Origin of the sequence: Candidatus Pantoea gossypiicola, assembly GCF_008632075.1 — a bacterium.
Classification (GTDB): domain Bacteria; phylum Pseudomonadota; class Gammaproteobacteria; order Enterobacterales; family Enterobacteriaceae; genus Pantoea; species Pantoea gossypiicola.
The window spans coordinates 57,672-113,771 of sequence record NZ_VWVM01000010.1 but is presented as its reverse complement, the minus strand read 5'-3'; the positions used below and the strand labels follow the sequence as shown (position 1 = coordinate 113,771).

At 57.3% G+C, this 56,100-nt stretch carries 57 protein-coding genes (2 of these 57 running past the window's edge); 39 read left to right on the top strand and 18 right to left on the bottom strand.

The genetic code is table 11. The features are described 5' to 3' along the window. The 7 genes from F3I20_RS14385 to ymcF all read left to right on the top strand — a co-directional run. On the top strand, nucleotides 1-112 hold the 3' end of the coding sequence (locus tag F3I20_RS14385) for a glycoside hydrolase family protein (RefSeq protein WP_013356911.1). The gene continues 356 nt to the left of window position 1, outside the view; the window shows 112 of its 468 coding nt (coding positions 357-468); its start codon lies off the left edge, out of view; it ends in the stop codon at nucleotides 110-112. Next, nucleotides 109-456 carry a DUF7940 domain-containing protein gene (locus tag F3I20_RS14380; RefSeq protein ID WP_150013031.1) on the top strand — a complete coding sequence of 116 codons (348 nt, stop codon included), beginning with the start codon at nucleotides 109-111 and terminating at the stop codon, nucleotides 454-456. The genes F3I20_RS14385 and F3I20_RS14380 overlap by 4 nt, the downstream gene beginning before the upstream one ends. Then, nucleotides 453-746 carry a hypothetical protein gene (locus tag F3I20_RS14375; RefSeq protein ID WP_039390758.1) on the top strand — a complete coding sequence of 98 codons (294 nt, stop codon included), beginning with the start codon at nucleotides 453-455 and terminating at the stop codon, nucleotides 744-746. Before F3I20_RS14380 ends, F3I20_RS14375 begins: the two co-directional genes overlap by 4 nt. 204 nt (nucleotides 747-950) lie before the next feature. After that, on the top strand, nucleotides 951-2,705 hold the full coding sequence (locus tag F3I20_RS14370; RefSeq protein ID WP_150013033.1) for a putative phage tail protein: 1,755 nt from the start codon (nucleotides 951-953) through the stop codon (nucleotides 2,703-2,705). 157 nt (nucleotides 2,706-2,862) lie between these two features. Then, entirely contained in the window at nucleotides 2,863-3,279 is a 417-nt protein-coding gene (locus F3I20_RS14365; protein WP_150037850.1) for an Ivy family c-type lysozyme inhibitor, read from the top strand. Nucleotides 3,280-3,586: 307 nt separating this feature from the next. Next, nucleotides 3,587-3,799 carry a transcription antiterminator/RNA stability regulator CspE gene (gene cspE, locus F3I20_RS14360; protein WP_003854408.1) on the top strand — a complete coding sequence of 71 codons (213 nt, stop codon included), beginning with the start codon at nucleotides 3,587-3,589 and terminating at the stop codon, nucleotides 3,797-3,799. Between the two features lie 3 nt (nucleotides 3,800-3,802). Continuing rightward, nucleotides 3,803-3,973: a cold shock small protein YmcF gene (gene ymcF, locus F3I20_RS24175; RefSeq protein ID WP_150013181.1), complete on the top strand. Its 171-nt coding sequence runs from the start codon at nucleotides 3,803-3,805 to the stop codon at nucleotides 3,971-3,973. 214 nt (nucleotides 3,974-4,187) lie between these two features. On the opposite strand, the gene F3I20_RS14350 is transcribed toward ymcF, so the two are convergent. From F3I20_RS14350 to F3I20_RS14345, 3 genes are all read right to left on the bottom strand, one after another. Beyond that, nucleotides 4,188-5,765 carry a methyl-accepting chemotaxis protein gene (locus F3I20_RS14350; protein WP_150013037.1) on the bottom strand — a complete coding sequence of 526 codons (1,578 nt, stop codon included), beginning with the start codon at nucleotides 5,763-5,765 and terminating at the stop codon, nucleotides 4,188-4,190. Nucleotides 5,766-6,066: 301 nt separating this feature from the next. Next, on the bottom strand, nucleotides 6,067-6,216 hold the full coding sequence (locus tag F3I20_RS23955) for a hypothetical protein (RefSeq protein WP_190285954.1): 150 nt from the start codon (nucleotides 6,214-6,216) through the stop codon (nucleotides 6,067-6,069). An 80-nt stretch (nucleotides 6,217-6,296) separates the two neighbouring features. Continuing rightward, nucleotides 6,297-7,259, bottom strand: coding sequence for a chemotaxis protein (locus tag F3I20_RS14345; RefSeq protein WP_150037849.1), 963 nt, complete (start codon nucleotides 7,257-7,259; stop codon nucleotides 6,297-6,299). A gap of 167 nt (nucleotides 7,260-7,426) precedes the next feature. Between F3I20_RS14345 and F3I20_RS14340 the strand changes: the two genes are divergently transcribed. Then, the gene (locus F3I20_RS14340; protein WP_150013039.1) at nucleotides 7,427-7,819 is read left to right on the top strand and encodes a YgiW/YdeI family stress tolerance OB fold protein; all 393 of its coding nucleotides are present in this window, start codon (nucleotides 7,427-7,429) and stop codon (nucleotides 7,817-7,819) included. Between the two features lie 36 nt (nucleotides 7,820-7,855). Here the strand turns inward: F3I20_RS14340 and dbpA are convergent, their stop codons facing one another. The 3 genes from dbpA to F3I20_RS14320 all read right to left on the bottom strand — a co-directional run bounded on the left by dbpA (nucleotide 7,856) and on the right by F3I20_RS14320 (nucleotide 12,641). After that, nucleotides 7,856-9,238, bottom strand: a complete 1,383-nt coding sequence (dbpA, locus tag F3I20_RS14335) for an ATP-dependent RNA helicase DbpA (RefSeq protein ID WP_150013041.1) — start codon at nucleotides 9,236-9,238, stop codon at nucleotides 7,856-7,858. A gap of 1,063 nt (nucleotides 9,239-10,301) precedes the next feature. Further along, entirely contained in the window at nucleotides 10,302-11,690 is a 1,389-nt protein-coding gene (locus tag F3I20_RS14325) for an amidohydrolase (protein ID WP_150037848.1), read from the bottom strand. A gap of 90 nt (nucleotides 11,691-11,780) precedes the next feature. After that, nucleotides 11,781-12,641 (bottom strand): LysR family transcriptional regulator, encoded by an 861-nt coding sequence (locus F3I20_RS14320; RefSeq protein ID WP_150013045.1) that lies wholly within the window; start codon nucleotides 12,639-12,641, stop codon nucleotides 11,781-11,783. A gap of 87 nt (nucleotides 12,642-12,728) precedes the next feature. Between F3I20_RS14320 and F3I20_RS14315 the strand changes: the two genes are divergently transcribed. The 6 genes from F3I20_RS14315 to yniD all read left to right on the top strand — a co-directional run bounded on the left by F3I20_RS14315 (nucleotide 12,729) and on the right by yniD (nucleotide 18,435). Continuing rightward, nucleotides 12,729-13,901, top strand: a complete 1,173-nt coding sequence (locus F3I20_RS14315) for a cyanate transporter (protein WP_150037847.1) — start codon at nucleotides 12,729-12,731, stop codon at nucleotides 13,899-13,901. Nucleotides 13,902-14,108: 207 nt separating this feature from the next. Further along, entirely contained in the window at nucleotides 14,109-15,764 is a 1,656-nt protein-coding gene (gene lldP, locus F3I20_RS14310; protein WP_150037846.1) for an L-lactate permease, read from the top strand. Then, nucleotides 15,761-16,534, top strand: coding sequence for a transcriptional regulator LldR (lldR, locus tag F3I20_RS14305; RefSeq protein WP_150013051.1), 774 nt, complete (start codon nucleotides 15,761-15,763; stop codon nucleotides 16,532-16,534). Before lldP ends, lldR begins: the two co-directional genes overlap by 4 nt. Next, nucleotides 16,534-17,721: an FMN-dependent L-lactate dehydrogenase LldD gene (gene lldD, locus F3I20_RS14300; protein WP_150037845.1), complete on the top strand. Its 1,188-nt coding sequence runs from the start codon at nucleotides 16,534-16,536 to the stop codon at nucleotides 17,719-17,721. Before lldR ends, lldD begins: the two co-directional genes overlap by 1 nt. Nucleotides 17,722-17,778: 57 nt before the next feature. Then, on the top strand, nucleotides 17,779-18,207 hold the full coding sequence (locus tag F3I20_RS14295) for an OsmC family protein (protein ID WP_150037844.1): 429 nt from the start codon (nucleotides 17,779-17,781) through the stop codon (nucleotides 18,205-18,207). A gap of 120 nt (nucleotides 18,208-18,327) precedes the next feature. Beyond that, the gene (gene yniD, locus F3I20_RS24425; RefSeq protein ID WP_085980552.1) at nucleotides 18,328-18,435 is read left to right on the top strand and encodes a small membrane protein YniD; all 108 of its coding nucleotides are present in this window, start codon (nucleotides 18,328-18,330) and stop codon (nucleotides 18,433-18,435) included. A gap of 115 nt (nucleotides 18,436-18,550) precedes the next feature. Here yniD and F3I20_RS14290 read toward each other — a convergent pair whose 3' ends face one another. The 3 genes from F3I20_RS14290 to F3I20_RS14285 form a co-directional block, all read right to left on the bottom strand. Further along, a complete protein-coding gene (locus F3I20_RS14290; RefSeq protein ID WP_033731707.1) occupies nucleotides 18,551-18,781 on the bottom strand; it encodes a hypothetical protein in 231 nt (76 codons plus the stop codon). A 99-nt stretch (nucleotides 18,782-18,880) separates the two neighbouring features. Further along, nucleotides 18,881-19,051: a hypothetical protein gene (locus F3I20_RS23950; protein ID WP_003850083.1), complete on the bottom strand. Its 171-nt coding sequence runs from the start codon at nucleotides 19,049-19,051 to the stop codon at nucleotides 18,881-18,883. Between the two features lie 173 nt (nucleotides 19,052-19,224). After that, nucleotides 19,225-19,875: a CPBP family intramembrane glutamic endopeptidase gene (locus F3I20_RS14285; RefSeq protein WP_086905361.1), complete on the bottom strand. Its 651-nt coding sequence runs from the start codon at nucleotides 19,873-19,875 to the stop codon at nucleotides 19,225-19,227. 213 nt (nucleotides 19,876-20,088) lie between these two features. Between F3I20_RS14285 and F3I20_RS14280 the strand changes: the two genes are divergently transcribed. From F3I20_RS14280 to F3I20_RS14270, 3 genes are all read left to right on the top strand, one after another. After that, entirely contained in the window at nucleotides 20,089-22,683 is a 2,595-nt protein-coding gene (locus F3I20_RS14280; RefSeq protein ID WP_150037843.1) for a bifunctional diguanylate cyclase/phosphodiesterase, read from the top strand. Between the two features lie 275 nt (nucleotides 22,684-22,958). After that, nucleotides 22,959-23,255: an I78 family peptidase inhibitor gene (locus tag F3I20_RS14275; RefSeq protein WP_150013059.1), complete on the top strand. Its 297-nt coding sequence runs from the start codon at nucleotides 22,959-22,961 to the stop codon at nucleotides 23,253-23,255. A 155-nt stretch (nucleotides 23,256-23,410) separates the two neighbouring features. After that, a complete protein-coding gene (locus F3I20_RS14270; RefSeq protein WP_150013061.1) occupies nucleotides 23,411-23,728 on the top strand; it encodes a hypothetical protein in 318 nt (105 codons plus the stop codon). A gap of 9 nt (nucleotides 23,729-23,737) precedes the next feature. Here the strand turns inward: F3I20_RS14270 and F3I20_RS14265 are convergent, their stop codons facing one another. Next, complete coding sequence (locus F3I20_RS14265) at nucleotides 23,738-23,989, bottom strand: biofilm development regulator YmgB/AriR family protein (RefSeq protein ID WP_150013063.1); 252 nt, start codon at nucleotides 23,987-23,989, stop codon at nucleotides 23,738-23,740. 433 nt (nucleotides 23,990-24,422) lie between these two features. Here F3I20_RS14265 and F3I20_RS14260 point away from each other — a divergent pair, with 433 nt between their 5' ends. Beyond that, nucleotides 24,423-25,697, top strand: a complete 1,275-nt coding sequence (locus tag F3I20_RS14260; RefSeq protein ID WP_150013065.1) for a multidrug efflux MFS transporter — start codon at nucleotides 24,423-24,425, stop codon at nucleotides 25,695-25,697. Here the strand turns inward: F3I20_RS14260 and F3I20_RS14255 are convergent. Further along, on the bottom strand, nucleotides 25,579-28,716 hold the full coding sequence (locus tag F3I20_RS14255) for a beta-galactosidase (protein WP_150037842.1): 3,138 nt from the start codon (nucleotides 28,714-28,716) through the stop codon (nucleotides 25,579-25,581). The two genes, F3I20_RS14260 and F3I20_RS14255, sit on opposite strands and share 119 nt — an antisense overlap. A gap of 253 nt (nucleotides 28,717-28,969) precedes the next feature. Here F3I20_RS14255 and F3I20_RS23945 point away from each other — a divergent pair, with 253 nt between their 5' ends. The 4 genes from F3I20_RS23945 to F3I20_RS14240 all read left to right on the top strand — a co-directional run bounded on the left by F3I20_RS23945 (nucleotide 28,970) and on the right by F3I20_RS14240 (nucleotide 31,737). Further along, on the top strand, nucleotides 28,970-29,119 hold the full coding sequence (locus tag F3I20_RS23945) for a hypothetical protein (protein WP_190285953.1): 150 nt from the start codon (nucleotides 28,970-28,972) through the stop codon (nucleotides 29,117-29,119). 203 nt (nucleotides 29,120-29,322) lie between these two features. Continuing rightward, a complete protein-coding gene (gene iraP / locus F3I20_RS14250; protein WP_150013069.1) occupies nucleotides 29,323-29,574 on the top strand; it encodes an anti-adapter protein IraP in 252 nt (83 codons plus the stop codon). Nucleotides 29,575-29,689: 115 nt separating this feature from the next. Then, complete coding sequence (locus F3I20_RS14245) at nucleotides 29,690-29,992, top strand: PsiF family protein (RefSeq protein ID WP_135909936.1); 303 nt, start codon at nucleotides 29,690-29,692, stop codon at nucleotides 29,990-29,992. 218 nt (nucleotides 29,993-30,210) lie between these two features. After that, complete coding sequence (locus F3I20_RS14240) at nucleotides 30,211-31,737, top strand: FAD-dependent oxidoreductase (protein WP_150037841.1); 1,527 nt, start codon at nucleotides 30,211-30,213, stop codon at nucleotides 31,735-31,737. 53 nt (nucleotides 31,738-31,790) lie between these two features. Here the strand turns inward: F3I20_RS14240 and proC are convergent, their stop codons facing one another. Continuing rightward, nucleotides 31,791-32,603, bottom strand: coding sequence for a pyrroline-5-carboxylate reductase (gene proC / locus F3I20_RS14235; protein ID WP_150037840.1), 813 nt, complete (start codon nucleotides 32,601-32,603; stop codon nucleotides 31,791-31,793). A 168-nt stretch (nucleotides 32,604-32,771) separates the two neighbouring features. Between proC and F3I20_RS14230 the strand changes: the two genes are divergently transcribed. Next, a complete protein-coding gene (locus F3I20_RS14230) occupies nucleotides 32,772-33,227 on the top strand; it encodes a YaiI/YqxD family protein (RefSeq protein ID WP_150037869.1) in 456 nt (151 codons plus the stop codon). On the opposite strand, the gene F3I20_RS14225 is transcribed toward F3I20_RS14230, so the two are convergent. After that, on the bottom strand, nucleotides 33,224-33,949 hold the full coding sequence (locus tag F3I20_RS14225; protein WP_150037839.1) for a DUF2076 domain-containing protein: 726 nt from the start codon (nucleotides 33,947-33,949) through the stop codon (nucleotides 33,224-33,226). The two genes, F3I20_RS14230 and F3I20_RS14225, sit on opposite strands and share 4 nt — an antisense overlap. A gap of 315 nt (nucleotides 33,950-34,264) precedes the next feature. On the opposite strand from F3I20_RS14225, the gene aroL reads away from it, so the two are divergent. From aroL to ppnP, 7 genes are all read left to right on the top strand, one after another. Next, nucleotides 34,265-34,789 (top strand): shikimate kinase AroL, encoded by a 525-nt coding sequence (aroL, locus tag F3I20_RS14220; protein WP_150013077.1) that lies wholly within the window; start codon nucleotides 34,265-34,267, stop codon nucleotides 34,787-34,789. A 111-nt stretch (nucleotides 34,790-34,900) separates the two neighbouring features. After that, on the top strand, nucleotides 34,901-35,092 hold the full coding sequence (locus F3I20_RS14215; protein ID WP_033731718.1) for a YaiA family protein: 192 nt from the start codon (nucleotides 34,901-34,903) through the stop codon (nucleotides 35,090-35,092). A gap of 330 nt (nucleotides 35,093-35,422) precedes the next feature. Beyond that, nucleotides 35,423-36,175, top strand: a complete 753-nt coding sequence (locus F3I20_RS14210) for an IclR family transcriptional regulator (protein ID WP_150037838.1) — start codon at nucleotides 35,423-35,425, stop codon at nucleotides 36,173-36,175. Between the two features lie 286 nt (nucleotides 36,176-36,461). After that, nucleotides 36,462-38,027, top strand: a complete 1,566-nt coding sequence (locus tag F3I20_RS14205) for an OPT/YSL family transporter (protein WP_150037837.1) — start codon at nucleotides 36,462-36,464, stop codon at nucleotides 38,025-38,027. A gap of 3 nt (nucleotides 38,028-38,030) precedes the next feature. Next, nucleotides 38,031-38,963, top strand: coding sequence for a DUF1177 domain-containing protein (locus F3I20_RS14200; protein WP_150037836.1), 933 nt, complete (start codon nucleotides 38,031-38,033; stop codon nucleotides 38,961-38,963). Between the two features lies 1 nt (nucleotide 38,964). Further along, nucleotides 38,965-39,642: an AroM family protein gene (locus F3I20_RS14195; protein ID WP_150037835.1), complete on the top strand. Its 678-nt coding sequence runs from the start codon at nucleotides 38,965-38,967 to the stop codon at nucleotides 39,640-39,642. 95 nt (nucleotides 39,643-39,737) lie between these two features. After that, nucleotides 39,738-40,034: a pyrimidine/purine nucleoside phosphorylase gene (gene ppnP / locus F3I20_RS14190; RefSeq protein WP_013356948.1), complete on the top strand. Its 297-nt coding sequence runs from the start codon at nucleotides 39,738-39,740 to the stop codon at nucleotides 40,032-40,034. A 254-nt stretch (nucleotides 40,035-40,288) separates the two neighbouring features. Here ppnP and rdgC read toward each other — a convergent pair whose 3' ends face one another. After that, the gene (gene rdgC / locus F3I20_RS14185; protein WP_150037834.1) at nucleotides 40,289-41,200 is read right to left on the bottom strand and encodes a recombination-associated protein RdgC; all 912 of its coding nucleotides are present in this window, start codon (nucleotides 41,198-41,200) and stop codon (nucleotides 40,289-40,291) included. A gap of 146 nt (nucleotides 41,201-41,346) precedes the next feature. Between rdgC and mak the strand changes: the two genes are divergently transcribed. Then, complete coding sequence (gene mak, locus F3I20_RS14180; RefSeq protein WP_013356950.1) at nucleotides 41,347-42,258, top strand: fructokinase; 912 nt, start codon at nucleotides 41,347-41,349, stop codon at nucleotides 42,256-42,258. A gap of 82 nt (nucleotides 42,259-42,340) precedes the next feature. Here mak and eat read toward each other — a convergent pair whose 3' ends face one another. Beyond that, complete coding sequence (gene eat, locus F3I20_RS14175; protein ID WP_150037833.1) at nucleotides 42,341-43,705, bottom strand: ethanolamine permease; 1,365 nt, start codon at nucleotides 43,703-43,705, stop codon at nucleotides 42,341-42,343. A gap of 249 nt (nucleotides 43,706-43,954) precedes the next feature. Between eat and F3I20_RS14170 the strand changes: the two genes are divergently transcribed. Both F3I20_RS14170 and qhpR read left to right on the top strand, forming a co-directional pair. Then, nucleotides 43,955-44,959: a phosphotransferase enzyme family protein gene (locus tag F3I20_RS14170; RefSeq protein WP_150037868.1), complete on the top strand. Its 1,005-nt coding sequence runs from the start codon at nucleotides 43,955-43,957 to the stop codon at nucleotides 44,957-44,959. A 162-nt stretch (nucleotides 44,960-45,121) separates the two neighbouring features. Further along, nucleotides 45,122-46,189, top strand: a complete 1,068-nt coding sequence (gene qhpR / locus F3I20_RS14165) for an AraC-like transcriptional regulator QhpR (protein WP_150013091.1) — start codon at nucleotides 45,122-45,124, stop codon at nucleotides 46,187-46,189. Here qhpR and F3I20_RS14160 read toward each other — a convergent pair. Continuing rightward, complete coding sequence (locus F3I20_RS14160) at nucleotides 46,186-46,578, bottom strand: cell envelope integrity TolA C-terminal domain-containing protein (protein WP_150013093.1); 393 nt, start codon at nucleotides 46,576-46,578, stop codon at nucleotides 46,186-46,188. The two genes, qhpR and F3I20_RS14160, sit on opposite strands and share 4 nt — an antisense overlap. 155 nt (nucleotides 46,579-46,733) lie before the next feature. Between F3I20_RS14160 and F3I20_RS14155 the strand changes: the two genes are divergently transcribed. The 3 genes from F3I20_RS14155 to F3I20_RS14145 are packed head-to-tail and all read left to right on the top strand — an operon-like array spanning nucleotide 46,734 to nucleotide 48,435. Further along, on the top strand, nucleotides 46,734-47,411 hold the full coding sequence (locus tag F3I20_RS14155; RefSeq protein ID WP_098051351.1) for a CsgG/HfaB family protein: 678 nt from the start codon (nucleotides 46,734-46,736) through the stop codon (nucleotides 47,409-47,411). Between the two features lie 11 nt (nucleotides 47,412-47,422). Further along, nucleotides 47,423-47,782, top strand: a complete 360-nt coding sequence (locus F3I20_RS14150; protein WP_150037832.1) for a DUF4810 domain-containing protein — start codon at nucleotides 47,423-47,425, stop codon at nucleotides 47,780-47,782. Then, on the top strand, nucleotides 47,779-48,435 hold the full coding sequence (locus F3I20_RS14145) for a DUF799 domain-containing protein (RefSeq protein WP_150037831.1): 657 nt from the start codon (nucleotides 47,779-47,781) through the stop codon (nucleotides 48,433-48,435). Before F3I20_RS14150 ends, F3I20_RS14145 begins: the two co-directional genes overlap by 4 nt. 29 nt (nucleotides 48,436-48,464) lie before the next feature. Here the strand turns inward: F3I20_RS14145 and F3I20_RS14140 are convergent, their stop codons facing one another. Beyond that, nucleotides 48,465-52,139 (bottom strand): AAA family ATPase, encoded by a 3,675-nt coding sequence (locus F3I20_RS14140; RefSeq protein WP_150037830.1) that lies wholly within the window; start codon nucleotides 52,137-52,139, stop codon nucleotides 48,465-48,467. Continuing rightward, a complete protein-coding gene (sbcD, locus tag F3I20_RS14135; RefSeq protein ID WP_150013103.1) occupies nucleotides 52,136-53,335 on the bottom strand; it encodes an exonuclease subunit SbcD in 1,200 nt (399 codons plus the stop codon). The genes F3I20_RS14140 and sbcD overlap by 4 nt, the downstream gene beginning before the upstream one ends. Before the next feature lie 197 nt (nucleotides 53,336-53,532). Here sbcD and phoB point away from each other — a divergent pair, with 197 nt between their 5' ends. The 3 genes in view from phoB to F3I20_RS14120 are tightly spaced (at most 19 nt apart) and all read left to right on the top strand, a layout consistent with a single transcriptional unit that may run on beyond the window. Beyond that, nucleotides 53,533-54,222, top strand: coding sequence for a phosphate response regulator transcription factor PhoB (phoB, locus tag F3I20_RS14130; protein WP_003852491.1), 690 nt, complete (start codon nucleotides 53,533-53,535; stop codon nucleotides 54,220-54,222). A 14-nt stretch (nucleotides 54,223-54,236) separates the two neighbouring features. Continuing rightward, a complete protein-coding gene (phoR, locus tag F3I20_RS14125) occupies nucleotides 54,237-55,550 on the top strand; it encodes a phosphate regulon sensor histidine kinase PhoR (RefSeq protein WP_150013105.1) in 1,314 nt (437 codons plus the stop codon). Nucleotides 55,551-55,569: 19 nt separating this feature from the next. Then, a protein-coding gene (locus F3I20_RS14120; RefSeq protein WP_150037829.1) for a PstS family phosphate ABC transporter substrate-binding protein crosses the window boundary here: on the top strand, nucleotides 55,570-56,100 show its 5' portion. Its footprint extends 390 nt past the window's final position; 531 of the gene's 921 nt are visible here — the first part of the coding sequence; its start codon is at nucleotides 55,570-55,572; its stop codon lies beyond the right edge, outside the window.

Below are 56,100 nucleotides of genomic sequence, written 5' to 3'. Positions count from 1 at the left end.
GGCTGACGCGATGATGAACAGCCTCTGGGCCCGTCAGACACCGGGCCGGGCCAGACGTCACGCCGAGATGATGCGCAGCGGAACCTATGCGGTTTACAGGGGGTTGCTATGAGATGGCTCATGTTTCTGGTCGCCGTGCTGACGGCGATCATCATCCTGCTGCTGTTGCAGCGTTTCACCACCCTCCAGTTTGTCTCGCACGCCCGCCTGCTCTTCAGAACCTGGTCAGTCTGGCTGGCGTCGCTGGGATCGATGCTCAGCGCCTGGGCGCAATCCTTTCCTTCAGCCGCCGTTGATGCCTGGAGCGTGCTGCCGGAGGACGTCAAAACGATTCTGCCGCACAACTACCTGGGGCTGGTAGGCGCATTCATGGTGGCGATGGGCGTGATTGCACAGTTTGTTCGCCAGAAAAATCTGCTCAACGCGAAGGAGCAGGCTGAAGGAGCGAAACCATGACTCTGATTACCACCTTACTGGGCGGCAGCTGGCACTGGCTTGCCGCACTGGCTGGCGTCATTGCGGCGCTGGGTGCCAGTTATTTCGGCGGCAAGAAAATCGGCAAAGTGCAGCAAAAAGCGCGATCTGACGTTGATAACGCACAACAGGAGGCGTCCCGCGTCAGCGCGGTGGCGCAACAACAACAACATAACCGCGAGGAGGCTAACCGTGTGGCGACCGACAACCACAGCCTTGATGACGCTGCTGCTCGCGACAAGCTGCAGCAGTCGAAATACCACAAACCCTGAACCGGTGGCGATCACCGACTCTGCCTGCGTACTTTTTTCCCCTCTTTATACCTACGGCGATGACGCGCAAAAAATGGACGTCAGGACAGTGCGCGCCATCAACACCCACAACGACATGTGGGACACCCTTTGCGGCCATCCGGCTGCGGCTAAGTAGTGCGCTGACAATCAGCGCGATATCCCAATGATCCTGAGGAGGATTCTATGATCGAAGTTAACTCTTTTGCTGAACTGCGCACCACGGTCCCGCCAAAATCAGGTGAAGTTGCGAGCCTGAAACGCTATTACGACAAAGACTCCAGCTTCCGGGGTGGTGCTGACTTTGTCGGTTTTCTCTCCACTACTACGCTGAAAGATGATGGCGGTACTGTGGCGGTGGGTAACGGTTTCTACTGGAAGCGCACCATCAACGACCCTGCTGAAGTTAACATTCTGCACTTTGGCGCGAGAGGGGATGGCGTGACCGATGACACTGAAGCCTTTAAGCGGATGCTGGCATGGACGCAGTCCTATAACGCCTATGCGAAAGCGATGCCGGTACGTTTTCCGGGTGGCCGCTTCCTGATTTCACCCATCGATATCAGCGATACAGAGTTGCCGTTTTTTGGTCTGGCAGGTGATGATATCGAACTCGGGTCGTCACCGCGCACCACCATTGTCTCTGACAAAAGCGCGAGTGCGGTGTTTAAGGTTAATGCACGCAAAATCGTCATCAAAGGCATCTGCTGGCACGGACAAGCGAATGCCGGGACTGTCGACACCACTCTCAAAGTCACCGTTACGCCTGAACAGTGCAGCAACGTGCAGCCATTCTTCGAAAATACGATTGTCGGCGGGCAGATCGTCAATATCTTCTGCTTCAAGGCGCAAAGTACCGGGGGAACCGTCTTTAAGCTGCAGGATACGCTCGACAGTAAGTTCGATCAGATTTACAGCTCCTCGACCTATTCACGCGTGTTTGATGTCGGCTGGTCAAACACACCGAAGGGGAACTGGGACCACTCAACCGCCATTGAGTTATGCAACGCCAACTTCCAGTCGGGCTATGGCGACGCTACGATCTATATGCCGCGTGTTACCCAGGGGATCATGCGAAATGTCTGGATTGAGCACACCACCAACCCGGGGGATTTGTCGGACGGCGGCTGGACCATCGATACGCTCAACATTGAGGATTGTGCCACACCGCTCAATCTTAACAATGCCCGCGTGGTGATGCGTCAGATTAACCTGCAGGCGGGGGCGAAAATCACTAATGATTTGGCCGGAAGTAAGTGGTTATCGACCTTTGAATATGGCTATCGTCGGGATGAGAACTACGGCACGTTCATGACGGGTTCGCTGCGTGCCGGCTATTACAGCGGTTATAAAGTGGTGAACAACACCGATACCGATAACTGGTATCGGCTGGGGCAGCTCTTTTTCCCGGCGCCTAACCAGCAATGGGTGATGGAGTTAATCGGGAAAGCGGATGCCACTACGCCGTCCGGTACCGCCGGTTCACCCGTAAATATGCCTGCTACCGGTAAAACGCTGATCAACCTGCAGCGACTGGAAACGGTCTGGGCGGATGCTTACCACATGGGCCAGCCTTCCGTACTGGACATCCGTTACAGCCGGGTAGGAACTACCTATGCAGCGGTATGGGTCAAGCTGAAGGCCAACAGTGGCGAGACCATGTTCAACCTGAAGACCACCGGTCCAACCCGCTTCGATACCGGCTCCTGCTCGTTGTTCCAGTCCGATATGTCGGTAGTCACGGACATTACCAAAGTTGGCTCTCTGAAACCCGCTGCACGCTTCGGCATGCACAATGGACTGGCGGGCATCGGTGCCAATGAAAAAGGGGTCGTTACGCTCGCTACTGCGGCGGGTACACCGACCAATAAAACCGCGCCAACCGGTTTTGTGCTGATCAATATCAACGGCGTTGACCGCAAGGTTCCTTACTACGATTGATGATTGGCATGTTTTGGGCGAGGCTTCGGCCTCGCCCTTTTTTTGATCTGCCTCTCTGAAGCGTCAATGGCAAGCGTTCTTTGCCTGACAAACAGTGGCAAAGCCGATAGTGTCCTGTTTAACACAGGCAAAACTCAGAGATTAAGAGGGAAACCCGATGAATAAAGGTTTAATCGTCGCAGTATTAGCTGGCATGCCAATGTTAGTAGATGCTGCAACTCAAACTTATCTTTCTGATTTCATAATGAATAAGCAGACCAGCCAGGCGTATCACCAGCTTATTGCCGGACATGACTTCCCCTCATGGGTTAAGCAGGGCGGGACCAGTACCCCGGCTAATACAATCACTATTAAGGGTGAAACCTGGCAGCTACTCTCCGGCTGTAAGCCGCACAACTGTCCGGCACAATCTATTGCTCTCCTCTACTCTCCGGAGAAAGGGGTGATTCATGGTGTTTACTCCGACTACGATCAGAAAAGCGAGCGTCAGACGCTAACATGGCTTAATCTCGATCCCACTGATGATGCGGGAATGCGTAAAATTCTGTTCAACAGGCTGAACGGCGATTTATAAGAATGAGCTTCCCTTCCGGGAGGCCGCGCAGGGCAGGGCGGGCTATAACAGCGCTCAAGCCCCGCCCCTTTGTCCGGGCAACGGTATTTGAGTTTAATTTCAATTACGGCTTGCGTCGCCCGGTGAAGTGTGGCCTAATGAACTGTCGGTTTGATTAACAGACACTATCAAAGTAAGTAACCAAAGCAGTTCTCATCTCTAAGTTTGTCGCGAGACATCCCTTCTTTTTGAGTCTTCTCTTACGTTCTGATTAAAATCTGTTCTCAGGCCATTATGCCGGAAGGCTCGATATATTAAGGATTTAAGCATGTCTAACAAAATTCGCGGTACCGTTAAATGGTTTAACGCAGAGAAAGGCTTCGGTTTCATCTCTCCTGCAGATGGCAGCAAAGATGTATTCGTACATTTCTCTGCAATCCAGGGCACCGATTTCCGTTCATTAGACGAAGGTCAGCAAGTTGAATTCACAGTAGAAAATGGTGCCAAAGGCCCAGCTGCTGCGAACGTTGTTGGTCTCTAAGGACTGAAAATTACTTTTAAATGTCCTCACTGTAATGGCTCACAGTTTCGTACATCACATTTTGATGTTACAAGAGCCAACCCGCATGGAGCGAAATGCATTTTCTGCAAATCTGTCGTTGTTCAGGTGAAAGCGGCGAGGATTGCAATTCAGAGCCAGCTTCGCGCTTTCTGAAAAGGCTAGTGAGCTTTATAGCGTTGTTGCATTTACAGTAATTAAAGGCTGCCTCTGGCGGCCTTTTTTGTTTCTGCTGTGTCCATCCGCAATTCCTCATCCTTTCTTCTGTACCCGCCGGAATACCTTAGCTTCTCTGTGTAACTTTTGGGTCAACCCCCGTTTAATATCACCGATCTGAAAAAGGCCCGCCGGAGCAGGCCATAAAAGTGAATCAGCGAAGCACGGGTTGCAGTGCGAGCTTGCCGGTATTAAACACGCTCATCGCCTGCGCCATACGCTCAGCCTGATCCTGCAGTGCCTGTGAAGCGGCTGACGCTTCCTGAACCAGCGCGGCGTTCTGCTGCGTGACCGCTTCCATTTGGGTAATCGCCTGATTAATTTCATTGATACCGCTGCTCTGCTCGCTGCTGGCAATGGTGATTTCACTCATGATATTTGCCACGCTCTGCACGCTGTTCACCACCTCACCGATGGTCGAACCCGCATGGGTTACCAGTTTGCTGCCTTCATCGACTTTAGCGACCGAATCTTCAATCAGTACCTTAATCTCTTTGGCCGCGGAGGCTGAGCGCTGTGCCAGATTACGCACTTCACTCGCAACCACGGCAAAACCGCGACCCTGTTCACCCGCCCGCGCAGCTTCAACGGCGGCGTTCAGTGACAAGATATTGGTCTGGAAGGCGATGGAGTCGATAACGCTGATGATATCGACAATTTTGCGTGAAGAGAGGGCGATCGCTTCCATCTTCTCGATCACTTTCTCCATGACCACGCCACCTTCTCGCGCTACGCTGGACGTCGTCGATACCAGGTGATTAGCTTCACGCGCGTTATCGGCATTGTGTTTCACGGTCGACGTCATCTGCTCCATGGCAGAGGCGGTCTCTTCCAGCGAGCTGGCCTGCTGCTCAGTGCGGGTTGAGAGGTCAAGGTTACCGCTGGAGATCTGATTAGAGGCGACCGCGATAGTGTCTGAGCCGGTGCGTACTTCAGTCACAATCGACAGCAGGTTATCGTTCATGCGCTGCAGCGCCTGCATCAGGACGCCGGTTTCATCACGCGAGGTGACCTGCATCTGGGTACTCAGATCGCCCGCGGCAACGCGTTCAGCGACGTCAACCGCGGCAACCAGTGGACGGACAATAGATCGGGTCAGGAAGTAGCCCAGCATAATCGCGGCCAGAATGGCCAGCGCGGAAAAAATCAGCGTGATGGTGATGGCTGCCTGTCCATTTTCCACAATACCCTGGCCTTCACTGCGCAGCTGTGAGTCCTGTGAGTTGGCAAAATTCACCGCATCCTGAAGAAATTTATTTTGTGTAGCGGTCATCGATTTCAGGACATAGGTGCTGGCAGCATCAAAATCGCCTGCTTTAATCAGGGCGATCAGCTCAGCTTTAACCTTCTCAAATGCCTGAGCAGACGCCAGCAGACCGGCGATCTTTTTCTTACCTATTGGCGTGACCTGAATATCCTCAATCTTTTTCATCGCGATGTTAGTGCGTTGCGTGGCTTCATCCAGCTGGCTATAACGCTTCACATTCATTTCCGGGTGTGTTGTGTCGATCACCATGCCGCGCAGGTATTTGATCTGATCGTTCACGCCGTCGCGCACATCAAATGCCAGTCGTACTTTCACATAGCGATCGTCGATGATCGATGCGATCGCCGTATTAATACTGTTAATTCTGGTAATGGATGTTACGCCAATCACTATCAGTAACGTCACAATAATACCGAAGGCTGCTGCGAGCCGCATACCGACCTTCATATTCTTGATACTGAACATGTTCTCTTCCCCGTTTTATTATTAATCAGTTTGTTAGCAGCACTCAGGTTTTCTGCTGTTGTGCGCAGTGCCTTGCTGATGTCTGTGGTCACAACCGCAGGCAAAAAGGTGATCTCGCACAGTCTGTTATCGGAGCACGCAGTTGTACCTTTAATATTTTTTAAGTAATAACGGAGCGTGAATGAATAGTCACTGAAAAGCTTCAGAAAGGGTTAACAAATAAACAAAGAGGAAACTCGGGCAAAAAAAAGGGCCGTCAGCAGGAATGCTGACGGCCCGATCCAGACAAGCAGGACTGGATTCAGAAAACTAAGAAGTAGAGGCCTGCCCAGAATGCGAGACTTAACGTGACGGCGGTAATCCAGGCCAGCTGGCGTAAACGGCCACGCAGCACTTTCTGAGGAGAAGGGGTAGCAGGTGCCGGTGTAACAGGTAAAGTTTCAATGTGCATAGTCGGTTCCTGGTCAGGTCAGTCATTCTGCTGGTTTAAAAGTAAAGATATACCGGGCATTCTTCGCGGCCCGGATTTGTTTAGCGGGCAGTGTCGAGAACGTTGAAAATCACGTCTGACAGCTCATTCAGTTCAAACTTCGCCACATAACCGTCGGCACCCACTTTGCGCACATGATCTTCGTTGGCGCTGCCAGAGAGTGAGGAGTGAATGACCACCGGCAGCACCTTGAGAATCGGGTCACGCTTGATGTTGCGGGTCAGCGTAAAGCCATCCATCTCTGGCATCTCCAGATCGGTCAGGACCAGCGCAATTTTGTCGTGAATCGACTCGCCCGCAGCCTGTGCTTCCTGGCTCATCAGCTTGATTTTTTCCCAGGCTTCCAGACCGGTGTTAAACATCAGCGCCGGAATACCCATGCTCTTCAGACCCTGCTCCAGCAGCTGACGCGCCACTTTAGAATCTTCTGCCACAATGGCGACCGCACCAGGGCGATAGTTGAAGGCACGCGGTCTGGCCGCTTCCGGTTCAACGCCGCGCACTGAAGGAATGATGTCATACAGAATCTGCTCAACGTCCAGCACCATCGCCAGTTCGTTGCTCTGCTTGTCGCTGTCCAGGCAGGCGATGCTGGTAATATTGCGGCCACCGATACCGGCTTCGGCAGTATGCACCTGGCTCCAGTCGAGACGCACGATGTTCTCAACTGACTCCACGGCAAACGCCTGGGTGTTACGGGCATACTCGGTCACCAGCAGCAGGTTAAGACCGGTTTCAGGCACACAGCCCGCTACCGAAGGCAGGTCTATCACCGGAATGAACTGACCACGAATACTCGCCATACCCAGCAGCGGTGAACGCATGCCCGCGGCTTTAGTGATGGTCGGCATCGGTACAATCTCACGCAGCTTGAAGACGTTTATGCCAAACAGTTCAGACTTGCCTTTCAGCTGATCGGAACCTAAGCGAAACAGCAGCAGCTCAAACTTATTCGATAACGCGAGGTTCGCTCTTTCATCGATCTCTTTTTGAAAATTATCCATGGTTGCCTCTGCATTAACGCAGCTGGTGAAATTGGGTGTAAACAGATTATCGGCAGCAAACGGAAAAAGGTGAGAAGAGAAGGGTGAAATAAAACGAATGCCAATTATTGTGCCAGGCTTAACCCTGAAGGTTCAACATGGACACCTTTCCAATAAAGGAGTGTGAAATGAAAAAAGTGATTTTAGCGTCGTTGCTGGTGATGATGAGCGCGGGCGTTTCAGCTGAAGAGGGCGGATACAAAGCTGGCGATGCGCCGCCGCCGCAACACAAGCAGGATGCCGGCTATAAAGGTTCTGAAGATACCGGTCAGACCCACATCGATCAGATCCGCGATTTCCGTCAGGGCGGGTATGTGACGCTGGAAGGTTACATCGTGAAGAAAGAGCAGGGCGAGCGGTATCAGTTCCGCGATAACACCGGGACGTTACCGATTATTGCCCCGAAGAAGACCTTTGATGGTAAAACCTACACCGCTGAAGACAAAGTACGCGTCAGTGGCAAGGTACAGGGCAAAGGGGATAAAACCACGCTGCATGTGTCAAGCATCGAAGAGCCATAACAGACCGGGCGAGGTCATGACCTCGCCCTCTTTTATTTAGTCTTTCAGCAGAATCGCCCGGCAGGTTTTGCCTTTGATTTTGCCCTGCTTAAGTTTCACCAGTGCCGCTTTGGCCTGATTTGCCTCAATCGCTACGTAGGCATGGGTCGGGGTCAGAACAATTTTCCCGATCTGCTCAGCGCGATAACCCGCTTCACCGGTCAGTGCACCCAGAATATCTCCCGGACGTATCTTGGCTTTACGGCCACCATCAATGCATAACGTCATCATGGCGGCAGGCAGTGGCTTGCTGCTGCCCTTTTTCAGCGTGCTGGCCGAGACCCAGGGCAGTTTCTGTTGCAGGAAATCTTCCAGCGCATGCGCACGCGCCATCTCATCAGCCGCGACCAGGCTGACGGCAACGCCATGTTCGCCTGCACGCGCCGTACGACCGATACGGTGCAGGTGAACTTCAGGATCCCAGGCGAGCTGATAGTTGACCACCATCGCCAGCGATTTGATGTCGAGTCCGCGCGCGGCGACATCGGTGGCCACCAGCACGCGGCCGCTGCCGTTCGCGAAGCGAATAAGCACACGTTCACGATCGCGCTGCTCCAGGTCACCGTGAAGTGGCAGGGCGCTGATATCACGCGCGTTAAGCGCCGCAGCGACATCATCACATTCACGCCTGGTATTGCAGAAGACCACGCAGGATGAAGGCTGACGATCGCTGAGCAGGGCGATCAGCAGGCCCAGCTTTTCATTGTGGCTGGCTTCAAAGAACTGCTGGTCGATTGACGGCAGCTCGCTGACATCTTCAGTCACTACGCTCAGCGCATCACGCTGAAAGCGGGTGCTGATAGCGGTGATGCCGTCGGGCCAGGTAGCGGAAAAGAGCAGCGTCTGACGCGAGGCGGGCGTCGCTTCAATGATCGTTTCCATATCGTTCAGGAAGCCCATCTCCAGCATCCGATCTGCCTCATCCAGTACCAGCGTGCTGAGCTGGTCCAGCTTGAGATTTTCGCGGTTGATGTGGTCGAGGATACGACCAGGCGTGCCGACCACAATATGCGGTGGATGCACCAGTGAATCACGCTGTGCGCTCATCGGCTGTCCGCCACACAGGGTGAGGACTTTGATGTTGCGTGTGAAGCGCGCCAGCTGGCGCAGGACATTGCCCACCTGATCCGCCAGTTCACGGGTCGGACAGAGGATCAGTGCCTGCGTCTGAAAGCGGGTGCTGTCGATATGGTGCAGTAAACCAATACCAAAGGCAGCCGTTTTGCCGCTGCCGGTTTTTGCCTGCGCGCGCACGTCGCGTCCCTGCAGAATGGCGGGCAGCGTAGCGGCCTGCACGGGAGTCATGCTGGTGTAGCCCATCTCGCGCAGGTTATCGAGCTGGCTATCGGGAAGCGAATTGAGGGTAGAAAAAGCGGTCACGGGCGCGGCCTCTGAGGCTGAAAGTGTAGGGCATTATTGCGGGGCAAGTCTGGCAGAAAGCACGCCTGACAGCAACGGGAACCTCGATGGTTAGCGGTATGAAACTAAATCTGCCGGTGCGCTTAGGAATAAGCTGAAGTTTACTGAAAAAAGGTGGTTTATTTTTATAGATTAACGGCGGCTTAACGTAAGTGTTCCGGAGTGACGATCGGTCAATACCAGTAATTATTTTATAAGTGACCGTTTTTAAAAAAATATTTCATTGTTAATCAGATAAATCCTCAACTAAGACTCCAGTAATAGAATTAATCATTAAAAAATATCACCACTGGTGCCGATAAAAATCCTGATCTAATTGCTTTATATTTATCGCGCCATATTCCTGGTACAACGACCGGTAGAGGGTATTTGCATTGAGTAATAGCATCCAGGGACCACATGAAAATGTGCTTAAAATAGTAGGCCGCGCCGTACTGACACTGCATGTTCATGGCGAGAGTTTATCTGCGGATAAAATCGCATCCATGATCGGCTGTTATGCGGAAGATGAGCCCTGTGATCAGGAAGATCGTCGCTTATACGCGCTGGCAATGGAATTAATGTCGAATGATCAATGGGCCAAAAGCGCGTAACCCGCACTCCGCTCAGGTAAATGCAGAGCCTCCCGTGTGGAGGCTCTGTTGTTTTTGGGAGGCGTATCAGGGGACAGGTTTAGGCAGTAAGGTCGCTGCTGGCAAATCCTGAGCAGGTAGGTGTTAGCCGCAGAGCAGGCTTCAGGGAGCATATGCCCTCGACAAAGACGCAAAACCGCTATCTGTGGCCCGCTATGCTTTGCTACAGGCATAGGCTCCCTTCGCTTCACATCGGGCAGACGCTTCCCGTTTCAGGACCGTCGCTGCGGGTAAACCACGGGCACTGGGAATCTATCAGCAATAAACAAGCTTAAAGCGCAGGGAAGCCGGTCAGAAGAGGAAAGCGTCCCGCGGCCTGGGACGGCTTAAGCGCCTTTCCGCTCTGACCGGTTTCCCTGAGCAGGCTCGATCTCGCCGCTAGCTGAGAAGGCTCAAGCCGATGCCAGGGCAAAGACCGGTTTACCGCGTGAAAAGGTCGCCACTACCGGTGAAATGCGCGCTACGGCTTCAGCGGAACAGCTTGCTGCTACCAGCATCATGCTCGCGTCATCGCCCGGTTGCGGCCACTGTCTTTCGCCCTGGGCCGAAAGCGGGAGCCGATCGTCTGTGGCTATCCCCAGCACCCGCGACAGCGAGAACTCGTCCGAACCACGATAGAGCTGCGCATAGAGATTCGCTTTTTCCAGCATGCTGCCGGTGCCAAACGGAGACCAGTGATCGATCACGCTGTCGGTGCCGGTCATCACTTTGATGCCCGCCGCCTGCAGCTGTGGTATTGGCATAGTCAACTTGCCAATCGGCAATGTGGAAGCGACGCTGAACTGCTGCTCCGCCAGCCCTTCAATCATTTTATCCAGCGCACTGCCGCTGAGCGTCGCCAGCGCAAAACCGTGGCTCAGCGTCACTTTACCTTTCAGCACCGGATTCTTCGCCACGGTGTCAATCATGTACTGAATTGCCGCCACGCCAGCCTGTGAGGTTTCATGCAGATGAATATCCACACCGCGCTGATAGTCGAGCGCAATCTGAAACATGGCATCCAGCGACTTCTCCATCGCGCCATCCACGTTAGTGGGATCCAGCCCGCCGACATACTCAACGCCGTGCTGCATCGCCTCACGCATCAGGCCATCAACCTGCGAGTGCAGCAGGCCGTGCTGCGGGAAGGCAACGATCTCGCAGGAAAAGGCGGGATGACGGGCTAATGCCGCCTGCAGATGTTCCAGACTTCTCAGGCCGCTGACCGGATCGATATTGCAATGGCTGCGGGCGCGGGTGGTGCCTTTGGCGTGCAGCAGGGCGATCAATCCTTCGGCGCGGGCCTGGGAGTGCGGCAGCAGCTGCGGAATCAGCACCTGCTCGCGCGCAATCATATCCATGATGGTTTTGCCCTGACGTGGACGTGGAGCCTGCCACGGGCCGCCGTAGAAGGTTTTATCAAGATGGATATGCATATCCTGCGTCGCGGGCAGCAGCAGCGCCTCCTGCGCATCCCACGACGGTAGCGTGCTGTCACCCTGGCCCGCCGAGGTCAGTTGGTCAATTTTGCCGTCGCGCACGCTGATGTCGTAAAGACCGGTCCGGGTCGCGACGACGTCGTCATCCTCGCGGATAAAGCCCTCTTCCAGTCGCACATTGCGTAGCAGATAGTGGTCCTGTCGGGGCAGGGCGGCAGGCTGGTCGGGATTGATGGCGGACAACGATGAGCGGGTGGCGGCACTGGCCTGACCGAGACCGGCGGCCAGCAAGCCGCCTGCGGCGGTCCAGCGAACGCTTTGCCCCAGGAAATCACGGCGGCTCGGCGAAGAGGAAATAGGCATCAGAGGCTCCTGTAAAGTGAACAAGGTCTTAATCTGACAAACGACGCTTCGCCCTGCTGCGTTATTTTCCACTGACGGCTATTCGATATTTCACTGCCAGCGCAGCTTGCCGAATGCCGCCAGCGACGCCGCCAGTTCGCGCTGCAGCGGATCCTGCGGATGACGGCAGAACAGCGCCAGTTCAAAGGTATCAATCACCGGCAGACCCTGTTCAGACCCCAGAACCCGATGCGCCGGCAGACGGCAGCTGGCAGGCAGTAACGTCAGCCCCAGCCCCTGTGCACTGGCGGCGGCCAGCGCGACCAGGCTGGCGCTGCTGTAGCTGATGCGCCAGCTTCGGCCCAGCGCATCAAGCGTCTGACAGACCTCATCGCGATAAAGCCCCTGCTGGGGAAACAGCACCAGCGGCACCGGCGTCTGCTCAAAGCAGGGCCACTCTGCACTGTCGAGCCACAGTAGCGGTTCCGGACGCGACGCCAGCGGACGGTCGCCAGCGGGCTGTTTAATCAGCATGATGTCCAGCTCTTCACGCTGCCAGGCACGACGAAGCTCCACCTGCATACCGCTCATCACATCCAGCCGCAGCTGCGGATGATCGCGACTGAAGTGCGCCAGCAGACCGGCCGTGGGGGCGGCAAAATCTTCCGGCACGCCAAGGCGCAGTACGCCATCGCGCCACTGGTCACTCAGCACATCGTGCGCTTCCCCGTTCAGGGCAATAATTCGCCGGGCGTAGCCTAAAAGTTTTTCGCCTTCTTCGGTGATCTGTACCTGATGCGAGGAGCGGACCAGCAGTTCTTTGCCAACCATCTCCTCCAGCCGCCGCACCTGTTGGCTGACGGTGGACTGCGACAGATGCACCCGGTCGGCGGCGCGGGTAAAGCTGGCGGTTTCGCACACCGCCACAAAGCTGAGCAGCTGTTGCGGAGTGAACATCGGTTGACGATTCATTTTTCCACTACCTGGCAGAGCAATATTTCATTTCCAGATAGTAGCGACTGCTGTCAGGCTGGCAACTTTTAATAGCGCAGATTTTATATGAAGAGAGAGAATAACCTGCTGCTGGCGGCGCTGGTGCTGGCCGGGCTGAATATGCGGCCACTAATGACCTCGGTCAGTCCGTTACTCGGTGAACTGCGACAGAGCATCGGTCTGTCACCGCTGGCGGCCTCGCTGCTGCCTGCGGTGCCGATGATGATGATGGGGGCCATTGCCCTGGTCAGTGCGCGGCTGATGCAGCGCTTTGCGATACGCAAATTGCTGCCGGGCGGGCTGTTATTGCTGCTGCTGGCGCTGGTGAGTCGATGGTTTGTGACGGACGGACGCGGGCTGGTACTGACTGCCGTACCGGGTGGGGCGGGCATTGGTATCGTCCAGATGGCGATGCCGGGATTGATTCGTCAGCGCTTTGGCAGCCGCAGTGCGGGCGTGACCGGACTATGGGCAGCGGCGCTGATGGGCGGCGGCGGGATTGGCGCGGCGGTCTCGCCGTGGCTGAGTGCACATGCTGGCTGGCAGGGGGCACTCAGCAGCTGGGCACTGCCGGTGGTGCTGGCTATCCTGCTCTGGCTGTTGATCACCACCACGCCGCCCGCAGCCCGCATGGAGGCCGCCGCGCTGCCTTCGCTGTGGCGAAAAACCCGCGCCTGGACGCTGGCGCTGAGCTTCGGGCTGGTGAACGGCGGTTACGCCATCTGTGTTGCCTGGCTGCCCGATTTTTACCATCAGCTTGGCTGGCGTGCGCAGGCGGGCGGTTCACTGCTCGGCATGATGATCGGCTGTCAGGTTACCGGTGCGCTACTACTGCCGTTGCTGGCGCGGGGCCGCGATCGTCGTCCATTACTGCTGCTGGCCCTGGCCATGCAGTTCTGCGGCATGCTCGGCTTCCTGTTTGCACCACAGCTGGCACCGTGGTTCTGGGCGGGGATGGCGGGCTTCGGGCTGGGCGGAGCGTTTCCGCTGGCACTGGTGCTGGCGCTGGATCATCTGCAGCAGCCCCAGGCTGGCGCGCGGCTGGTGGCTTTTATGCAGGGCGTCGGCTTTATTATTGCGGGCAGCATGCCGTTTATTGCCGGTCAGCTGCATGCGCTCACCGGAAATTTCGCCAGCGTCTGGATTCTGCAGGCGACGGTCACGCTGCTGCTGATTGTGCTTAATCTGCGTTTTCATCCGCACAGCTATCAGCGGGCATTCCCGGAGAGAAACCGCTGATTTTGGTCCGACCAATTCCGGCAATCTTTTTCTCTGGTTCACACTCCGGGAAAATTCGCCCAACTTCTGTTGCCATAGATTAACAATGCATTAACTATCTGTTGCCATAAGCCCCGATACAGCGGTTTGGTCTGACCAATCCGGGGGCAGATGGCATACAGTGCTGCCGCTGCATGCCACATCATCTTTTCCTCTGGAGATACTGGCATGCAGATCTGGCAACAAAATTACGATCCGCTGGGTAATATCTGGCTCTCAAGCCTGGTCGCGCTGATCCCGATTCTCTTTTTCTTCTTTGCACTGATTAAGCTGAAGATGAAAGGCTACATGGCCGCCACCACCACCGTGGTGCTGGCGCTGCTGGTGGCGCTGTTTCTCTATCGGATGCCTGTTGCCCAGGCGCTGGCCGCCGTGGTGTACGGTTTTCTCTATGGGTTATGGCCGATTGCCTGGATCATTGTTGCCGCCGTCTTCGTCTACAAAATCTCGGTCAAAACCGGTCAGTTCGATATTATCCGTGCCTCTATCCTCTCCATTACTCCCGATCAGCGTCTGCAGATGCTGATTGTCGGCTTCTCGTTTGGGGCCTTCCTGGAGGGCGCGGCAGGCTTTGGTGCGCCGGTGGCGATTACCGCCGCGCTGCTGGTGGGGCTGGGCTTTAATCCGCTCTACGCCGCCGGCCTCTGCCTGATTGTGAATACTGCGCCGGTCGCGTTTGGCGCAATGGGCATTCCAATTATCGTGGCGGGTCAGGTAACCGAACTGGATAGCTTCGCCATCGGCCAGATGGCCGGACGCCAGCTGCCGCTGCTGACGCTGATTGTGCTGTTCTGGATTATGGCGATTATGGATGGCTGGCGCGGGGTGAAAGAGACCTGGCCAGCGGTTGTTGTGGCGGGTGGATCCTTTGCACTTGCCCAGTTCCTCAGCTCCAACTTCCTGGGGCCGGAGCTGCCCGACATCATTTCGTCACTCGCCTCGCTGATTTCGCTGACGCTGTTTCTGCGGGTCTGGAAGCCGGTGCGCATTTTCCGTTTTGCCGATGCAGAGTCGAAGCACAACGATGTACTGCAACCGCCGCAGAAGTATCGGCTGGGTCAGGTGATCCGCGCCTGGATGCCGTTCCTGTTTCTCACCGCCACCGTCACGCTCTGGAGCATCCCGCCGTTTAAAGCGCTGTTTGCCAAAGGTGGAGCACTCTATGATTGGGTGCTGGCTGTGCCGGTTCCGATGCTGAATGAGCTGGTGGCGCGGATGCCGCCCGTGGTCGGCAGCGCGACCCCTTATCCGGCGATCTTTAAGCTGGATCTGATTTCCGCCACCGGCACCGCCATTTTCATTGCGGCGATGATGGCGATACTATTCCTGCGCATGAAGCCAAAGGCGGCGCTGCAGACCTTTGGTGAAACGCTGAAAGAGCTGGCGCTGCCAATTTACTCCATCGGAATGGTGCTGGCCTTTGCGTTTATCTCCAACTACTCCGGTCTTTCTGCCACGCTTGCTCTGGCGCTTGCGCACACTGGCCACGCGTTTACCTTCTTCTCGCCATTCCTGGGCTGGCTGGGCGTCTTCCTGACCGGGTCCGATACCTCATCAAATGCGCTTTTCGCCGCGTTACAGGCCACCACCGCTCAGCAGATCGGCGTTTCCGATATTCTGCTGGTGGCGGCTAATACGACTGGCGGTGTGACGGGTAAGATGATCTCGCCGCAGTCGATCGCCATCGCCTGTGCAGCGGTCGGGCTGGTGGGGAAAGAGTCCGACCTGTTCCGGTTTACGGTTAAACACAGCCTGATCTTCACCTGTATGGTGGGGGTGATTACCACGCTTCAGGCCTACGTCTTCCCCTGGATGATCCCATGAGCAACACTGCCGATCCGCTGGTGACACGCCTGCGGACCTATATCACCGACCATCAGCTTGAGCCGGGCATGCGCCTGCCCGCCGAGCGCCAGCTCTCTGCTGAACTCGGCGTCTCGCGTTCTTCGCTGCGTGAAGCGATACAGCAGCTGATCAGCAGTGGCATGCTGATCAGCCGACGCGGTGGCGGCACCTGGATTCGTCAGCAGCTGGCACCCTGGTCGGAACAGCGCATCGTCGAACCGATTCGCCAGCTGCTGCGCGACGATCCCGACTACCGCTACGACATTCTGGAAGCGCGCCATGCCATTGAGGCCAGCACCGCCTGGCATGCGGCACTGCGTGCCACCGACGCCGACAAAGAGAAGCTGCAGTACGCCTTTGACGCCACCCTGAAGCTGAAAGAGAGTGACGATCCCGACCTCGCTGCCCAGGCAGATGTGCGCTTCCATCTGGCGATTGCCGAGGCGTCACACAATGTCGTGCTGCTGCAGACCATGCGCAGCTTTTTCGAGCTGCTGCAGTCGTCGGTGATGCAGAGCCGTCAGCGCATGTATACCCAGCCTGCGATTTTCGCCCGCCTGACGGAACAGCATCAGGCGCTGCTGGATGCGATCCTGGCGGGCGACGCCGACGCAGCCCGTCAGGCGGCGATGCAGCATCTGGGTTTTGTCCACACCACCCTGAAAAGCCTCCATGAAGATGAAGCGCGCCAGGCGCGCATTACCCGCTTACCGGATAACGACACACGCAACCCAAAGGAATCTGACTGATGATTATCTCAGCTGCCAGTGACTATCGCGCCGCCGCACAACGTATCCTGCCGCCGTTTCTGTTTCACTATCTTGATGGCGGGGCTTACGCCGAGCACACTCTGCGACGTAACGTGGAGGACCTTTCTGACGTGGCGCTGCGCCAGCGCATTCTGAAGAACATGTCGGAACTGAGCCTCGAAACGAAATTATTTAATGAAACCCTGTCGATGCCGGTTGCGCTGGCACCGGTCGGCCTGTGCGGCATGTATGCCCGTCGCGGCGAAGTGCAGGCGGCGCGTGCGGCAGCCCTGAAAGGCATTCCGTTTACCCTGTCGACAGTCTCGGTCTGCCCGATTGAAGAGGTGGCCCCGCAGATCAACCGTCCGATGTGGTTCCAGCTTTACGTGCTGCGTGACCGCGGCTTTATGCGCAATGCGCTGGAGCGGGCCAAAGCCGCCGGTTGCTCAACGCTGGTGTTTACCGTGGATATGCCGACGCCGGGCGCGCGTTATCGCGATGCGCACTCCGGGATGAGCGGCAATCACGCGGCGCTGCGTCGTTACTGGCAGGCGGTCACTCATCCACAGTGGGCGCTGGATGTGGGTCTGCAGGGCCGTCCGCACGATCTGGGGAACATCTCCGCCTATCTCGGCAAGCCGACCGGGCTGGAAGATTATATTGGCTGGCTGGCGAACAACTTTGATCCTTCCATCAGTTGGAAAGATCTGGAGTGGATCCGTGAGTTCTGGGACGGGCCGATGGTGATCAAGGGCATTCTCGATCCGGAAGATGCGCGGGATGCGGTGCGTTTTGGCGCGGATGGCATCGTGGTCTCGAATCACGGTGGACGCCAGCTGGATGGCGTGCTCTCCTCGGCGCGTGCGCTGCCAGCGATTGCCGACGCAGTCAAAGGTGACATCACTATTCTGGCGGACAGCGGCATTCGTAACGGGCTGGATGTCGTGCGAATGATTGCGCTGGGCGCAGACAGCGTGCTGCTGGGACGGGCATTTATCTATGCGCTGGCGACTCACGGACAGCGCGGCGTGGAAAACCTGCTAAACCTGATTGAGAAAGAGATGCGCGTGGCCATGACGCTGACCGGCGCAAAATCGATAAGTGAAATTACCCGCGATTCGCTGGTGCAGGCGGAGGCGCTGCTGACACCAACAAGCACCGTGTCACGTCCTCGCGCCGTGAGTTAGCCTGCGAAAATGAATGTGTTGTCTATACTTAGCTTCTTTACCAACAGGAGGAATGACATGACCATTCATAAGAAAGGTTCGGCGCACTGGGAAGGCGATATTAAAGGCAAAGGCACCGTCAGCACTGAAAGCGGCGTACTGAGCCAGCAGCCTTATGGCTTTAATACCCGTTTTGAAGGCGGTAAAGGCACTAACCCGGAAGAGCTGATCGGTGCAGCACATGCAGCCTGTTTCTCTATGGCACTGTCGCTGATGCTGGGTAATGCGGGCCATACGCCGGAAAGCATTGATACCACGGCTGACGTGTCGCTGGATAAAAAAGGCGACGGCTTTGCCATCACTAAAGTGGCGCTGACCAGCACGATTTCTCTGCCTGGCATTGATGAGTCGGCCTTCGACGAAATCATCAACAAAGCCAAAGCGGGCTGCCCGGTTTCTCAGGTACTGAACGCGGAAATTACGCTGGATTACACCCTGAACAACTGATACCGGCAACGGGTCGCCTTTTGGTGGCTCCGACGTTATGCTATGCCTCCCGGTCCTGTTGCTGACCGGAACAGATGCGCCTCCCGGCGCATCTTCGCTTTCTGACCAGAGGAAATCGGGGTGACAAGATACCGGGCGGCTAAAAAATACTGGAAGATGGTGCTGGTTCTGCTGTGCATCTGCGGCGGGCTGCTGCTGATACGCTGGGCTGCCATGATCTGGGCCTGAGCAGATGAAGTGGATGAGTCGTCACTCGCTGGGCATCTTAGTCATGGTCATTATCGTCCTGGAAGCGGTTCATTTTCTGCTCACCGCCTCATGGCTGCCGTGGCGATAAACGCACTCAGACAAAGGCATCCTCGCGCCGTTTAGTGCGCACATCGCTGCGCGCAATGCGATAAGCCTTACGCGGATCGCCCACCACAAACTCAAAGGTTGGCGTGTAGTAAAATGGCAACCAGCCGCCATAGCTGCTCTCCCACTCCCATCGGACGGGGCAGGGCCACAGAATGCCATCATACAAAAGATAGTAAACCCAGCGTCCACCAGGACGACGGGGGCGTGATGTTTTCATGGGATTCACTACGATAATGGTTAACAACAGCTTATATTTTGTACGCTAAAGCGCCAGCTTGCAATGTTGCAGCCCTGCTTTATTGAATCTGGTCCTGAATCAGCGATGAACCTCACCACAAAGCAGGACCACATTTGGTCTGACTTTATGAATACGGTTTGCCATCGTTTCACAGTCCACCTTCGTCGGATAGATGCGCTCCGAGACCGGCAGCGCTTCGCAGGCATCGTAGCCACACGCGCTCACTAACAACACAAATCCTATCAACATAGATCCTCTCCTTTACACGGTCTGGTGGTCCGGACTGTGGTGCTTTTTATCCCTTTTTACCCTCCAGTATAGACAAACGTGACGGGGCGGCATTGTCAGTGTGAGCGATGACCTGGCAGGCAGCGGTCTGCGGCAGGATGAGGGCTGTGTAAGATGAGGGCGCAGGCAGGGCGTCAGCCAGCAAAATACCAGGCGGGTAGCAGCGCAATCAGGTTATTCAGGGTGTGCAGGAAGATGGGCAGCGCCAGACTGTTACTCCGCAGCCGCGCATAGCAGAGCAGCAGCGAAAACAGCGTCAGAGCGATAAGGGTCTGCCAGTGCACATACTGCGTATGCATCACCGCAAACAGCAGTGATGTCAGCAACATGCAGGCGAAGCGACTGCGCGGCGCCCACAGCAGAAAACCCTGCAACAGGAAACCGCGGAACAGCACCTCTTCAAACACGGGTGCCAGCAGCACGGCGGTCAGCAGCAGGATTAACAGCGAATTACGTCCCTGCTGGGCCTGCATCACCAGCCAGCCTTCCGGCTGCATGAACTGCATCTGTGCCGCCATCAGCACAAACAGCGCGCCGGTAAACAGCAGGGTTTGCAGCGTGTAAAGCTCACCCAGCGGCAAATCAGTGCGACGCTGGCAGTAGAAGCGATAAAGCGGGTAGATAACAGCAAATTCAAACAGGCAGAGTACGGGCACCAGCAGGCCGTCATTACGCAGTACGCCGTAATTAGGGAACAGCGTGATCAGCATGGTAACCAGGTAATAAACCACAAAGCTGCCGACGTAGAACAGCGTCAGGGTCACTCTGTCGGAATTGGTGTTCATAGGCGACTCAGCCAGCGAAGGTAAGCGCATAGTAGCAATGCACCCGATCACTGTCGAGTGAGCCTGTTACACATTATTTAAGCGCAAAATGTTAGCCGCAGACTAAACACCGGAGCGCCCGGGCCGATAACTGATGAAACTAATCTGGCCAGCAACGCATGTTGTATTGCAGGCCTGTGATCTTAACCCCTGGCTGTGTAGTGAGCACTCTTAATGACTTTTAACCCGCCGTCGCCGCCATTCAGACATGCCGCTGAAGATCGCACTGTTCGCTTTACGCGGCGCAGCCTGCGTACGCTTTCGCTGCTGCTGTCTGGTGTGCTGGTGCTCTCGATGCTGATGGTGCTGATGATTGCACAGCGTCAGAACAGCGCATCGGTTGAGCATGACCGCATGCTGATGCAGCAGACGTGGCAAAATCGTCAGGAGGCGATGGTCACCGATATCCGGGATTATGCCTTCTGGGGAGAAGCCTGGCGCAATCTCCATGTCAGGGTGAACAAGATCTGGGCGTTTGACGAAGAGAACTTCGGACCGGGTCTTTACGAAGAGTATCACTATGAAGGCGTGTTCGTGGTTGACGGCAAAGGTCGCACTACCTACAGCGTGATTAATGGGCAACTGGCGGATACGCCGCTGGAAGCCTGGCTGGGTAATGAAACATCCGTGCTTATTGCGGCAGCGCGTCAGCTTAATAATAAAGCGATGACCCGTAATGCGCTGATCAATCATCTGCCCGCGATTGTGGTGGCTGCACCTATCAGCAGCGGTAAACTGCCGAACGTACCGCCCATGGCAGGGCCTGCATCAATCATGGTGTTCGTAAATCTGTTTACACCCGCCAAATTACAGGCGCTGGGCGCGACGCTGGATGTGCGCGAACTGCGTCTGCCCGCCAGTCAAGAGGATGGCCTGCGTGAACCGCGAATGATACTACCGTTGGCAGGCGGGGAGCCGATTGTACTGCGCTGGACGTCAAAAATGCCGGGCATGGGCCTGATCGGGTTGCTGCTGCCACTGCTGCTGATGACCGCGATCATCATCGGTATCATCACTCATCGCGTCAGCCGCCATGCGCTCTCCAATGCGATTCTCTCTGACCGCCGCTTTGCCATGCTGGCAATCAGTCAGCAGGAGCTTGCCAGCAGTGAAGCGCGGTTTCGCGATCTCGCTGAGGCGGCGTCAGACTGGATCTGGGAAACGGATGAAGAGGGCCGCCTGATCTATCTGTCAGCACGTTTTCATACCCTTACCGGCCACGACATCACACACTGGCTGGGACGCCACATTGATCACCTGCTGACCCATCCCAGCCATTCGCTGGTCGCCTGGCTGCGGCGGCAGGAGGCAGAAGAGCAACAGATGCCGCTGCGCTGTCAGTTTATGTCGGCACAGGGTCAACGCCGCATCGGTCAGCTGGTGGCAAAAACCATCTGGCATGACGCGCGGCGTATCGGGTTTCGCGGCACGGTATCGGACATCACCCAGGGCATGGAAGCAGAGGCACGCATTCAGTTTCTGTCGCGTCACGACGTTTTAACCGGTCTGTCGAACCGCATGCAGCTGCTGGAGTTTCTGACGCTGCACCTTGCGCTGCCTGACGGCGCTGCGCCGCTGACGCTGATTACCCTCGATCTCGATCAGTTCCGGCCAATCAATGAAACCTGGGGTCATGCGGCGGGCGATGAAGTCCTGAGTCAGATAGCGCAGCGTCTGAAGCACTGTATCGGCCCGCAGGAGCTGGTGGCGCGGCTGAGCGGCGATGAATTTGTCCTGGTGTTGCGGGAAACGAACCGTGAGCGGATCGATCAGCGTTGTGCTCAGCTGGTGCACGAGGTTCAGCAGCCAGTCAGCACCGGCCAGCATGTCCACTATCTCACTATCAGCATGGGGATTGCCTGTGCGCCGCAGGATGTCAGCCATCCTGAAGCGCTGCTACAGATGGCCGATATCGCACTGAATGAAGCACGCGATGCGGGACGCAATCAGTGGGTCTGGTACGCCAATGAAATGGCGAGCCAGCGCGAAGATAAGCGTGAAATGTCGCGGCGGATTGAGAAAGCGCTGACTAACAACGAATTTCGTCTGCACTATCAGCCCCGTTATCAGCTGCTGACCGGCCAGCTGGCCGGCGCTGAAGCGTTGATCCGCTGGCAGATTGCCCCGGATCAGTGGATTACGCCTGATCACTTTATCCCGCTGGCGGAAGAGAGTGGTCTGATCGCCACTATCAGCGACTGGGTTCTGATGCGCGCCTGTCAGGATGCGCTGGGCTGGGGCGGCGATCGCTATGTGTCAGTCAATATTTCGCCGATGGAGTTTCGCACCAGCGATCTGGTGCAACGGGTGGCAGATGCGCTGGCGAAAAGTGGTCTGCCAGCGACAAGACTGGAGCTGGAGATCACGGAGAATGTCACCTTTGAACATCCACAGCATGCGCTGGAGGTGATGCAGGGCTTACGGTCGCTGGGGGTGAGGTTAACCGTTGACGATTTTGGTACCGGCTATGCCGCGCTGGGCTACCTGAAGACCTTCCCGTTTAACGGTCTGAAGATTGATCGCTCCTGGATGAAAGATTTCCCGGAGTCACAGCAGGCGCAATCGGTGGTGGCGGGTATTATTGCGCTGGCACGCGCCTTCGCCCTGACGATCACGGCGGAGGGAATTGAGACAGAAGCGCAGCTGAACCAGCTAAAACAGCTCTCGTGCGAAGAGGGGCAAGGCTATTTCCTCGGTCGTCCAATGCCGCTGGCTGCATTCAGTACGCTTCTGGAAAGAACAACGCAGAATCAGGCAGAGCCGGTTTAACGAACTTTGACCGCCACGGCGGTCATCAGCATTGCGCAGACAACAAAAATAATCAGTTCCATCGTGACCTCCACAGGGCTAAGAATATTCTTAAGATAGTGTAGCGGCTCACTGTGTTTTTTTTAGGCAGTGAGTGCGATTAATCTTAAAAAATGACCCTGTGCGACATCCGGCTTCACGCTGACTGTAACAACTTTACCTTTTCCGGCTTCTGGTCAGCAGGCACGCTTTGCTACTCTTGGTTCAGGTTTTACACGTCCAACAGGAGAACAAACGTGAAATTTTATGGAAAAGGGCTGCTGGTAGTGGGTCTGTTTGCTTTAACCGCCTGTCAGTCTGCCAGTAAACCTGACACCGCCAGTGTGCCACAGGATCCTGAAGCCGACCGCTGCGGTGCCTCTCAGTTTCAGAACTATGTCGGCAAACCGTTAACCGCGCTTCAGGGTCAACACTTTGAACAGCAGGTGCGTCCAATCCCCTATAATTCTGCGGTCACCATGGACTTCAACCTTAACCGGCTTAACTTCCTGGCCGACAAAAATGGCAATATCAGCTCAGTTTATTGTGGCTGACGGCCGGTCTGTCATAGGCTTGTCATAACGGCAGGCGAGGATAGCAGCGCGTTTAAGAAACTTCCTCGTCACACAATAAAGAGTGCTCGTCTTGTTTATTCCCGCCCCGGCGGGAATTTTTTTAGCGCCTTCGGGCCGGAACAGGAGCGGAGAAGATGAAATACATAGGGGTACTGCTGCCCACGTTGTTACTCAGCAGCACACTGGCACAGGCGTCCAGTGAAGAGGCCTGGCAGAAGAGCCGTCAGATCATGACACAGGCGTGTATTAATGCCAGCCACCTGAGCAAAGTAAAGGTGATGGGCGAACCGATTGAGTATGACGACAACACAGGTTACAGCGCACTGTTGCTGGAAGGGCGCTATCCCCAGCACCATATGAAAAACAGGCGTGGACGGGAGCTCTGCCTGTTTCAGCGCAGCAGCGGACGGGCCAGCGTCAGCGAAGCAGATAAATTGCGCTGGGTGAAGTAAACCGCTGCTTCACATATCCGGCTGCGTGTCGATGAGCTGTGCCAGCAGGGTGCGATAGCGCTGTAACTGCGCCTCATCGCCTTCTACTTCCAGTTTGTCGATCACCCGGGCAATAAGCGCTTTGCTGGTGGCGGGTTCTCCCGCCTCCATAATTTCACGCAGAATAACCGCCAGCAGATCGGACTCTGGCGGTGTTCGCCAGTCCGGGCTGTTAAAATAGTCACTGATAGCACGGCTGGCACTGTTGGTTTGCACTCTCATTTCCCTACCTCCGCTGAAACACTACCCCGACCCTTACACAGGCGTAAGGGCATCTATGCATGTCATAAGCTGAACTGCCTAAGCGTAGCCGGATGGTCTGGACCGTTTTTTAGCGGAGGACGTCGCGCCAGGCAGAATGATCGCCACATCGCCATATCTGGCGATTTTTTAAACATAGAAGCGGTGTGAATCGTTGTCAGTAACAGAATGACATATTTTTCCATATTGATGAGGGCAGGTTGTCAGAGAAGGTGCCAGAGCAGGTCATCGGCACGGGATTCACGCTGTAAACCGCTGGTCAAAGAAAATTTTCGCGAGTAATTGCGCTGAATCAAGAGGAATCCGGTCTTTTGCCGTTTGTGCCATGTTATGTCGGTCACGTTGAGCATCGTCGCGTTAAACTAAGTACTCTTTCTCTTTGAATCATCTGCTCATGCCACGCACTATTGAACCCTGGAAGATAAACCTGATCTCAGTCTGGTTTGGCTGTTTTTTTACTGGCCTGGCCATCAGCCAGATTATCCCTTTTCTGCCGCTCTACCTTGAGCAGCTTGGCGTCACCGGAGGCGAATCCCTGAGTCTCTGGTCGGGGCTTACCTTCAGTATCACCTTCGTGGTTTCGGCGGCGGTCGCCCCGCTGTGGGGCAGTCTGGCCGATCGCAAAGGCCGTAAACTGATGCTGTTACGCGCGGCGTTTGGTATGGGTGTGGTGATCCTGCTACAGGCTTTTGTCACCGAAGCCTGGCAGTTATTGCTGCTGCGCGCCCTGATGGGGCTGACCTCCGGATATATCCCCAACGCGATGGCGCTGGTGGCGGCTCAGGTGCCGCGTGAACGCAGCGGCTGGGCGCTGAGCTGTGTCTCCACCGGGCAGATTGGCGGTGTGATTCTGGGGCCGATGCTGGGGGGGCTGCTGGCTGACTGGGTCGGTTTGCGCACGGTATTTATCGTCACCGCGGCGTTGCTGATGGTCAGCTTTCTGGTGACGCTGTTCCTGATTAAAGAGACCGGTTACACCCCGGTGAGTAAAAAGGAGAAGCTCAGCGGACGCGAGGTTTTCCGCTCGCTGGATAATCCAAAGCTGATACTCTGCCTGTTTTTCACCACCATGGTGATCCAGATGTGCAACGGATCGGTGAACCCGATTCTGACGCTGTTTGTGCGGGAGCTGGCACCCACCGCAGAGAATATCGCGTTTCTCAGTGGTGTGATTGCCGCGCTGCCTGGCGTCTCTGCGTTGATGGCCGCCCCCCGGCTGGGACGGCTCGGCGATCGCATCGGCACGCAGCGTATTCTGCTCGCAACGATGGTTATCTCGCTGCTGCTGTTTATCGCCATGTCTTTTGTCACCAGTGCCACGCAGCTGGGCGTCTTACGTTTCCTGCTGGGCTTCGCCGATGGCGCGATGATGCCTGCGGTACAGACGCTGCTGGTACGTCATTCGCGTGACACTATCACCGGCCGGATCTTCGGTTATAACCAGTCGTTTATGTATCTTGGCAATGTTGCTGGCCCATTACTGGGCGCAGCGGTATCGGCGGTGGCAGGTTTCCGCTGGGTCTTTTGTGCCACCGCCGTTGTGGTGCTGATTAACGTGCTGTTCCTGAAACGCTTTTACCGGCGTCCGAAGACTGTGCTGCCCGCGTCGGCTGACAAATCGTCAGCTCAGCCTGCCAGCGCTGCTGAGTCAGCAAAAACTCAGGACTGACGCTGGGGCTCCAGGAGTCATCGCCGCCGACGCCCATATGGAAGGCGTCCAGGTGCAGCCAGCAGCCCGCCTCCGGACGCAGAAGGTGGCGGTGGGATGCCTCACGCAACTGCTCCAGACTGAAGCGGCTCAGTGAGAAAGCAAAATCGCCGCTGACCTGCCAGCTGCCGCTGTCGAGCTGGCGGGTGCCGCCACGCAGACCATTCTCGCTGGGGAAAACGTAGGGCGTTGAAAGCTGATCCAGCGGCAGTTGCCAGCGTGAAAACTGCGCTGCCAGCTGGCGATCGGGATAGTTTTCATGCGGTCCCAGGCCGAGCCAGCTTACCTGCTGCGGCATCTGCGCCAGCTCACAGCGTAAGCCGATGCGCGCGGGCGGTGGCAATCCGCGTGACTGCTCAACGGAAAGCTGTAACTGCAACTCCCCCTGCGCATTGATCAGATAACGCTTACGGCTGATAAAGGCGAGCTGGCCACTGGCGAGCCAGCTGTGCAGCGTCTCAATCTGCACCTCCTGCGGCAACGCATGCGCGGCTATCGACACCAGCTGGCTGCTCATCTGGTCATAACCTGCCGCTTTCCAGCGCTCAACCCACGCATTAGGATCAACCCGTTCCGCTTCGCTGGTGCCGATGTCATTGTCCAGCGGCGCGCGAATAAAGCAGTCCTGAAGCGGCGAGAGCAGCGTCGGTGTCTCATTGACGAACCACTGCGTCAGTTCACCGCTGTGGCGTGAAAAATGCCAGCGTTGCTGCTGATGGGTGACGATAATCTCACTGGCGTCATCATGGAGGACTGGTGCTTCAGCCGTTTCCGGCAGCGGAGGCAGCGCCAGCAGCGAAGGCAGCGCCCACTGATGCCAGGCGACACACCAGTCCGCAGCACTCCAGCGGGTCGGGTGAATCTGATGAACCGCAACGTTAAGCCAGCATTCGCCCTGTAACGCGGGCGGTGACGGCAGGGTGATCCGTTGCTGACCCTGTGGGCCGATATCCAGTACGACTTCACCTTCTGTCACCACCTGGCCCTCCTGCTCAATGCGCCAGCGCAGCACTTCATTGTCACTGTGACGGAATAAGTAGTCGCTGCTGACCGTAAAGCTCAGCGGGTCGACGGGATCTGGCGTGAACTGCCAGAACTGCTGGGCGCGCTGCGCCTCATACAGCGCCGGATGCGGCGTGCGATCGGCAAACACCAGCCCATTCATACAGAACTGCCGATCGTTGGGCTTATCACCAAAATCGCCACCGTAGGCCTGCCAGGGCTGGCCCTGATCGTCATAACGGGTCAGGCTCTGATCAACCCAGTCCCAGACGAAGCCGCCCTGCAGACGCGGAAACTGGCGGAATGCCTCCCAGTATTTCGCGAAACCGCCAAAGCTGTTGCCCATCGCATGCGCGTACTCACACAGGATCAGCGGACGGGTTTCGCCCGGCAGACCGATCCACTTTTTCAGCGACCATTTCGGCACCGCCGGGAACGGCTGATCTTCATCGACCCTGGCATACATCGGGCAGATGATATCGGTCGCGGCGGTGTCCGCACCGCCGCCTTCATACTGCACCGGACGGGTGGGATCGCTGCTTTTCACCCAGCGGTAGAGCGCATCATGCGTGGTGCCATGTCCAGACTCATTACCCAGCGACCAGATAATAATGCTGCAGTGATTACGATCGCGCTGCACCATACGCGTCACGCGTTCGCTATAGGCAGCGAACCAGCGGGGATCGTCGGAGAGCCGGTTCATTGGCTGCATGCCGTGGGTTTCGATATTCGCTTCATCCACCACATAAAGCCCGTACTGGTCGCACAGCCGATACCAGAGCGGATGATTGGGATAGTGCGAACAGCGCACCGCATTGAAATTGTGCTGCTTCATCAGCTCAATGTCGCGGCGCATTGTCGCCTCATCCACCGCCTGACCGTGCTCCGGATGGTGTTCGTGGCGGTTGGTGCCACGGATTAGCAGCGGTTTGCCGTTGAGACAGAGCAGGCCGTTATCGATAGTGACCTGACGGAAGCCGACATCATACGCTTCCACCTCGATCAGCTGCTGATCCCCATCCAGCAGCGCCAGCGTGGCGCGATAGAGATGGGGCGTTTCAGCGCTCCATAGCGCGGGCCGTTCCACCGGCAGGCTGAGCAGGGCGCGTTCGGGATAGTGGCCCCGCTCGTCAATAATGGCGCTGCCCAGCGGCTGCTGACACTGCGCCACCGGCTGTTCACCCTGCCACAGCGTCAGGCGCAGCTGATAATGCGAGGTGAGATCAGGCGGCAGGGCGACGCGGACCCGGGCGCGCAGCTCGGCATGGTAAAACCCCGGGCTGAGCCGGGTTTCCAGCTGCACGTCAGCCAGATGCACCTGCGGCTTATGCAGTAACGTGACATCGCGGAAAATGCCGCTCATCCGCCACATATCCTGATCTTCCAGATAGCTGCCGTCGCTCCAGCGCAGCACCATCACCGCCAGCCGGTTTTTGCCCGGTCGCAGATAAGGGCTCAGGTCGAATTCAGCGGGCAGGCGGCTATCCTGAGAGTAGCCAATCCACTGTCCATTGCACCACAGATGAAAGGCTGAATTGACGCCGTCAAAGATGATGCGTGTCTGCCCGGAAGTGAGCCAGGCTGCATCCGTGGTGAATGTGAGCGAGTAACATCCTGTCGGGTTCTTTTTGGGTACAAACGGGGGATTAACCGGAATCGGATACTGCACGTTGGTGTAAATAGGCGCATCAAAGCCGTGCATCTGCCAGTTTGCCGGGACCGGAATCGTGCTGGCATCCGGCAGATCCTGCAGTAACCAGCTGGCCGGGACCGCCTCAGGCTGCGCAAAGTAACTGAAACCCCACTCCCCATTCAGGCTCTGCAGTGACACCGAGGGCGTGTCATCACGTGCCGCTGCTTCGTCCCGCCAGCTGGCAAAAGGCGGGTGCGCATCCAGCCGATGCAGCGAGGTTACGACCGGATTTTCCCAGTCGCGCCGGGAGAGGATGTCACTGAAAGTAGCCTGTGAGAGAGTCATGGTTATATCCTGTAAATGTAATGCGCTCACAATGCGCAAAATTATTCAGGCTGTAAAGCGTTCGCCATCCCGATTTGCACAAATAGTTTGCCCCGAAAGCAGGCCGGAATGTTGAGAATGTGGGGGCTTACTGACTGTAAAACGTTAAGTCTGGTCAACAAAGATGAATAGCAGCCGGATGCGGAGGAATCTCACTTGTCGCCATGCGGGTGGCTTCATACACTCAGCCCGATTTCATCACCCTGAGGTAAATATGGTACGAATCGTTAAGCTGGCTGCCGTTGTGGCATTAGTGACTGCATTAAGTGGATGTCTTTTCCCACCTCCTGGCGGCGGCGGTGGCGGTGGTGGCTGGGGCGGACCTGGCGGCGGGCCGGGCCGTGGATTTGTCGATCCGCGCTAAACCCTGCTGTTAAATGCTGGCAGGCGAAACGTTTAACAGCGGTGATGTTTGCCTGCAAAACGTTTCGCCTGCAAAGTTAGCCGGAAATCGCCATGAAAAGCGCAGCGGTGCAGCCTAACCCGCTGAAAAAACGGCTGTTGCACTCTGTTTTTTTAGCCAGCGTGGTGATAATTTCAGCTTTTCTTCACCGCTGAGACAACAGCATGAAAAACCTGATTGCTGAGTTACTGATTAAGCTGGCTGAAAAAGAGGCGACTGCGAAAGAGCAGGTGGCGCAGATTGAGGCGCTGGAAATTGTCGTGACCGCACTGGTTCGCAAGCTGGATCCGCCACAACATCTGGAAATGACGACCACGATTGAAACCGCCATGGACAACGTGGCCGATGCAGACAATGACGATGTGCGCCTGCTGCGCAATTACATCGAAAAGCTGTTGCGGCATCCCCGCCAGTGACGCCGCCAGTCTCAGACTGGAATGGGATCTTCACGTCACTTTGACCTGAAACATTTTCCGCTTTGCTTATTCGCTGCCAGAATAACAGGGGACAATCCATTGTGGAGATAACAAGATGAAAGTCGGTTTAATGGCGATGATGATGGCAGGCCTGCTGGTCAGTGGTATGGCGGGTGCGGCGGAGAAGACCCCGCAGCAGGAAAAGATGACGATGTGTAACCAGCATGCTAAATCACAGGATCTCAAAGGGGATGCACGTAAAACCTTTATGAGCGAATGCCTGAAAAAAGACAGCAAGCTGTCGCACATGTCGCCACAGCAGATGAAAATGAAAAGCTGTAACGGCGAAGCTGGCGATAAAAAGCTGGCGGGCGATGCGCGTAAAACCTTTATGAGCCAGTGCCTGAAAAAAAGCTGATCATTCCCCACGGCCACGCAGGTGGCCGCTTCTCCCTGCCCATTCCCTGCCCGCCTGAAGACGATTAAATTACCTGTCACAACAGCAGCTTAACCTTCTGACAAACATTCGGCATCAGGCTTCCCGCTTCCTTTGCCACACTTACTGTTTGTGGGGATTTGCGCGGTTCTTTTTTTACCGCGCAGCATCAGACCAGAAACAGCGAAAGGAGCCATGCCGTGAACTACCAATTTACCACTGACCTGAACGATCTGCCGCAGCGACAGCCGGTTAAGAAAACGCTGGGTGAGGTAGAGGTCTTACTGATTCGCGATGGGGACAACGTACGCGCGTATCAGGCGAAATGTCCACACGCGGGCGCGCCGCTGGATCAGGGTGCAATCTGCGGCGACCGGCTGGTCTGCCCGTGGCACAAAGCCGCATTTGATCTGGCCGACGGCAAAATGTGTGAACCGCTGGCGCTAGCCGATCTCAAACAGTATCCGCTGCGCATCGAACAGGGGCGGGTGCTGGTGAATCCAAAAGCGATGTCACCCGCTGCACCCATTGGCAGCGGGGCAGACGCACCGGTCTATGTGGTGCTGGGCGGTGGCGCGGCGGGCAGCGCGGCGCTGTGGCGTCTGCGTCATGACGGCTTTAAAGGCCGCCTGATTCTGGTTGAGCGGGAGGCGGACGCGCCTTACGACCGCACCGCGCTGACCAAATTTGTGCCGTCGGGCAAAATGGACATCAGCGAGGTGCCACAGCTGCTGAAAGCGGATGTGATGGATCATGTTGAACGAGTGCAGGCTACCGTGAGTCGCCTCGATGCGCAGCAGCAACGGCTAATCTTCGACGATGGCAAAACGCTTGCCTTCGACAAACTGCTGATCGCCAGCGGCGCGAAGCCTGTGCGGCCCGACTTGCCAGGCAGCGAACTTGACGGAGTTTATCTGCTGCGCAGCAAAGCGCAGACCGATGAGCTGCTTCAGGCGGTGGATGCGACCCATAAAATCGTGATTATCGGCAACAGTTTTATCGGCACCGAGCTGGCGTCGGCACTGCGTAACCGCGACATCGACGTTACAGTGATTGCCCGTCAGGCGCTGCCCTTTGCTAAACGGTTTGGCGATCAGATTGGCCGCTATTTCTATCAGTTGCATGAGCAAAACGGCGTGAAGTGGGTACAGGGTGAGATCGCATCACTGCAGGGCGACCAGCAGGTGAGTGGCGTGCAGCTTAAGGGCGGACGGCAACTGGACGCGAATGTTGTGCTGTTTGCGACCGGCGTTAAACCGGCTACCGACTTTATCCACGATCTGCCGCTGGCAGAGGATGGCAGTCTGCAGGCAGACGATCATTTACGGGTCGCTGACAATATCTGGGCGGCGGGTGATATCGCCACGTATCCGTCGGCACAGGGTCCGCTGCGCATTGAGCACTATCGCGTCGCGCATCAGCAGGGGCAGACCGCCGCATGGAATATGCTGGATCAGAGTGTCACCTTTGATCGTGTGCCATTTTTCTGGACGACGCAGTATGGCACCCGTTATGAGTATGTTGGACACGCGGCAGAATGGGATAATTTCGAGCTAATCGGCTCGCTGGAGGACAAAAAGTTTATGGCGTTTTATGGTCAGCAGGGACAGCTGGCCGCGATCTGTTCATGCGGTATGTACACGCTGACCGCTGAGCTGGTGGAGCGGATGCAGCAACCGATGACGCTTGCCGACGCGGTAGCGCTCAGTCAGGCGCACATCAGTTAAGCTGCGCGCAGGGCGATCCGCGAGACGGGCCGCCCTGCGCAATGCCTGGACGTTTAGCTGCGGCTCAGTTTTTCGGACTTCGCCATGCACTGCTGCATCGCTTCAATCACCGCCGAGCGCATCCCTTTTTCTTCCAGCACCTTCACGGCTTCGATGGTGGTGCCGCCAGGCGAGCAGACCATATCTTTAAGTTCAGCCGGATGTTTACCGCTGGTCAGCACCATCTCCGCCGCCCCTTTTACCGCCTGTGCAGCAAACTGATAGGCCTGGGCGCGCGGCATGCCGCCCAGTACGGCCGCATCGGCCATCGCCTCAATAAACATAAAGACGTAGGCCGGCGCAGAACCGCTGACGCCGACCACGGAGTGAATCAGATATTCATCCACCACGGCCGCTTTGCCGAAGCTCTCAAAAATCGCAACGACCTCGTCGATCTCCGCCTGCTCAACCAGCACGTTGGGCGTGACCGAGGTCATGCCTTCGTTGACCAGCGAGGGCGTATTCGGCATCGCCCGGACAATTTTACGATCGTAGCCCAGCACCGATGAGAGCGAATCCAGCGTCACGCCCGCCGCAATCGACACCACCAGCGCCTCTTTTTTCAGGCTGCTGGCCAGCTCTTTTAATACCTTCAGGATCACATTGGGTTTTACCGCGCCGAAGAGGATGTCCACTTCACGCGCCAGCGCATCCGCGCTCTCTGCCGCATTAATGCCATACTGCTCTGCCATCGCCTGGTTGGTCTCTGCTTTGCGATCGTAAACGAAGATATCAGACGGGGCGATTTTGCCGCTGTTGACCAGTCCGCCGATAATGGCTTTTGCCATGTTTCCCCCGCCGATAAACCCGATTTTCTTTGCCAGCATCGCCATCTCCTTAGGACATTATTCGGTTTTCTCAGTGGGCTAGCTTACTTCAGCCAGCCCGAATAACAAGTCAGCCGGGTGCGGGCTGGAAAGCGTGCCGCAAATAAAATTTGCCATTCAGGGAGAACCCGGCAAGATCTCAGGCTTCTCTGACTGTAAGGAATCATGATGTTTATCTGGGTCGATGCCGATGCCTGTCCGAATGTGATCAAAGAGGTGCTCTACCGTGCGGCGGATCGCACCGCCACCACGGTCACTTTTGCGGCAAACCAGTTTCTGCGCGTGCCGCCATCGCCTTATCTGCGCACCCTGCAGGTGCCAGCCGGATTTGATGTGGCGGACAATGAGATTGTCAGACGTTGTCAGCCTGGCGATCTGGTTATCACCGCCGATATTCCGCTGGCGGCTGAGGTGATTGAGAAGGGGGCGGCAGCGCTGAATCCGCGCGGTGAACGTTACTCACCGGCAACGATACGTGAACGCCTGACGATGCGGGATTTTATGGATACTCTGCGGTCAAGCGGCGTGCAGACCGGCGGCCCCGCGACGATGAGTCCGCGTGACCGCCAGCAGTTTGCGAATGAGCTGGATAGCTGGCTCACTCAGCAGAAACGCTCTACTTAAACGAAGCTGTCGTCGTCGTCGAAATCACCGCCGCCAAAATCGTTGAGATCGCTGTTGTCAGCATAATTACTGTCCCAGCCCGAGTTCTGATCGAGGAAGGCGTTATCGTTACCGCCGTTAAAGGCATCGGCGTTGTCATCGCCACCGTTAAAGGTGTTGAGATTATCATTCACCTCCGGCAATGGCGGCTCATTGATGATGTTCACAATCTCTTCCGGCTGTGAATGGTGGAACATGCTGGTCAGCATATCGGCCATCACCACACCCCCAGCCACGCCCACCGCTGTTTGCAGTGCGCCGCCAAGAAAACCGGTGCCGCGTGGCGCTGCTGCCTGAGCAGGGGCATACTGCTGCTGTGCCGGTTGTTGCGGCGCACTGTTCCACGGCGACTGTTGCTGTTGCTGCTGCTGAACGGGCGGCTGCTGGCGCGAACCGCTGCCAAACAGTCCCGACAGGAAGCCGCCGCTGCTCTGTGCGGGTTGCTGCTGCTGTTGCAACTGTGCAACCTGACTTTCCAGCGCTGACACTTTCTCATTGAGTTTTTTCAGCGCCGCTTCCTGAATCAGGATCGCCTGCGCCATGTAGTAAGGCGCGCCCGGCTGCGCCTGAAGATGCTGGTTAATCAGTTGTTCAGCTGCGGCATCGCGTGCCGCGGTCTGGCTTTCAGCCTGTTTCAGACGGCTGAACAGCCCTTCAATCAGTTGTTGTTCTTCGCGTTGCATGATGACTCTCCTGTGGCAATGGTTATCAGTATATGTGGGTGTCAGTAAGAAAAGTAAAATCGCGGCGGTAAGCAAATATTGCCAGCGCATTCCGGACGCTGTTTTATGCGTTTTTTATCGTCCTGTTAGCGCCCTGATGCACAAAACGTGCATGCTTTTCCTGTTGAAAACACGGAGATTATCGCTGTTCAGGTAACGAAAATGCGTAAATCATGCCTGACAGGTGGAGGCGATAATAATTTCCAGTTATCATGCGTCGCATTATTAAGCTAACCATGCAGCCGCATCGCGCGGTCAGGCGGAGGAACGGCCCTGATGTCACTACCCATCTTTTTGATTGGCGCTCGAGGTTGCGGCAAAACCACAGTCGGCGAAGCGTTGTCGCAGGCGCTGGGCTACGCCTTTACAGATACCGATCACCATCTGCAACTCAGCACGCAGCGCAGCGTGGCCGAGATTGTTGCGGCAGAAGGCTGGGAAGGTTTTCGCGCCCGTGAAACGGAATCGCTTAAAGCGGTGACGGCACCAGGGACCGTGATTGCCACCGGTGGCGGTATGATTCTGGCTGAAGAGAACTGCCGTTTCATGCAGGAGCAGGGCCAGGTGATCTGGCTCAGCGCGTCGCCCGAAGTGCTGGCAGAACGACTGGAAAGCGAACCTGAAGCGGCTCAGCGTCCGACGCTGACCGGACGTCCGATTGCCGATGAGATGAGTGATGTGCTGCGTGAGCGCGCGCATCTCTATCAGGCCGCAGCTCATCATCAGGTGAATGCCATGCAATCGCCTGAGTGCGTAGTGGAAGAGATTTTGCTTTCCCTCTCTCTGGCGCGCGCCAGCTAACCCTCAGATTTTTCCCGCTTTGATTCCGCTTCGGATGGCATTGTCTATACTGATCCTATGACAGGCAGCAGCCTGTCCTGTGGAATGTGATTCAGACAAGAGGGACACACTATGCCGACCAGACCACCATACCCACGTGAAGCGAAAGTTGTGCCTGTTGAAAAGGGTCCTGAGGGAAATAAAGTAACCTCCTACGAATTGCGTGCTGATCATCCTAAACCGAATTCATTAATCAGTGAGCACGAAACGGAAGAAGAAGCGCGTGACGCCAAAGAGCGCTACGAAGATGTCGAGAAAGAGTAAAGTTTTGCTGCTGGCAGGGACGCCAGCCTGATAAGCCTGTTTTTTCCAGCGCAACGCTGTCCCAGTACACTCCCTCTGTGCCCTCATGGCGAGCTGATTATTAAAGAAGCGAAAATTACGCAGAATGACTGTCGTATGCTTTCTGCTCATGCGTCTGTTCTGCCCTCTCTCTACGTCGCCCTATAAAGCCCCGCTAATCATTTATGTCACATTATTTTCTTTGCTGCCGATAACGGTGAGTATTGAATTGTCGCTTGACCGATTCAGCGTCGCGTTTTACTTTCGTCAAACCAACAGAGGAACTTAGTTCCATATAGTGGAACACGTTACATGACCACACTTGAAAATGCAGCTGCCGTACTCCGATTGTTTCAGCATAAAGGTGTAACGCAGGGGCATGTCGGTCTCTCATTCAGCGAGGTCGTTGAGGCGCTGACGCTGCCGAAGAGCACCGTTTCGCGTCTTCTGGCCACGATGGAAAGTCAGGGGCTGCTGGAGCGGGATACGGACACGCGCGGTTATCATATTGGTCGCGTATTGCTGGCCGCCGCCGGTCATTACCTCTCGGCACCGCTGGTTGACAGCGTTTCAGCAGCGATGGTCCGGCTGGCAGCGAAGACCGGTTGCATGGGATACGTGTCGAAGCTCGATGGACGGGAAGTATTAGTGATGCGCATGTTTCATGGGCGTCACTTTACGCAGATGGTCACGCCGCCCGGCAGTCGAATGCCTGCTGCTGCGACGTCAACCGGCCGGGCGCTGTTAGCGCAACTCAGTGACGAAGAGGTCATGGCGCGCTTCCATGATCACTGGCAGGCTGGCCCGGCGAACTCGCCGCAAAGTCCCGAGGCACTCTGTGCCAGACTGGCTGACATCCGCCAGCACGGCTGGTCCCTGGCCCGCAATGAATCGCTGCCAGGCATCAGCTCGCTGTCGGTCATTGTTCATAACAAACATCATGGCGAAACGGTGGCACTCTGCCTGTCGTTTCTGTCACAGGAGAGTGAACCGGGTTTCCCGCCAGCGCTCCTTGAAGCATTACGTGCAACGGCCACAGAGATGACCGACAAATATGGCGCGTAACTTCACCACGATTTTATCGGCGTAATACTTTCGCCACACCAGGGAAAACCAGGGCCTTCGGGCCTTTTTCTTTCAATCTGATCGCTATGTTGTTCGCAGCAACCCGGTTGCCTGTGTTCGTCACCCCTGTCTCCTGTATCGGGTCAGCATAAGGGGTGACGGCCATCTGCAATAGCTGTTGCTATGCGGCGCGCATCAGAGCAGTGAACCAGAAAACCGGCGTAAACCTGTCAGCAGGCAGGCAGACGTTATTTCATTTCTTCTCAACAAGGACTGGCGGGGACATATGGAACGGGTAAATCCAATCAGGCACGTTGGCGTGGCACTGGTTTTAATTTTTCTTTCTATCGCGGGTGCCATTATCGGCATTCAGCTGATTACGACGATTGGCGTAACGCCTAATACCTCCATTATCGGGGCGCTGTTTGCCATGCTGCTGGCGCGTATTCCGCTGCAGGCATTTCGCCGTTATCGTTCGATTGAAATCCAGAACCTGGCGCAGACCGCCATCTCTTCAGCGACCTTCGGGGCGGCTAATAGTCTGCTGATGCCGATTGCCGTGCCCTGGGCGCTGGGTGAGCCTCAGCTGGTGCTGCCGCTATTCTGTGGCGTCAGCGCCGCGATGCTGCTCGATGCCTGGCTGCTCTATCGGCTATTTGATACCCGCGTCTTTCCGGCCAGTAATGCCTGGCCGCCAGGCGTTGCAGCAGCAGAAGCGATTAAAGCGGGAGATAAAGGCGGACGCCAGGCGTGGCTGCTGGTCGCGGGCATTGCCGGTGGCGTTGTTGGTGCCATGCTGAAAATTCCGATGTCCGCTTTTGGCACCGCGTTTATTGGCAATATCTGGGCGCTGTCGATGCTTGGCATCGGTTTTCTGCTGCGCGCCTATGCACAGCCGGTGGCCGGTATTGATATCAATGCGCTCTATATTCCGCATGGCGTTATGGTCGGTGCCGGTCTGGTGGCGCTGATTCAGGTGGTGATGGTCATCCGCAGCCGTAAAAATGATGCGCTGACGGTGAGCCGCAACGGTAATGAGGTGCAGCGGGCGCTGGGTGTTGGCAGCGTGGGATATATCGTGATTTCGGCGCTACTGGCCCTGGCGGGTGGCCTGTGGAGTGAGATGGGCATTGTGATGCTGCTGCTGTTTGTTCTCTATGCTGCGTTTGCCGCTTTCGCCCATGAACTGATAGTTGGCATTGCCGCCATGCACTCCGGCTGGTTCCCGGCCTTTGCCGTGGCGCTGATTACGCTGATTATCGGCATTCTGATCGGCTTTCCACCGCTGGCGCTCTGCCTGCTGTGCGGCTTTACGGCCGCTACCGGCCCGGCGTTTGCTGACATGGGCTATGACCTGAAGGCGGGCTTTATCCTGCGCGGTAACGGTGCCGATCTGCAGCAGGAATTGTGGGGACGTCGTATACAGTTGATCGCAGCCATGATCGCCTTTGTGGTGTCGATTCCTCTTGTCTGGTACGCGCACACCTTTTTCTTTACAGACAATCTTCTGCCGCCAGTGGCGCGGGTGTATGCCAAAACAATTCAGGCGGGTGCTGAACCCGGTATCGCCGGAAATCTGCTGATGTGGGCTATTCCGGGTGCCCTTATCCAGCTGATCGGCGGGCCGAAACGGCAGCTGGGCGTGCTGCTCGCCACCGGTTTATTAATTAATAATGCGATGGCGGGCTGGGCGGTGGTGGTGGGGATCGCCTTACGCATTGTGATCATTCGCATCTGGGGCGAACGCGGCCGGTCGCCCATGGAGGTCATGGCGGCAGGCTTCATTGCCGGTGATGCCCTCTATAGCTTCTTTCATTCGCTGTTTGCCAGCAGCAGCAAAAATAAAGGATAACGCATGAGCTTGCAGCAGACCCTGGCGGTTTTCGAGTTACTGGATAGTGCCCACATTGACGGGCAGCAGGTCGTGGATCTGTTTACCTCTTATCCGGACGTGATGGCCCGCTTTACCCGCGTCACCGGCCCCAAAGGTCGTACTGATTTTGTGCGCATTGATATCCCGGGTACGGAGGGTAAATCAGGCGGCGGCACGGCACCGACGCTGGGCATCATTGGTCGCCTGGGTGGCATTGGTGCCCGCCCGGGCCGTATTGGCATGGTATCCGATGCGGATGGCGCGATAGCGGCGATCGCCAGCGCGCTTAAACTGGCGCAGATGCAGAGCAAAGGCGACAGGCTCGCCGGCGACGTAATCATCACTACCCATATCTGTCCTGATGCACCGACACGGCCGCATCAGCCGGTCGATTTTATGGATTCGCCGATTGATGATGTCACCATGAATGACAATGAAGTGGTGACGGACGTGGATGCGATTCTGTCGATCGATACCACCAAAGGTAACCGCATCATCAATCACAAAGGATTTGCCCTGTCGCCGACGGTGAAAGAGGGCTATATCCTGAGGGTGTCGGAAGATCTGCTGCGCATCATGGAGATGACCAGCGGTCGTCCGGCGGTGACCTTTCCCATCACTACGCAGGATATTACACCTTACGGCAATGGTGTTTATCACCTCAACAGCATCCTGCAACCCTCGACCGCCACCGATGTGCCGGTGGTCGGTGTGGCGATCACCGCCGAGTCGGTGGTGCCGGGCTGCGGAACCGGGGCCAGTCATGAGGTGGACATTGCAGCAGCGGCAAAGTTTGCTATTGAGGTGGCGAAGGAGTTTGGTCGTGGAACCTGTCACTTCTATGACGCTGAAGAGTATGCGCGGCTGATTACGCTCTATGGCAGCCTGGCGCACCTGCGCCACCGGAACCATTAAAATGGCGAAATCACTGGCGACCCTGACAATCGGGCAGTCGCCGCGCAGCGATATTCTGCCGTTGCTGCGTCAGCATCTGCCGGATGCGGTGACCGATCATGCCGGTCTGCTGGATGGACTCAGCACCGCTGAGATTGCCGACCACTTCGCGCCAGCCGCGGGCGACAGGGTTCTGGTGTCGCGGTTACAGAGTGGCGAACAGGTGCGGCTGTCGGCGTCGAAGGTGGAGCAGGGATTACAGCGTAAAATCAGCGCGCTGGAGCAGTTGGGGTATGACACTATTCTGTTGCTATGCACCGGTGAATTCAGCCGACTTGTGACCCAGCGTGCGCTGCTGCTGGAGCCGGATCGCATCATTCCTCCGCTTCTCCGCGCCATGGTGCAGCAGCAGCGGATCGGTATTGTGGTGCCGGTTGAGGAGCAGATTGTTGAACAGGCCGGCAAGTGGCAGCCACTGCCTGCGGAGCCCTGTTTTGCGGTCGCCAGCCCTTATCCGGGCGATGAGGCAACCTTCGCCGATGCCGCAAACCGTCTGAAAGCGCAGGGCGCAGAGCTGGTGGTGCTTGACTGCATGGGCTATCACCAGCAGCATCGGGCATGGTTACAGCAGCGGCTGGATGTGCCGGTTCTGCTCTCTAATCAGCTGGTAGCCCGACTGGCGGCGGAGCTGCTGCCCTGATGCAGGCGATCACAAACCGCCATCATTTCGCGTGACAGATCAGCGGGTTCCCTTCTACACTGCCTGACACACAACATGTGCTCTGGAGAACTATTATGCTCAACGTAAGTGAGTATTTTGACGGAAAAGTTAAATCTATCGGTTTTGACAGTGCGAGCACCGGCCGTGCCAGCGTGGGCGTGATGGCTGAAGGTGAATACACATTTGGTACCGGCCAGCCGGAAGAGATGACCGTGGTCAGCGGCTCGCTTAAGGTGCTGCTGCCAGGTGAGACCGAGTGGAAATGGTTTGAAGCGGGTTCGGTATTTAACGTGCCGGGTCACAGCGAATTTCATCTGCAGGTTGGCGAGCCAAGTTCCTATCTCTGCCGTTACCTGAAAGATAAAGATTAAAAAAAGGCCGCTAAGCGGCCCTTTTAGTTTGCAGTGAACCCCGGATAGGGTGATTCACGCAGCAATGAATAAGCTTAACGCACAGGTAACACGGTCAGAAGAGGAAAGCGTCCCGCGCCATGGACGGCGCGGGCCGAGCTGTCATGGATGACATTTTTGCGACTTTCCGATCTGACCGTGTTTCCTGTGCCGGCACGGTCTCACAGCCAGTGCGGACAAACATCCTCTTTACGGATGATTCTGCCGGTTACAGCTTAACGCTGGGCTTCGCCGCCTAACGCTTCCACCAGATTGCTGGTCAGTGCCGCCAGTTCGCTGGTCATCAGAATAAAGTCCGCATCAAAGCGCTGGGCAAAATCTTCGCGGTCGATATCGTCGTTCTGGTCACGCAGCGTGTCGCTGAACTTCAGACGTTTCACCGAACCGTCATCCGCCAGCACGAACTGAATGCGCTCCTGCCAGTCGAGTGCCAGTTTGGTCACCAGCTTTCCCGCTTCGATATGGTTGGCAATCTCATCACACACCAGATCCTGTTTCTTACAGCGGATCACGCCGCCATCTTCCAGCAGCGCTTTCAGTTCCGCTTCATCCATCAGCGCAAAACCGGCTGGCAGGTCGCCCGAACGTACCCATTCGGTCAGGGTCAGCTCAATCGGGTTTTCCAGCGTCAGCGGCACCACTGGCAGTGAACCCAGGCTTTTGCGCAGCAGCGCCAGGGTATCTTCCGCTTTTTTCGCGCTGGCACAGTCAACCATAATCAGATTGTTGACCGTGTCGATCCACAGATAAGTCTGGCTGAAACGGCTGAAGGCGCGCGGCAGCAGGCTGTGCAGCACTTCATCTTTCAGGGAGTCTTTCTCCGTCTTTTTGAGCTTGCGGCTCTGCTCAGATTCCAGCTTGTCGATTTTCGCTTCCAGCGCCTGTTTCACGACCGGCGACGGCAGGATTTTCTCCTCTTTGCGGGCGCAAATCACAATCTGGCCGTTGTTCTCATGGGTCAGCGCGTCGCTGCGGTTACCCATTGGCGGGACCCAGCCGGTCTTGCTCATATCCTGACTGCCACACGGTGAAAACGTGAAGGCGTCGAGCTGTTTTTCCATCTCATCTGCGGACAACGGAATGTCACGATTCAGACGATAAACCATCATATTTTTAAACCACAACATCGGGATTCCTTACCGGGGCGCGATCGGGCGCACAAGTCTGCGAGAGTCAGCGCGCATGATAGCGAAACATCGGAGTGGTTTCATTGCCTTTAAGGCAGCCGCCTTCTACTGTATCTCTCACCTGAATGAATAACGAGGACGTAACCGTGCGCATAGGCATAGATCTGGGTGGCACCAAGACAGAAGTGATTGCATTGTCGGATAAGGGACAGGAGCTGTTCCGCCATCGGGTGAATACCCCGCGTGATGACTATCAGGCAACGGTGCAGGCGATTGTCGATCTGGTCACACTGGCAGAGCAGAAAACCGGCGAGACCGGTACGGTCGGCCTTGGGATCCCTGGCTCGCTTTCGCCCTTCAGTAAGCGGGTGAAAAATGCCAACTCCACCTGGCTCAACGGTCAGCCGCTGGATAAAGATCTGGCTCAGGCGCTGAATCGGGAAGTGCGCATCGCCAACGATGCTAACTGCCTGGCGGTATCGGAAGCGGTTGATGGGGCGGGAGCCGGACAGTCGCTGGTCTTTGCCGTGATCATCGGCACCGGGTCGGGCGCGGGTGTAGCAATCAACGGGGAGTCGCGCATCGGTGGCAACGGCAATGCTGGCGAGTGGGGCCACAATCCGCTGCCGTGGATGGATGAAGATGAGCTGCGCTACCGCCAGGAAGTGCCCTGTTATTGCGGGCAGCAGGGCTGCATCGAGACCTTTGTTTCTGGCACCGGTTTTGGTATCGACTATCAGCGGCTGAGCGGCGTGCATCGCAAAGGCGCAGAGATCGTTTCGCTGCTGGCACAGCAGGATCCGATCGCCGAACTGGCGATGAGCCGCTATGAGCTGCGGCTGGCCAAATCACTGGCGCAGGTGGTGAACCTGATTGATCCCGACGTGATCGTGCTGGGTGGCGGGATGAGCAATGTGGATCGGCTCTATCAGACCGTGCCGGTACTGATGAAGAAGTGGGTATTTGGCGGGGAGTGTGAAACGCCGGTACTGAAGGCGCAGCATGGCGATTCCAGCGGTGTGCGCGGTGCGGCGTGGCTCTGGCCGCTTAATGGCTGATGCCGTTCCTGTCTGCGGTTCAGCACCTGAAGCCCGGGTGCTGAACCGTCATCCTCTGGGGCAGCACCCTGCCGCGTCGCGGTTATTCGCCAGCCAGCATCGTGTCCTGCGGTGCCCGATCGCGCTGCGCTTTGGTGGCCAGGAAGTAGAGATAGCCGACCAGCATAATGGCGACAAACAGCGCCCCAATCACCGGATTAAACCACAGCATCGCCAGCAGGCAGACGACTGACAGCAGCAGGGCGATGCCCGGCACAATCGGATAGCCCGGCGCGCGGAAACTGCGCACCATCTCCGGCGCGCTGCGGCGCAGTTTAAACAGACTCAGCATGCTCATGATGTACATCACAATCGCGCCGAAGACCGCCATGGTGATCATCGCCGCCGTCAGCGTCATCCCCTGCAGATTAATGACGCCATCGCTGTAAATCGCCGCGATGCCCAGCACGCCGCCGAGAATAATCGCGCGATGCGGTGTCTGGAAACGCGACAGTTTTGCCAGCGAAGGCGGCAGATAGCCCGCGCGGGCCAGGGCAAAAAACTGCCGTGAGTAGCCGAGGATGATGCCGTGGAAGCTGGCAATCAGGCCAAACAGCCCAATCCACACCAGCATATGCATCCAGTTAGAGTGTTCGCCAACGATCATTTTCATCGCCTGCGGCAGCGGATCGTTAATGTCAGCCAGTTTGCGCCAGTCACCTGCGCCGCCCGCCATCAGCATCACGCCAATTGCCAGCACCACCAGCGTCAGGATCCCGCTGATATAGGCGCGGGGAATCGTCCGGGTCGGATCTTTCGCCTCTTCGGCTGCCATCGCTGCGCCTTCAATGGCAAGGAAAAACCAGATAGCGAAGGGAATGGCGGCGAAAATGCCGGAGAAGGCGGGCAGGCCGAAGCTGTCGCTGCCCGCCCAGCCGTGTGCGGCGAAGTTCGCCAGGCTGAAGCCAGGTGAGACCACGCCCATAAATACCAGCAGTTCAATAACTGCCAGCACGGTAACGACCAGTTCGAACATCGCCGCCAGTTTTACACCGAGAATATTCAGCGTCATAAACAGCAGGTACGCGCCGACCGCCGCGGTTTTCGGATTGAGTTCGGGATACTGCACGTTGAGATAAGCCCCGATCGCCATGGCAATCGCCGGTGGCGCAAAGACAAACTCAATCAGCGTCGCCAGACCAGCAATCAGCCCGCCGGTTTCGCCAAAGGCGCGACGGCTATAGGCAAAGGGTCCGCCCGCATGGGGGATTGCGGTGGTCAGCTCGGTGAAGCTAAAAATAAAGCAGGTGTAGAGCGTGGCGATCAGCGCGGTAGTGACCAGAAATCCCAGCGTGCCCGCCACGGCCCAGCCGTAACTCCAGCCAAAATATTCGCCTGAGATCACCAGGCCAACCGCAATCCCCCACAGATGCAGGGTGCCCAGCGTGGGCTTGAGTCTGTTTGTCATACTGTTATCCCCGTCGTTGTTGGTCTCACGCGGCGTTACACCGCCATAACTACTAAAGTAAGGGGATAATGCCGCTGCATTACTCACCACGACTTGACGCGGGCGTAGTGACTTCTGTCCTCCACGGTCAACTTACAGGCAACAACCTGGCCAGCTGCACGCTGCGGTCAACTTTGTCTCTTCTGAGGTCAAGCAGCTCACCTTCTGGCAACGCATGCTGAGATAACGCAAGTGAAAAGGAGCCGGATGATGAGCGCTAAACAATATGACAACCTGACTGATTCCCAACTGACCCTGATGGCGCAGCAGGCGCTGGCCTGTTATCCCGCTGCGCTACAGGGGCAGCTCAGCCTGCTGTGCCGCTCAGAGAATGCCACGTTCCTGGTGAAAGCGGCCGGCCGGCGTTATGCGCTGCGGCTGCATCGCGGCGATTACCATCAGAAAGCGGATATCCTCAGCGAACTGCTATGGCTCGACGCGCTGCGCGAAACCGGCATCAGGGTGCCGGAAGCCGTGCCGGACAATGCGGGCGAAACGGTGCTGACGCTGCGGCTGCCGGATGGCAGTGAGCGCTACGTGGTGCTGTTTCACTGGATCGACGGGGAGATGCCGACCACCGACGTTGATCCCCGCGCCTTTCAGCAACTGGGCCAGATTACCGCGCGGCTGCATCAGCACAGTAAACAGTGGCAGCCACCCGCGGGTTTCCAGCGCATCATCTGGGATCACCACACCATGACCAGCGCTGAGAGTCACTGGGGACGCTGGCAGGATGCGCCCAATCTGCCTCCCGCCGATCACGGCATCGTTGAACAGACGATCGCGCAGGTCGGCGCGGCGATGGCGCAGTTTGGTAAGGGATCGGATCGCTATGGTCTGATCCACGCCGATCTGCGACTGACCAATCTGCTGCTGCACAAGGGTGAAACGCGGGTGATCGACTTCGATGACTGCGGACTCGGCTGGTATCTGCACGATCTGGCGGCAGCGATCAGTTTTGTTGAGCATCATCCGCGCGCGCCAGAGTGGATCGAACACTGGATCCGCGGTTATGAGCAGGTGGCGCATATCAGCGATGCGGAGATGGCCATGCTGCCTGCGCTGCTGATCCAGCGTCGTATCCAGCTCACTGCCTGGGTAGGATCGCATGCTGAAACCGAAATGGCGCGCAGTCTCGGCCCGGCGTGGGCCAGTCACTCGGTCCGCCTCTGCCGCGATTATCTTGAGGGGAAGCCGCTGCCGGTCGGCGTCTGATGCACCAGCGGCGGGCGTGGCTGCGCCGCCGCAGTGCCGGATGCCGTGTCCGCGCGCAGTCCGGACCGCCCGCAGGCGGTGCGGCGGGGTTCAGGGACCTGGTATGGAATTTGCTCTGATCTCAGGAACGGGTGATCCACCTGACTTCTCACTGAGGCGACCATGAATCCGACACTGATCAAGCCTGATGCGTTTGCGGCCTGCTCTGCAGCAGCGGGAGCAGGCAATCACGGCGTGCTGGCTGCGGCAGCAACCGGTTTAAGCGAGTTTATTCATACTCAGGGCGGCGATGTTGAGCGCATTTTTGGCATTAGCGGCATCGATCCGGAGCGACTGGCCAGCCCAACGCTGAGCCTGGGGCTGGTTAACTACTGTCGGGTACTGGAAGAGGCGGCGCGTCACTCCGGTTTTGATAACTTCGGTTTGCACTACGGCAGGCAGTTTAAACCGCAGTCATTAGGCCTGATCGGCTATATTGGCTTGTGCTCCGATACGCTGGAACAGGCGCTGCACAATGTCGTTAACGCGTTTCCCTGGCATCAGCACGACACCTTAGCCCGGCTGGTAGATAAGGGAGAGTGCTGGCGGCTCGACTATCAGGTACGGCACGGCGCGATCCTGTCGCGCCGTCAGGATGCCGAGCTGACGCTGGGAATGTTTATGAATCTGATCCGCCACGTCGCGGGCAGACACTGGGCACCGCGCGAAGTCCATTTCGAGCATCCGCGTCCCGGGCAGTGGCACGATCACTGCAAAGTATTTGATGCGCCGGTCTGGTTCGATCAGCCGTTTAATTCGCTGGTGATCCCGAAACGCGATCTGCTGCGCGCAATGCCGGAGAGCGATCCGATCCTGTTGATGGTGATGCAGGATGCGATTCGGCGGCTGAACCGCGGGACGTCGCAGCAGAGCATGATTGAGCAGGCGCGTTCGCAGGTTAATTTATCGCTGATGCAGGGCGAGCCGGTGCTGGAAGAGGTGGCGGATAAACTCGGGCTGTCGAGCTGGTCACTGCAGCGGCGGCTGCGCGAAGAGGGCAGCAGCTTTACCGCGCTGGTGGATCAGGTGCGCTGCGAAATGGCGACGCACTATCTGCAGCAGAAGCAGCTGCCAATCTCGGAGATGGCGCTGCTGCTGGGCTACTCGGAAGTCAGCGCGTTCTCACGCGCATTCCGCCGCTGGTTTGGCATCAGTCCGCGCCAGTGGCGTCAGGAAGGTCTGGCCAGCTAACCACGCGGCGCAAAGCCAAACCACGCCGGTTGTCCTGGCTCCGGCGGCGGTGGCAGATCGCGGGTCTGTGCCACCAGCTGCCAGGCACGCAGGCAGAGTGCCTCATCCCCCTGAGTCTGCGTCACCGCATAATGTCTGCTGTGTTGCTGCCACTCCATCCGTACCAGACATTGCTGACCGGCATAACGCGCTGCATCAGTAAACTGCCGGTTCAGTAGCGGCTGCATTTGATTAGTCCAGTGACAGGGTTTGCTGTCCGGATCCTTCACAGGCTCACACAGATTTGCCACGCTATCACGCTGCTTTGACACGGGTTGCTGACAGGCGCTGAGCAACACTGCAATAATCACACCTGGCAATATTCTCACTATCGTATTAATTAAATTCATTAAATTAGCCATTTTTTTTCTAAAGATCTTGCGGTCTGCTGCCGACAGTCTACAGACCGGCCTGCTGAATGCTATGGCATTCCTCCGACTGTCGGCAGAACCAGAATTTACCGCCCCTGTGCGGATGATGTCTCTTTTCACTTCATGGATTAGAAATGCAGAAAAAATATGCCTTTGCGGCACTCTCCCTGTTAACCACCTCGCTGATCAGCGGCTGTGCCACCGAATCTTCACGGGCAATTCAGGCGCCACAGGTTCGCGCAGCCAGCCAGCCGGTTTATCAGGGCGTGCGCAGCCCGATTGCGGTAGGTCAGTTTGATAACCGCTCCTCGTACATGAACGGCATCTTCTCTGATGGCGTCGATCGGCTGGGTAATCAGTCGAAAACCATTCTGATTACCCATCTGCAGCAGACCAACCGCTTCAGCGTGCTGGATCGCAGCAACCTGAAAGAGCTGCAGCAGGAGTCAGACTTCAAACGCAGCCAGCAGAATATCAAAGGCGCGAACTACATCATCACCGGTGATATCACCGAGTTTGGTCGCAAAGAAGTAGGCGATCAGCAGCTGTGGGGCATTCTGGGCCGCGGCAAAACTCAGATCGCCTATGCCAAAGTGAATCTCAACGTGGTGGATGTCGCCACCTCTGAAGTGGTTTACAGCACCCAGGGTGCGGGCGAGTACCAGCTTTCGGCACGTGAAGTGATCGGCTTTGGCGGCACCAGCAGCTATGACTCGACGCTGAACGGCAAAGTGATGGATCTGGCGATTCGCGAAGCGGTCGATCATTTAGTGGATGGAATCAACAACGGCGCATGGCGTCCGGCTAAATAAGGAAGCAGTAAATGAAAATGATGACACTGAGCAGCCTGCTGATGGCAGCAGCGCTGCTGGCAGGCTGTGCGCCAAAAGCACCGAAAACCATCTACTACTGGGGCGACTATCAGGAACAGATTTATAGCTACTATCAGCAAAGCGGCGATCCGCTGAAGCAGATCGATGCGCTGAATCTGGATGTGGAAAAAGCCCGTGCTGCGGGTCAGCCCGTACCGCCAGGCCTGCATGCTCAGCTCGGCCTGCTCTACGCAAAAACCGGCGATACCAATAAAGCGTTTGGTCAGTTCGCTACCGAGAAGCAGCTGTTTCCCGAATCGGCACCTTACATGGATTTTCTGATGAGTAAAAAACAAGGAGTGGTACAGTGAAAAAATGGATTGCCCTGAGCGGCGCGCTGATGGTGCTGTTGCTGACCGGCTGTGCGCAGCCAAAAAAACCCTACGACTACACGGCGTTTCGTGCCAGCAAGCCCGCCTCGATTCTGGTGCTGCCTGCCGCTAACACCTCACCGGATATCAACGCTGCGCACAGCCTGAACTCGCTGGTGACGCGTCCGCTGGCCGAAGCCGGTTACTACGTCTTCCCGGTGGCGGTGGTTGAAGAGACCTTTCAGCAGAATGGCCTGACCAGCGGCAGCGACGCCCAGGCGGTCAGCGCGAAACGTCTGGATGAGATCTTCCACGCCGACAGCGCGCTCTATATCTCGATCAGCGACTATGGCAGCAGCTATCGGGTGATCGACAGCGTGACTACCGTGACCGCCAAAGCACGGCTGGTGGATTTACGCAGCGGCAAAGAGATCTGGCAGGGTTCCGCCACCGCTACCGACAATGATCAGGGCAACAATAACAACAACGGCGTGATTGGTATTCTGGTTAGCGCGGCGATCAAACAGATTTCCGACAACGTCACTGACAAAGCCCATACCGTGGCCGGGCTGACCAGCAATCGTCTGCTGGCACAGAACGAGCAGGGCGGATTACTCACTGGCCCTCGCTACAAAGTCGTCAGCGCCCGCTGATCAGACTCAGACGGGCGCTCTGGCGCCCGTTATCCCTGCGGCAGCTCCAGCTGGCTGTAACCCAGGCCATTCATTTTGCGGACTTTAATCTGCACCGGGATGCGCTCTTTCATCGCTTCCACGTGGCTGATCACCCCAATGGTTTTGCCGCTGGCGTTCAGCGCGTCCAGGGCATCCAGCGCGGTGTCCAGTGTCTGAGCATCCAGCGTGCCGAATCCCTCATCCAGAAACAGCGATTCGATGCGCGTTTTATGGCTGACCAGATCCGATAACGCCAGCGCCAGCGCCAGACTGACCAGGAAGCTCTCGCCACCTGATAACGTGCGGGTATCGCGTGCGGCGTCGGCCTGCCAGGTATCGACGACATCCAGCTCCAGCAGATCCTGCGCCCGGCGCTGCAGCAGATAACGGCCATGCAGCCGATCGAGCTGACGGTTGGCGAGCGCGACCAGATGATCCAGCGTTAATCCCTGGGCGAAGCGCCGGAATTTATCGCCGCTGGCGGAGCCGATCAGATCGTTGAGCAGGCTCCACTGCGCCAGCACCACACCATCCTGTTCAATCTGCGTCATCAGGCTCTGCTGTCGGGCGCGGAGGCTGGCGTCACTGTGCAGCTGCTGCTGAATCTGACCCTGCTGGCTGGCGTTGTCGCGCAGGGCCAGCCGTAACAGCTCCAGCTGCTGCACCAGCGCGTCCGCAGATTCCGGCATCGCGTCGGGCTTCGCCTGCTGATGGGCGCTGAGCCGCTGATGCAGATCCGCCCGTCGCGCCTGCTGCTGCTGACATTGCTGATCGAGCTGCTGCAACTGCTGGCGCAGTTGCAGCGCAGTCTGCTCATCCAGCAGCGCCTCGCGCAGGCTGGCTTCATCGGCAAATCCGGCGCGCTCCAGTGCCTGCTGCAGAGCGCTTTCCGCCTCTGCCAGTTTGCCGCTGAGCGTCTGACGCTGATTTTCCAGCCCCGACAGCTCACCCTGCAGGCGACTGACCTCAGCCTGCGCCTGTTGCAGGGCGGTGAGCTGCTGTGCCAGCTGTTCATCAGCGTGCTGAACGCGGGCCTGCAGCTGCTGACGGGCGTGGGCGACATCGCGATCGCCAAACAGCGCCAGACGCTGCTGACGCATTTCGCTGAGCTGCGCCTGGCTCTGCTGCTGCTGCTGCTGACGGATCGTGAGCTGCTGCTGTTCCTGTTCAGCCTGATGCTGCAGGGCAGTGAGCTGGGTTTCCCCTTTTAACAGCTGCGGCTGCAGGTTAGCGAGCAACTGCTCACTTTCCTGCCAGCGCTGCCAGCGTCGCTGTTGCTCCGCCAGCCACGCATCGCGATCGGCGGCATCGGGCAGGGCAAGATGGTGTGCGCTGAACTGCTGCTCAAGACGGCGCAGCAACTGCTCCCAGGCCTGCTGTTCCTGCTGCTGGCGCTGTTGCAGCGCATCCAGTGCCTGTTGCAGGCTGGTCAGCGACTGCTGCGCCAGCTGTTCGGCCTGCTGGTGCTGCTGCCAGGCCTGCAGCTGCTGAAGATGGTAATCCTTTGCGGCCTGACGCGCCTGTCCGGCGGCCTCCTGAGCCTGTCGCTGCTGCTCAAGCTGACTTTCACGTTCGCTTTGCTGCTGCTGCCACGCGGCTAAGGCCTCGCGATCGGCAAGCGGGAAGGTAAGTGCCAGCTCACCGCTCAGCGCCTGCCATTGCTGCTCAAGCAGTTCAAGCTGTTGCTGCATCCCGGCGATTTCCTCGCGCAGGGTCTGCTGCTGCACCGTTGATTGCTTCAGCTGTTCGTTTTTTGCCGTGCCCGCTTCGCGCAGTGCCTCGGTTTGCTGCTGCAGCGCAGCCCGGCGCTGCTGGTTAGCACTTACTTCCAGTGTGCTGTAGGCCCCGACGGCGGGGTGGGTGCAGGAGCCGCACAGCGGGCAGGGCTGATCGGCGGTGAGCCGGGCGCGGAAATCGCTGAGGTCGACAATCTGCTGCTCCAGCGCGCAGATTTTTTCGACATCATCCAGCTGCTGTTTTTCGCGTTTCCACGTCTCGCGCAGGCTCTGAAGTTCCGCTTCACTCTGCTGATGCGCTTTTTCCAGCGCGCTCAGCCTTTGCTGGCGCTGGCCCAGCTGCTGGTGCAGCGGCTGCCACTGCGTTGAGATCAGCAGCAGTTGCTGACGCGCCGGACGGCTGTTCTGCAACTGGCTTAATGCCTGCCGCAGTGCAGCGGGTGGATGCTGTTCATGAAGCGAAGTGAGTGCCTGCTCCGCCTGCAAAAGCGCCTGGCGGGCCTGTTGCTCCGCCTGCTGGCGCGGCAGTGACTGTTGTGCCTGCTGTTGCTGTTTTGCCTGTTGCGCATCGATCTGTTGCTGTTGCTGCTCGCGCTGTTGTGTCAGTGCCGCCAGCGTCGCCTCACGCTGTGCCAGCAGGGCAAAGTTCTCCTGCCATACCGGCAGCGAAGCGCCCCAGTGCGGCAGATCGGCAAGCTGCTCGCGTAACTGATGCTGTTCGGCAATCGCCTGCTGCCAGCCCACGACCTGCTGCTTCTGCTGCGTCAGGCTGGCCTGGGTCTGGTCGGCATGCTGCTGCTGCCGGGCATTTTCCTGCTGCTGCTCTGCAAGCTGTTGCTGCAGCGTTGTAATGCGCTGATCCAGCGGCAGCACCTGTTCCGTCAGCAGGCTCTCCTGCTGCTGCTGTTCCTGCAACGCCTGCTGGCGGGTGGTCTGAGCGGCTGCGTAGTGCTGCTGATGCTGCTGCTGCTGGTTCTGGGCCTGCTGCTGCGCCGCATTAAGCTGCTGATAGCGGCTCTCAGCCTGCTGCTGTTCACTGCGCAATGCGTCACGCTGCTGCAGTTTAATCCGCAGTTTTTCAGCCGGTTCGCTGCGAGCCAGTCGCTGGCGGTCGGTTTCAGCCGCCTGTGAGGCAGCCTGCGCCTGCTGTACTGCCGCTTCAGCCTGCGCACTTTCCTGCTGTAACTGCTCTGCCTGTTGCTGCCACTGCTGCTGTTGCTGCGCCTGCTGATAATCCGCGCTGAGCTGCTGTTCAGCCCTGGTCAGATCGCTGAGCTGCTGTTGCAGCGCGTCGCGGGCGTCGCTATCCAGCAGCGCCATCGCACCCGCCTGGCTGCGCAGCAGATCCAGCCGGGTCTTCGCCTCTTTATGACGCTCGTAGATGGCCGCGGAAATCAGGCCGTAAATTTCGGTGCCGGTCAGCTCCTCCAGCAGTTCGGCGCGTTCACTGGCTTTGGCATTCAGGAAGGCGGCGAACTGGCCTTGTGACAGCATCATTGAGCGGGTGAAGCGTTCGAAATCAAGACCTGACAGGGTTTCGATCAGCTTCAGCTTGTCACCAACCTTATCGGCAACAATGGTGTTATCGTCACAGCGCGCCAGCTCAACGCGCGGTGCCTGTAGCTTGCCGTCAGCGGTGCCGCGCGCGCGGTTCTGGCTCCAGAAGGCGCGCCACGCTTCACCTTTGATCTCAAACTCGACCTCAGCCAGACATTCTGCGCAGTCGCGGGTCATCAGCGCATTCTGGCTCTGGGAAATCGCGCCAAGGCGCGGCGTCTGGTGATAGAGCGCCAGGCAGATGGCGTCCAGCAGGGTGGTTTTACCCGCCCCGGTGGCACCGGTAATCGCGAACAGACCGTTGCTGGCAAAAGGCTCGGCGCGGAAGTCGATGAACCATTCACCGCGCAGGGCATTGAGGTTTTTAAACCGTAGCGTAAGGATCTTCATTGGGTCTCTTCCATGGCGGCCAGCGTCTGGCGGAACAGCGTGGTCATCTCGTCGATTTGCGCCGGTTGCAGCGCCTCATCCAGCGCCAGGCGGCGGGCAAAGACCTCTTCCACCTTCAGCTCACTCAGTGTTTCGTTGTCGAGCCGCGCCAGGCTCTGCTGCCGCTGTTCACGACTGCGGCGCAGCAGCAATACCTCGACCGGCAGTGTGGCGGTCAGGGTTTCGACCTGACGTTGCAGATCGCTGAGGTACTCCTGAGTGGTCACTTCGATGTCGAGCCAGGTCGGTTTTTCCTGCTCTGCCGCACTGAAGGCATTTAGCTGTTCTGCAATCTGCGCCAGCGATCCTTTCAGCACCTGCATCGGCTGCGCCTGCGGCACCACCAGCGGCGTGACTGACTGCAGGCCGCTGGCCGCCAGTTCCAGCAGGAAGACGCTTTTTTCCACGCCCAGCTCATCAAAGCTCAGCGGAATCGGCGAGCCGCTGTAGCGGATATGCTCGCTGCCCGCCACGCGCTGGGCGCGATGAATATGGCCGAGCGCAATATAGTCAGCCGCCGGAAAGGCGCTGGCCGGGAAGGCGTCCAGCGTGCCGATATAGATGTCACGTACGGAATCGCTCTGGCTGACGCCGACGGTAGTGAGATGACCGGTAGCAATGACTGGCAGCGCATAACCCAGTGCCTGGGCAGCGGCGAAACGCTGCTGATAGTGGTGGGCGATTGCCTCCAGCAGCGAGGTCTGTTTGTCGCGGCCCGACTGACCCGCCCGGCTGCGCAGGATGTCGCGCGGGCGCAGATAGGGAATGGCACACAGCAGCGCGCCCGGTTCGCCCTGACGGGTGTTGAGCAGCAACACATCATCCTGCGCCTGCGGAGTCGCGATCACCCGGGTATTGAGACAGGCGAGCAGCTCGCGCGACTCATTCAGCGTCGCCACAGAGTCGTGGTTACCCGCCAGCACAATCAGCTGACAGCCGGTGGGCTGCAACGCCACCACGAAGCGGTTAAACATCTCGCGGGCGTAGCTGGGCGGCGTGCCGGTATCAAACAGGTCGCCTGCAATAATCAGCGCATCCACCTGATGCTGTTCAATCTGGATCAACAGCCAGTCGAGAAACGCCTGATGTTCCGCCGCCCGACTTTTGTTGTAGAAGAACTGCCCCAGATGCCAGTCCGCAGTATGAATAATGCGCATGATGAGTCCCTGCCGTTGTGATTCGCCGGGGGATTATACTGGCTCTGCGACCAAAGCAAAAAAATGTCGCTGCGCTGTCATAAATGATTACCAGTGAGGTTACAGGCAGGTTATGTTTTTCATAAAAGTGTCACAAATCTGACGCATAATGACGCCGCGAATCTCAGTGACAGCCGTCATAATCAGCAGGAGTAATAATGGCTAAGCGCATTTTGGTTGTGGAGGATGAAGCCCCCATCCGTGAAATGTTGTGTTTTGTTCTGGAGCAGAACGACTATCAGCCAATCGAGGCGGAAGATTATGACAGCGCCGTTGGCAAGCTGATTGAACCCTGGCCCGATCTTATTTTGCTGGACTGGATGTTACCCGGTGGCAGCGGTATTCAGTTTATCAAGCATCTGAAGCGCGAGGCGATGACCCGTGATATCCCGGTGATGATGCTCACCGCGCGCGGCGAAGAGGAAGATCGGGTACGTGGCCTGGAAGTGGGTGCCGATGATTACATTACCAAGCCGTTTTCACCCAAAGAGCTGATGGCGCGGATCAAAGCGGTGATGCGCCGCATTTCGCCGATGGCGGTGGAAGAAGTCATTGAGATGCAGGGGCTGAGTCTGGATCCCTCCTCACATCGCGTGATGTCCGAAACCACGCCGCTGGAGATGGGCCCTACCGAATATAAGCTTCTGCACTTCTTTATGACCCACCCGGAACGAGTCTACAGCCGCGAGCAGCTGCTGAACCACGTCTGGGGCACCAATGTGTATGTGGAAGATCGCACTGTCGATGTTCACATTCGCCGTTTACGTAAAGCGCTGGAGGTCTCCGGCCACGATCGCATGGTACAAACCGTCCGTGGAACAGGGTATCGTTTCTCTGCCCGCTACTAAACGGAGCCTTTACCGTGCTGGAACGCCTCTCCTGGAAGAGATTATTGACAGAACTGCTGCTGGCCTGTCTGCCCGCGGCGCTGCTGGGCCTGCTGCTTGGCGGCCTGTCCTGGTGGCTGCTGCTGAGCGTGCTGGTGGTGCTGTTGTGGCATTTCCACAATCTGATGCGGCTGTCGCACTGGCTGTGGCTCGACCGCACCATGACGCCACCGACCGGGCGTGCCAGCTGGGAACCGCTGTTTTATGGGCTTTACCAGATGCAACTGCGCAACCGGCGGCGGCGGCGTGAACTGGGCAACCTGATTAAACGCTTCCGCAGCGGGGCCGAGTCGCTGCCGGATGCGGTGATCCTGACCACGGAAGAGGGCACGATTTTCTGGTGTAACGGCCTGGCGCAGCAACACCTTGGCCTGCGCTGGCCGGAAGATAATGGCCAGAATATCCTCAATCTGCTGCGTTACCCGGAGTTCTCCCGCTATCTTCGTCAGCGCGATTTTGACAAGCCGCTGACGCTGGTGCTGAACAACAAACTTCACATGGAATTCCGCGTCATGCCCTACAGCGAGGGGCAATGGTTACTGGTGGCCCGTGATGTGACGCAGATGCATCAGCTGGAAGGGGCGCGCCGCAACTTCTTTGCCAACGTCAGCCATGAGTTACGTACACCGCTCACCGTGCTGCAGGGCTATCTGGAGATGATGAACGACTCGGTGATGAGCGAGCCTTCGCGCAGCAAAGCGCTGCACACCATGTCGGAGCAGACGCGTCGAATGGACAGCCTGGTGAAACAGCTGCTGACGCTGTCGCGCATTGAAGCCGCGCCTGCGATCGATCTCAAAGAGAAGGTCGATGTGCCGGTGATGCTGAAACTGCTGCAGCATGAGGCGGCGACACTGAGTGGCGGTCGGCACGATATCCATTTTCATACCGATCCCCATCTGAAAGTGTTCGGCAACGACGAACAGCTGCGCAGCGCCATCTCCAACCTGGTTTACAACGCGGTGAATCACACTCCGGAGGGCACGCGGATCGATATCAGCTGGCTGCGTGGCAAGCAGGGCGCAACCTTCCGGGTGTGCGACAACGGGCCGGGTATTGCCTCAGAACATATTCCGCGTCTGACCGAGCGGTTCTACCGGGTTGATAAAGCGCGTTCACGCGCCACCGGCGGCAGCGGGCTGGGACTGGCGATTGTGAAACATGCGCTGAGCCACCACAACGCGCGGCTCGATATCACCAGCGTGCCGCATAAAGAGACCTGTTTTACCTTTACGCTGCCCGCGAGGTTGATTGTCAGCAGCGTGATGCAGGAGAATGCCGTTCATTAATCGCTGCCGGATCTCGCTGATGCGCCTCCTTCTTTTGTTAATCATCTCTCTGCTGCCGGGCCTGGCGCTGGCCCAGCCCGGCGCGCTCTCCGGCAATCTCAGCAGCGTCGGATCTGACACGCTCGGCTATCTGATGACCCTGTGGGGCGAAGATTTCAGCCGCCAGGCACCGGGCGTGAATGTGCAGGTTCAGGCCTCTGGTTCGTCTACCGCGCCGACCGCGCTGGCGGCGGGTGCCGCTCAGCTCGGGCCGATGAGCCGACCGATGCAAGCCGACGAACGCCAGGCCTTTGAGGCGCGCTACGGCTATCCGCCGCTGGCGGTACCGGTGGCGATGGATGCCCTGGTGGTGGTGGTCAATCAGCGCAATCCACTGCAGCAGATTGAACCGCATCAGCTCGACGCTATTTTCTCCATTACCCGCCTCTGTGGCGCGCACAATGTGCCGCTGCGCTGGGGTGATCTTGGTTTAACCGGCGACCCGTGGCGCAAACGACCGATTCAGCGTTATGGCCGCAACTCCGCCTCCGGCACCTGGGGGTTCTTCAAA

Coding starts and splice junctions, on each gene's coding strand:
- sbcD (WP_150013103.1), bottom strand. CDS start 53,335: ATGCGCATTATTCATACTGCGGACTGGCATCTGGGGCAGTTCTTCTAC.
- F3I20_RS14325 (WP_150037848.1), bottom strand. CDS start 11,690: ATGCCTATTTCCTCTTCGCCGAGCCGCCGTGATTTCCTGGGGCAAAGC.
- F3I20_RS14195 (WP_150037835.1), top strand. CDS start 38,965: ATGGCGAAATCACTGGCGACCCTGACAATCGGGCAGTCGCCGCGCAGC.
- F3I20_RS14315 (WP_150037847.1), top strand. CDS start 12,729: ATGAAGAGAGAGAATAACCTGCTGCTGGCGGCGCTGGTGCTGGCCGGG.
- F3I20_RS14140 (WP_150037830.1), bottom strand. CDS start 52,139: ATGAAGATCCTTACGCTACGGTTTAAAAACCTCAATGCCCTGCGCGGT.
- F3I20_RS23955 (WP_190285954.1), bottom strand. CDS start 6,216: ATGCACATTGAAACTTTACCTGTTACACCGGCACCTGCTACCCCTTCT.
- F3I20_RS14345 (WP_150037849.1), bottom strand. CDS start 7,259: ATGGATAATTTTCAAAAAGAGATCGATGAAAGAGCGAACCTCGCGTTA.
- F3I20_RS14210 (WP_150037838.1), top strand. CDS start 35,423: ATGACCACACTTGAAAATGCAGCTGCCGTACTCCGATTGTTTCAGCAT.
- F3I20_RS23945 (WP_190285953.1), top strand. CDS start 28,970: ATGGTACGAATCGTTAAGCTGGCTGCCGTTGTGGCATTAGTGACTGCA.
- F3I20_RS14155 (WP_098051351.1), top strand. CDS start 46,734: ATGCAGAAAAAATATGCCTTTGCGGCACTCTCCCTGTTAACCACCTCG.
- eat (WP_150037833.1), bottom strand. CDS start 43,705: ATGACAAACAGACTCAAGCCCACGCTGGGCACCCTGCATCTGTGGGGG.
- cspE (WP_003854408.1), top strand. CDS start 3,587: ATGTCTAACAAAATTCGCGGTACCGTTAAATGGTTTAACGCAGAGAAA.
- F3I20_RS14205 (WP_150037837.1), top strand. CDS start 36,462: ATGGAACGGGTAAATCCAATCAGGCACGTTGGCGTGGCACTGGTTTTA.
- F3I20_RS23950 (WP_003850083.1), bottom strand. CDS start 19,051: ATGTTGATAGGATTTGTGTTGTTAGTGAGCGCGTGTGGCTACGATGCC.
- F3I20_RS14215 (WP_033731718.1), top strand. CDS start 34,901: ATGCCGACCAGACCACCATACCCACGTGAAGCGAAAGTTGTGCCTGTT.
- F3I20_RS14365 (WP_150037850.1), top strand. CDS start 2,863: ATGAATAAAGGTTTAATCGTCGCAGTATTAGCTGGCATGCCAATGTTA.
- F3I20_RS14230 (WP_150037869.1), top strand. CDS start 32,772: ATGTTTATCTGGGTCGATGCCGATGCCTGTCCGAATGTGATCAAAGAG.
- F3I20_RS14295 (WP_150037844.1), top strand. CDS start 17,779: ATGACCATTCATAAGAAAGGTTCGGCGCACTGGGAAGGCGATATTAAA.
- F3I20_RS14200 (WP_150037836.1), top strand. CDS start 38,031: ATGAGCTTGCAGCAGACCCTGGCGGTTTTCGAGTTACTGGATAGTGCC.
- F3I20_RS14265 (WP_150013063.1), bottom strand. CDS start 23,989: ATGAGAGTGCAAACCAACAGTGCCAGCCGTGCTATCAGTGACTATTTT.
- F3I20_RS14270 (WP_150013061.1), top strand. CDS start 23,411: ATGAAATACATAGGGGTACTGCTGCCCACGTTGTTACTCAGCAGCACA.
- F3I20_RS14375 (WP_039390758.1), top strand. CDS start 453: ATGACTCTGATTACCACCTTACTGGGCGGCAGCTGGCACTGGCTTGCC.
- ppnP (WP_013356948.1), top strand. CDS start 39,738: ATGCTCAACGTAAGTGAGTATTTTGACGGAAAAGTTAAATCTATCGGT.
- F3I20_RS14150 (WP_150037832.1), top strand. CDS start 47,423: ATGAAAATGATGACACTGAGCAGCCTGCTGATGGCAGCAGCGCTGCTG.
- F3I20_RS14380 (WP_150013031.1), top strand. CDS start 109: ATGAGATGGCTCATGTTTCTGGTCGCCGTGCTGACGGCGATCATCATC.
- F3I20_RS14225 (WP_150037839.1), bottom strand. CDS start 33,949: ATGCAACGCGAAGAACAACAACTGATTGAAGGGCTGTTCAGCCGTCTG.
- F3I20_RS14290 (WP_033731707.1), bottom strand. CDS start 18,781: ATGAAAACATCACGCCCCCGTCGTCCTGGTGGACGCTGGGTTTACTAT.
- lldP (WP_150037846.1), top strand. CDS start 14,109: ATGCAGATCTGGCAACAAAATTACGATCCGCTGGGTAATATCTGGCTC.
- rdgC (WP_150037834.1), bottom strand. CDS start 41,200: ATGTTGTGGTTTAAAAATATGATGGTTTATCGTCTGAATCGTGACATT.
- aroL (WP_150013077.1), top strand. CDS start 34,265: ATGTCACTACCCATCTTTTTGATTGGCGCTCGAGGTTGCGGCAAAACC.
- F3I20_RS14370 (WP_150013033.1), top strand. CDS start 951: ATGATCGAAGTTAACTCTTTTGCTGAACTGCGCACCACGGTCCCGCCA.
- F3I20_RS14320 (WP_150013045.1), bottom strand. CDS start 12,641: ATGAATCGTCAACCGATGTTCACTCCGCAACAGCTGCTCAGCTTTGTG.
- qhpR (WP_150013091.1), top strand. CDS start 45,122: ATGAATCCGACACTGATCAAGCCTGATGCGTTTGCGGCCTGCTCTGCA.
- iraP (WP_150013069.1), top strand. CDS start 29,323: ATGAAAAACCTGATTGCTGAGTTACTGATTAAGCTGGCTGAAAAAGAG.
- F3I20_RS14260 (WP_150013065.1), top strand. CDS start 24,423: ATGCCACGCACTATTGAACCCTGGAAGATAAACCTGATCTCAGTCTGG.
- phoB (WP_003852491.1), top strand. CDS start 53,533: ATGGCTAAGCGCATTTTGGTTGTGGAGGATGAAGCCCCCATCCGTGAA.
- F3I20_RS14285 (WP_086905361.1), bottom strand. CDS start 19,875: ATGAACACCAATTCCGACAGAGTGACCCTGACGCTGTTCTACGTCGGC.
- F3I20_RS14280 (WP_150037843.1), top strand. CDS start 20,089: ATGACTTTTAACCCGCCGTCGCCGCCATTCAGACATGCCGCTGAAGAT.
- F3I20_RS14160 (WP_150013093.1), bottom strand. CDS start 46,578: ATGAATTTAATTAATACGATAGTGAGAATATTGCCAGGTGTGATTATT.
- F3I20_RS14170 (WP_150037868.1), top strand. CDS start 43,955: ATGAGCGCTAAACAATATGACAACCTGACTGATTCCCAACTGACCCTG.
- lldD (WP_150037845.1), top strand. CDS start 16,534: ATGATTATCTCAGCTGCCAGTGACTATCGCGCCGCCGCACAACGTATC.
- F3I20_RS14340 (WP_150013039.1), top strand. CDS start 7,427: ATGAAAAAAGTGATTTTAGCGTCGTTGCTGGTGATGATGAGCGCGGGC.
- F3I20_RS14350 (WP_150013037.1), bottom strand. CDS start 5,765: ATGTTCAGTATCAAGAATATGAAGGTCGGTATGCGGCTCGCAGCAGCC.
- lldR (WP_150013051.1), top strand. CDS start 15,761: ATGAGCAACACTGCCGATCCGCTGGTGACACGCCTGCGGACCTATATC.
- proC (WP_150037840.1), bottom strand. CDS start 32,603: ATGCTGGCAAAGAAAATCGGGTTTATCGGCGGGGGAAACATGGCAAAA.
- F3I20_RS14245 (WP_135909936.1), top strand. CDS start 29,690: ATGAAAGTCGGTTTAATGGCGATGATGATGGCAGGCCTGCTGGTCAGT.
- F3I20_RS14255 (WP_150037842.1), bottom strand. CDS start 28,716: ATGACTCTCTCACAGGCTACTTTCAGTGACATCCTCTCCCGGCGCGAC.